The 57,671-nt window shown below is 47.3% G+C and carries 52 protein-coding genes (1 of these 52 cut by a window edge); 43 read left to right on the top strand and 9 right to left on the bottom strand.

What is annotated here, in order from left to right:
- A protein-coding gene (gene rpsD, locus HP548_RS24490) for a 30S ribosomal protein S4 (protein WP_076288214.1) crosses the window boundary here: on the bottom strand, positions 1-286 show its beginning. It extends 314 nt beyond the left edge of the window; 286 of the gene's 600 nt are visible here — the first part of the coding sequence; the start codon lies at positions 284-286; its stop codon lies off the left edge, out of view.
- A 463-nt stretch (positions 287-749) separates the two neighbouring features.
- Here rpsD and HP548_RS24485 point away from each other — a divergent pair, with 463 nt between their 5' ends.
- From HP548_RS24485 to HP548_RS24465, 5 genes are all read left to right on the top strand, one after another.
- Positions 750-2,729 carry a sensor domain-containing diguanylate cyclase gene (locus HP548_RS24485; RefSeq protein WP_076288215.1) on the top strand — a complete coding sequence of 660 codons (1,980 nt, stop codon included), beginning with the start codon at positions 750-752 and terminating at the stop codon, positions 2,727-2,729.
- Positions 2,730-2,861: 132 nt separating this feature from the next.
- Positions 2,862-3,728, top strand: a complete 867-nt coding sequence (locus HP548_RS24480) for a hypothetical protein (RefSeq protein ID WP_175383120.1) — start codon at positions 2,862-2,864, stop codon at positions 3,726-3,728.
- 110 nt (positions 3,729-3,838) lie between these two features.
- Positions 3,839-4,954, top strand: a complete 1,116-nt coding sequence (locus tag HP548_RS24475; protein ID WP_175383119.1) for an aminopeptidase — start codon at positions 3,839-3,841, stop codon at positions 4,952-4,954.
- A 96-nt stretch (positions 4,955-5,050) separates the two neighbouring features.
- Positions 5,051-5,296 (top strand): HPr family phosphocarrier protein, encoded by a 246-nt coding sequence (locus HP548_RS24470; RefSeq protein ID WP_024631140.1) that lies wholly within the window; start codon positions 5,051-5,053, stop codon positions 5,294-5,296.
- Between the two features lie 225 nt (positions 5,297-5,521).
- Positions 5,522-5,815: a YlaN family protein gene (locus tag HP548_RS24465; protein WP_024631139.1), complete on the top strand. Its 294-nt coding sequence runs from the start codon at positions 5,522-5,524 to the stop codon at positions 5,813-5,815.
- 194 nt (positions 5,816-6,009) lie between these two features.
- On the opposite strand, the gene cax is transcribed toward HP548_RS24465, so the two are convergent.
- Positions 6,010-7,080 (bottom strand): calcium/proton exchanger, encoded by a 1,071-nt coding sequence (cax, locus tag HP548_RS24460; RefSeq protein ID WP_099858258.1) that lies wholly within the window; start codon positions 7,078-7,080, stop codon positions 6,010-6,012.
- Positions 7,081-7,263: 183 nt separating this feature from the next.
- On the opposite strand from cax, the gene HP548_RS24455 reads away from it, so the two are divergent.
- The gene (locus tag HP548_RS24455; RefSeq protein WP_024631137.1) at positions 7,264-7,626 is read left to right on the top strand and encodes an Asp23/Gls24 family envelope stress response protein; all 363 of its coding nucleotides are present in this window, start codon (positions 7,264-7,266) and stop codon (positions 7,624-7,626) included.
- 158 nt (positions 7,627-7,784) lie between these two features.
- On the opposite strand, the gene ftsW is transcribed toward HP548_RS24455, so the two are convergent.
- Complete coding sequence (gene ftsW, locus HP548_RS24450; RefSeq protein WP_175383118.1) at positions 7,785-9,071, bottom strand: putative lipid II flippase FtsW; 1,287 nt, start codon at positions 9,069-9,071, stop codon at positions 7,785-7,787.
- A 13-nt stretch (positions 9,072-9,084) separates the two neighbouring features.
- On the bottom strand, positions 9,085-9,432 hold the full coding sequence (locus tag HP548_RS24445; RefSeq protein ID WP_053784292.1) for a YugN family protein: 348 nt from the start codon (positions 9,430-9,432) through the stop codon (positions 9,085-9,087).
- A gap of 212 nt (positions 9,433-9,644) precedes the next feature.
- On the opposite strand from HP548_RS24445, the gene HP548_RS24440 reads away from it, so the two are divergent.
- From HP548_RS24440 to HP548_RS24405, 8 genes are all read left to right on the top strand, one after another.
- Entirely contained in the window at positions 9,645-10,814 is a 1,170-nt protein-coding gene (locus HP548_RS24440) for a M20 family metallopeptidase (protein ID WP_076288219.1), read from the top strand.
- A gap of 199 nt (positions 10,815-11,013) precedes the next feature.
- A complete protein-coding gene (locus HP548_RS24435; protein ID WP_099858256.1) occupies positions 11,014-12,690 on the top strand; it encodes a DNA repair helicase XPB in 1,677 nt (558 codons plus the stop codon).
- A gap of 160 nt (positions 12,691-12,850) precedes the next feature.
- Positions 12,851-14,650 carry a helicase-associated domain-containing protein gene (locus tag HP548_RS24430; protein ID WP_175383117.1) on the top strand — a complete coding sequence of 600 codons (1,800 nt, stop codon included), beginning with the start codon at positions 12,851-12,853 and terminating at the stop codon, positions 14,648-14,650.
- Positions 14,651-14,791: 141 nt separating this feature from the next.
- Entirely contained in the window at positions 14,792-15,229 is a 438-nt protein-coding gene (locus tag HP548_RS24425) for a YlbF family regulator (RefSeq protein ID WP_076288222.1), read from the top strand.
- 81 nt (positions 15,230-15,310) lie between these two features.
- Positions 15,311-15,574, top strand: coding sequence for a YlbG family protein (locus HP548_RS24420; protein WP_063565591.1), 264 nt, complete (start codon positions 15,311-15,313; stop codon positions 15,572-15,574).
- Positions 15,575-15,790: 216 nt separating this feature from the next.
- Positions 15,791-16,228, top strand: coding sequence for a hypothetical protein (locus HP548_RS24415; protein WP_063565592.1), 438 nt, complete (start codon positions 15,791-15,793; stop codon positions 16,226-16,228).
- Positions 16,229-16,359: 131 nt separating this feature from the next.
- On the top strand, positions 16,360-17,277 hold the full coding sequence (locus HP548_RS24410) for a selenium metabolism-associated LysR family transcriptional regulator (protein WP_076288223.1): 918 nt from the start codon (positions 16,360-16,362) through the stop codon (positions 17,275-17,277).
- Positions 17,278-17,340: 63 nt separating this feature from the next.
- Positions 17,341-18,201 carry a PHP domain-containing protein gene (locus HP548_RS24405; RefSeq protein ID WP_175383116.1) on the top strand — a complete coding sequence of 287 codons (861 nt, stop codon included), beginning with the start codon at positions 17,341-17,343 and terminating at the stop codon, positions 18,199-18,201.
- A 375-nt stretch (positions 18,202-18,576) separates the two neighbouring features.
- Here HP548_RS24405 and HP548_RS24400 read toward each other — a convergent pair whose 3' ends face one another.
- Positions 18,577-20,343, bottom strand: coding sequence for an Rqc2 family fibronectin-binding protein (locus tag HP548_RS24400; RefSeq protein ID WP_175383115.1), 1,767 nt, complete (start codon positions 20,341-20,343; stop codon positions 18,577-18,579).
- A gap of 313 nt (positions 20,344-20,656) precedes the next feature.
- Here HP548_RS24400 and HP548_RS24395 point away from each other — a divergent pair, with 313 nt between their 5' ends.
- The 20 genes from HP548_RS24395 to HP548_RS24300 all read left to right on the top strand — a co-directional run bounded on the left by HP548_RS24395 (position 20,657) and on the right by HP548_RS24300 (position 42,452).
- Complete coding sequence (locus HP548_RS24395) at positions 20,657-23,521, top strand: calcium-translocating P-type ATPase, SERCA-type (protein ID WP_076288226.1); 2,865 nt, start codon at positions 20,657-20,659, stop codon at positions 23,519-23,521.
- A 186-nt stretch (positions 23,522-23,707) separates the two neighbouring features.
- Complete coding sequence (dapF, locus tag HP548_RS24390; RefSeq protein WP_076288227.1) at positions 23,708-24,541, top strand: diaminopimelate epimerase; 834 nt, start codon at positions 23,708-23,710, stop codon at positions 24,539-24,541.
- A gap of 176 nt (positions 24,542-24,717) precedes the next feature.
- Complete coding sequence (locus HP548_RS24385) at positions 24,718-26,607, top strand: bifunctional homocysteine S-methyltransferase/methylenetetrahydrofolate reductase (protein ID WP_076288228.1); 1,890 nt, start codon at positions 24,718-24,720, stop codon at positions 26,605-26,607.
- A gap of 19 nt (positions 26,608-26,626) precedes the next feature.
- Entirely contained in the window at positions 26,627-27,526 is a 900-nt protein-coding gene (locus HP548_RS24380; RefSeq protein ID WP_175383114.1) for a YicC/YloC family endoribonuclease, read from the top strand.
- 51 nt (positions 27,527-27,577) lie between these two features.
- Positions 27,578-27,838, top strand: coding sequence for an extracellular matrix/biofilm regulator RemA (gene remA, locus HP548_RS24375; RefSeq protein WP_006209218.1), 261 nt, complete (start codon positions 27,578-27,580; stop codon positions 27,836-27,838).
- 13 nt (positions 27,839-27,851) lie between these two features.
- Positions 27,852-28,424, top strand: a complete 573-nt coding sequence (gmk, locus tag HP548_RS24370) for a guanylate kinase (RefSeq protein WP_024631121.1) — start codon at positions 27,852-27,854, stop codon at positions 28,422-28,424.
- A 155-nt stretch (positions 28,425-28,579) separates the two neighbouring features.
- Positions 28,580-28,795 carry a DNA-directed RNA polymerase subunit omega gene (rpoZ, locus tag HP548_RS24365; protein ID WP_024631120.1) on the top strand — a complete coding sequence of 72 codons (216 nt, stop codon included), beginning with the start codon at positions 28,580-28,582 and terminating at the stop codon, positions 28,793-28,795.
- Between the two features lie 118 nt (positions 28,796-28,913).
- On the top strand, positions 28,914-30,149 hold the full coding sequence (coaBC, locus tag HP548_RS24360; RefSeq protein WP_076288230.1) for a bifunctional phosphopantothenoylcysteine decarboxylase/phosphopantothenate--cysteine ligase CoaBC: 1,236 nt from the start codon (positions 28,914-28,916) through the stop codon (positions 30,147-30,149).
- Position 30,150: 1 nt separating this feature from the next.
- Positions 30,151-32,700, top strand: coding sequence for a primosomal protein N' (gene priA, locus HP548_RS24355; RefSeq protein ID WP_175383113.1), 2,550 nt, complete (start codon positions 30,151-30,153; stop codon positions 32,698-32,700).
- A gap of 182 nt (positions 32,701-32,882) precedes the next feature.
- Positions 32,883-33,371, top strand: coding sequence for a peptide deformylase (def, locus tag HP548_RS24350; protein WP_024631117.1), 489 nt, complete (start codon positions 32,883-32,885; stop codon positions 33,369-33,371).
- Between the two features lie 12 nt (positions 33,372-33,383).
- Positions 33,384-34,337 (top strand): methionyl-tRNA formyltransferase, encoded by a 954-nt coding sequence (gene fmt, locus HP548_RS24345; RefSeq protein WP_076288232.1) that lies wholly within the window; start codon positions 33,384-33,386, stop codon positions 34,335-34,337.
- Positions 34,334-35,854, top strand: coding sequence for a 16S rRNA (cytosine(967)-C(5))-methyltransferase RsmB (gene rsmB / locus HP548_RS24340; protein ID WP_175383112.1), 1,521 nt, complete (start codon positions 34,334-34,336; stop codon positions 35,852-35,854). Before fmt ends, rsmB begins: the two co-directional genes overlap by 4 nt.
- A 231-nt stretch (positions 35,855-36,085) precedes the next feature.
- Entirely contained in the window at positions 36,086-37,126 is a 1,041-nt protein-coding gene (gene rlmN, locus HP548_RS24335) for a 23S rRNA (adenine(2503)-C(2))-methyltransferase RlmN (protein ID WP_063565754.1), read from the top strand.
- A gap of 7 nt (positions 37,127-37,133) precedes the next feature.
- On the top strand, positions 37,134-37,910 hold the full coding sequence (locus tag HP548_RS24330) for a Stp1/IreP family PP2C-type Ser/Thr phosphatase (protein ID WP_063565604.1): 777 nt from the start codon (positions 37,134-37,136) through the stop codon (positions 37,908-37,910).
- On the top strand, positions 37,907-40,114 hold the full coding sequence (pknB, locus tag HP548_RS24325) for a Stk1 family PASTA domain-containing Ser/Thr kinase (protein ID WP_175383111.1): 2,208 nt from the start codon (positions 37,907-37,909) through the stop codon (positions 40,112-40,114). Before HP548_RS24330 ends, pknB begins: the two co-directional genes overlap by 4 nt.
- A gap of 62 nt (positions 40,115-40,176) precedes the next feature.
- Positions 40,177-41,094, top strand: a complete 918-nt coding sequence (gene rsgA / locus HP548_RS24320; RefSeq protein ID WP_175383110.1) for a ribosome small subunit-dependent GTPase A — start codon at positions 40,177-40,179, stop codon at positions 41,092-41,094.
- 1 nt (position 41,095) lies between these two features.
- Positions 41,096-41,755 (top strand): ribulose-phosphate 3-epimerase, encoded by a 660-nt coding sequence (rpe, locus tag HP548_RS24315; RefSeq protein WP_053784310.1) that lies wholly within the window; start codon positions 41,096-41,098, stop codon positions 41,753-41,755.
- Between the two features lie 2 nt (positions 41,756-41,757).
- Complete coding sequence (locus HP548_RS24310) at positions 41,758-42,009, top strand: hypothetical protein (RefSeq protein ID WP_024631109.1); 252 nt, start codon at positions 41,758-41,760, stop codon at positions 42,007-42,009.
- A 166-nt stretch (positions 42,010-42,175) separates the two neighbouring features.
- Positions 42,176-42,256 carry a stage V sporulation protein SpoVM gene (spoVM, locus tag HP548_RS24305; RefSeq protein WP_019424875.1) on the top strand — a complete coding sequence of 27 codons (81 nt, stop codon included), beginning with the start codon at positions 42,176-42,178 and terminating at the stop codon, positions 42,254-42,256.
- A gap of 1 nt (position 42,257) precedes the next feature.
- Positions 42,258-42,452 (top strand): hypothetical protein, encoded by a 195-nt coding sequence (locus HP548_RS24300; protein WP_064636619.1) that lies wholly within the window; start codon positions 42,258-42,260, stop codon positions 42,450-42,452.
- Here HP548_RS24300 and rpmB read toward each other — a convergent pair whose 3' ends face one another.
- On the bottom strand, positions 42,453-42,641 hold the full coding sequence (gene rpmB, locus HP548_RS24295) for a 50S ribosomal protein L28 (protein WP_024631107.1): 189 nt from the start codon (positions 42,639-42,641) through the stop codon (positions 42,453-42,455).
- Positions 42,642-43,284: 643 nt separating this feature from the next.
- Here rpmB and HP548_RS24290 point away from each other — a divergent pair.
- From HP548_RS24290 to HP548_RS24275, 4 genes are all read left to right on the top strand, one after another.
- Positions 43,285-45,093, top strand: a complete 1,809-nt coding sequence (locus tag HP548_RS24290) for a DAK2 domain-containing protein (RefSeq protein WP_099858248.1) — start codon at positions 43,285-43,287, stop codon at positions 45,091-45,093.
- 77 nt (positions 45,094-45,170) lie between these two features.
- Positions 45,171-46,034 carry a DegV family protein gene (locus tag HP548_RS24285; protein WP_175383109.1) on the top strand — a complete coding sequence of 288 codons (864 nt, stop codon included), beginning with the start codon at positions 45,171-45,173 and terminating at the stop codon, positions 46,032-46,034.
- A 10-nt stretch (positions 46,035-46,044) separates the two neighbouring features.
- A complete protein-coding gene (gene recG / locus HP548_RS24280; RefSeq protein ID WP_175383108.1) occupies positions 46,045-48,090 on the top strand; it encodes an ATP-dependent DNA helicase RecG in 2,046 nt (681 codons plus the stop codon).
- A 114-nt stretch (positions 48,091-48,204) separates the two neighbouring features.
- Entirely contained in the window at positions 48,205-48,492 is a 288-nt protein-coding gene (locus tag HP548_RS24275; protein ID WP_053784316.1) for a stage VI sporulation protein F, read from the top strand.
- A 376-nt stretch (positions 48,493-48,868) separates the two neighbouring features.
- Here HP548_RS24275 and HP548_RS24270 read toward each other — a convergent pair whose 3' ends face one another.
- Positions 48,869-49,450, bottom strand: a complete 582-nt coding sequence (locus tag HP548_RS24270; RefSeq protein ID WP_175383107.1) for a hypothetical protein — start codon at positions 49,448-49,450, stop codon at positions 48,869-48,871.
- Between the two features lie 703 nt (positions 49,451-50,153).
- Between HP548_RS24270 and HP548_RS24265 the strand changes: the two genes are divergently transcribed.
- The 5 genes from HP548_RS24265 (at position 50,154) to glsA (ending at position 55,785) form a co-directional block, all read left to right on the top strand.
- On the top strand, positions 50,154-51,806 hold the full coding sequence (locus HP548_RS24265) for a sensor histidine kinase (protein ID WP_099858274.1): 1,653 nt from the start codon (positions 50,154-50,156) through the stop codon (positions 51,804-51,806).
- Positions 51,807-51,816: 10 nt separating this feature from the next.
- Complete coding sequence (locus HP548_RS24260) at positions 51,817-52,629, top strand: LytR/AlgR family response regulator transcription factor (protein ID WP_076288239.1); 813 nt, start codon at positions 51,817-51,819, stop codon at positions 52,627-52,629.
- A gap of 120 nt (positions 52,630-52,749) precedes the next feature.
- A complete protein-coding gene (locus HP548_RS24255; RefSeq protein ID WP_175383106.1) occupies positions 52,750-54,042 on the top strand; it encodes an L-lactate MFS transporter in 1,293 nt (430 codons plus the stop codon).
- Between the two features lie 204 nt (positions 54,043-54,246).
- Positions 54,247-54,729, top strand: coding sequence for a GNAT family N-acetyltransferase (locus HP548_RS24250; RefSeq protein WP_175383105.1), 483 nt, complete (start codon positions 54,247-54,249; stop codon positions 54,727-54,729).
- A 114-nt stretch (positions 54,730-54,843) separates the two neighbouring features.
- Positions 54,844-55,785, top strand: coding sequence for a glutaminase A (gene glsA, locus HP548_RS24245; protein ID WP_076288241.1), 942 nt, complete (start codon positions 54,844-54,846; stop codon positions 55,783-55,785).
- A 194-nt stretch (positions 55,786-55,979) separates the two neighbouring features.
- Here glsA and HP548_RS24240 read toward each other — a convergent pair whose 3' ends face one another.
- Positions 55,980-56,321: a YolD-like family protein gene (locus tag HP548_RS24240; RefSeq protein ID WP_076288242.1), complete on the bottom strand. Its 342-nt coding sequence runs from the start codon at positions 56,319-56,321 to the stop codon at positions 55,980-55,982.
- Positions 56,318-57,562, bottom strand: a complete 1,245-nt coding sequence (locus tag HP548_RS24235; RefSeq protein WP_076288243.1) for a DNA polymerase IV — start codon at positions 57,560-57,562, stop codon at positions 56,318-56,320. Before HP548_RS24235 ends, HP548_RS24240 begins: the two co-directional genes overlap by 4 nt.
- Positions 57,563-57,671 lie beyond the last annotated feature (109 nt).

Genomic DNA, 57,671 nt, shown 5'->3' with positions numbered 1-57,671 from the left:
GGTTATCAAGGCGGCTCTCAAGCAAGAACATGAAGTTTTCACCCGCGATACCTTGCATTTTTTGCGCTTTAGCAAAGAGAGTGCGGAATTGCTTCTCGCCCAAACCGTACATGTGACGCAGTTTTTGTTTTTCTTGCAATTGCATACCGTAGTTGCTCATTTTTCTCCGTTGGTTAGCTCCGTGCTGACCTGGAGGGAAAGGACGTTTCAATTCTTTGCCTGTTCCGCTCAGGGAAATGCCGAGGCGACGGCTCAATTTAAATTTAGGACCAGTGTAACGTGCCATGTTTAAAGTAGCTCCTTTTTAGTTAAAGTTCATATAGGGCTCTGTTTGCGCTCCAATTTGTTGATGCGGGCTAAGCCACGCATAAGACGATCAGAAAAGTTCAGCCGCTGTCCTGAAAGCAACAAAAAGAATGAGGGTGACACAACCGGTAATGCCCAAATTTAAAGACCCATTAGTAGTCTTCATCAACAATTTATTTTACAGTTTACTAGAACCAAAGTCAAGCGTGTGATAAAAGCAAAAAAACGTCTAAATTTGTCGATAGGTCCTTAGGCCCAAAATAATGGGACAATTTTCTGAAATATGGATGCAAAAATGCTTTAAAGAGAGTAAAATAGATTGTATCTTAACTTTAAATGATCTTGTACATTAAGGTTATCGCATAGGATTTGCAGGTTTGCGATAACGTCTGCAGATTAATGCATCCGAGTGGATGCAAAAACGGTGCAAAGGAGCGCCTGACATGTTAGAACATCTAAGAAGTAAACCAGCCAGCTTGGATTCGCGAAGTTCGGGCGATTCCGCATCTTCTGCCGCTCCTCACGAAGCGCATGTATTCTGGATGCAAAAAATGGACATCACACCTTTTGATTTTTCATATTTGGGAACCCTGCTGCAGCAAGCATACACCGACTGGCACGCCCAACGGAGGCCGCACTCAGACAGATCATCGATAATATACAACGTATGGAATACAGAAGGGATCTGTATGGGGCAAGGCAATGAAGGGGCTCCATTGCTCGATGTACATTCGACTGTGATGCAATGCCTTGAAACGGGACAGGCCCAGTCGTTACGTGGAACCACTGAAAATGGAGAGTACCATCTAATGGCTGAACCTTTATTCTCCAGGACAAATAAGGATATGTTTGCTGTCTTCACTGCTGTAACCTACGAGCAACATCGAGATGAAACGTCTGAAGCCGTTGTTCGATCGGAGGCATTGCATTATCGTACCTGCTTTTACCGAAGATTTGAATACATATTTATGACGGATCTATTACATGCTCATGAACAAACGGCACGTGAAGAACACCGAAGGTCGATTCTCTTCCAAATCGTTCAACGGATGCATGACAAAATGGATGTGGACGCGATATTGGATGAAGTCTTCGACAGCATTGACTACTTATATCCAACAACTCGTATGACATTGTATATGTCTCAGGATCAGAGCAGCCTCAACCCACGTATCAAACCGTTGCTTGTACATGAACGGGGAGAAGACATCTGTGTACAATCGTTCATGGAGGGCAAGCTCATAGTTGTTCGATCGGATGAAGGTGAACATCGCATTCTGGAGGTTGGCCTTCCTCTAAAAGGTAAACAAGGGATCTATGGTGTATTTCATATTGAGATGAATGAGGAGTTAATGGAAGATTCCGATCTCCAACTCATTACGATGATGGCGGATACAGCAGGAACTGCCTTTGAAAATGCCAAACTGCACGAGCAATCGAATATGTTGATCCAGGAACTTCGTCTAATCAACGATCTGACACAACGTTTGAACAAAAGCCTACAGCTGATGGAGATCTATCAATTCTCCGAGCAGGAGTTAAAGGACATCTTTCAGGCTGAATCATGTTGTATTCTTCAACTGAATGACAGTACGGATCACTTTGAAGTGATGTCTTCCAATGTGAATGAGTTAGGTCGCAAATCGTTTCCAATGGATTATGGAATCGCAGGGTTACTGTATCAAACCGAAGAACCGCTCATTCTATCCAATTATGCGAAATACGATAGAGTGTCATCGGTCTTCATGGATCTTACTGGTTCTATGTCATTGATTGCTTCACCCCTTCGGGTGAATGGTGAAGTGAAGGGTGCCATTTTGCTGGGACATCCAAAAAAGCAGTATTTTTCGTATGACAATTACCGTCTGCTGCAGATGTTGTCCATTCATATTGGACTTGCTCTCTCCAATGCAACGCTTCACGCCGAGGTACGACGTTTGGCTAACCTGGATATGCTGACAGGACTGTATGTGAGGCATTATCTGGATAGTGTGATCCATGAACGTCAGGCTCATGAATTCTGTGGTTCACTCATTGTCGTGGATATTGACCAGTTTAAACAGGTGAATGATACGTTTGGGCACCAAACAGGTGATCAGGTATTAAAACAGGTGAGTGACATTGTGACGAGTTCCGTCCGGCCTGAGGATATCTGTGCCAGATGGGGTGGAGAAGAACTGGCTATTTATATGCCTCAGATTGGTGCTCGTCAGGCACTGGAATATGCAGAAATCATTCGTACCAGAGTCGCTGAGGAGACAAGGCCTTCCGTGACCGTATCCAGCGGTATTGCCGAATGGAACTGGATGGATGAGAAGGTTAGTGTGGAATCGTTATTTTACCGGGCTGATATGGCCTTGTATGATGCGAAGCATGGTGGTCGAAATCGGATCGTCATGGAAGAACAGGAAGTTACACGTTAAGAGAGGACAATTCCGATTGCGGAGTCGTCCTCTCTTTATTTTTTTGATGAGGCGATGCCAAAGGAAGGAAGTATAAGCAAATAAGGGAGGGGCAGGCTATGGAGAAAGTTTGATGGAAAGGTGGAATAGAACATGTTGAACCGTCGGTATATACGTGGGCTATTGTTGATTCTGAGCATTGTTGTGTTGTGTGCTCCTGGTTGTGGATTGTTAGAGCGAGATCGAACCCCCGAGGAATTATTTTCACTGGCTTTATCCGGAATTGCAGGCAAAGAAAAGCTGAGTTTTGACGGGGAAGCGGGATTACGACGCGAAAGCAGCGGGCTGTTCGAAAATCAGTTTAAATTTGAAGGCAAGCTGGAGAATCATGATCGTTTGACCTTGCAAACGAGGCTGCCTGGAGCTGTGACTGCGGCCGGAGCGGGAGTAAAAGGAGTAAATGCCGCTTCTGTTAACAATAACGGGCAACCGAGCGGATTCAGTGCATCATTTGAACGGAAACAAGGACAATGGATGGCTTTAACTGCCCAACATGAGCCCCTGCGTGGTTCGTTGTCCCGTTTTAATCCTATCGCTCAAATGGAAAGTATCGATCGTATGGAAAAAACGATAAAGTCCGAGTACGGTTCAGGCCGTCGAACAAAAATACTGCGAATTGAACTCGCGCCAAAAGACGCCAAAACTTGGGCACTCGCGCAGCTTAACGACGAGATGAATGCGATTCGGGCGGAGTATATGCACAAGGCTACTACGGTTAAGGAAGGTAGTCAGGAGAAACTGGAGAAGGATTTGAACAAAGTGTGGGAGCAAGGGGAAACATCAATGCAAGAGATGATGAAACAGGCCGAGGTACAGACGGTGTATCATCTAACCGTAGATCGGAAAACTAGCTTGCCCTTGCGACTTTCCTCGGAAAGCCAGGTGAGCTATAAGGACCTGAACAGCAAAAGGAATAAAGAAGCTCTTGTCACAGATGTAAACTTCAGGGCCTATGAATAGATAAGTTGTGGGGCTGCCTGCTGACGGGATCGTTGCAGCGTGCTACAATAGTATCGTAATTTACCGTTGTTCAATTCAGGGGATGGCGGATGACAGGAGGAGTTTACACGATGAAAGACCCAAGAATTCAGAAGCTCGCAGCCAATCTGGTGGGCTACTCTGTAGATGTACAGCCCGGCGAGAATGTGCTGGTTGAGATGATTGGCACAGAACGGGATCTGATTAATGCAATTATTGAAGAAGTAGGCAAAAAAGGCGGTAACGTCTTTGTACAGCTGACTGACAAAACAGTACAGCGTGCCATGCTCAAAAATGCGACAGAAGAAATGATGAAAACCTGGGCAGAGATCGATCTGAACCGGATGAAGCAAATGGATTGTTACATTGGCATCCGTGCAGGGGAGAATGTGAATGATCTGTCCGATGTACCGGAAGAGAAAATGAAAATGTACAATTCACTTTATTCCCATCCGGTACATAGCGAGCAACGGGTAAAACATACAAAATGGGTTGTGCTTCGTTACCCGAATGCAAGTATGGCACAGCTGGCGAATACAAGCACAGAAGCGTTTGAAGATTTCTACTTCGACGTATGTAATCTGGATTACGCTAAAATGGACAAAGCACAGGATTCATTGGCTAATCTGATGAAACGTACGGACAAAGTGCGTATCACTGGACCGGGAACAGACCTGAGTTTCTCCATTAAAGATATCGGTGCGGAGAAATGTTCTGGCCAAAAAAATATTCCGGATGGCGAAGTGTACAGTGCCCCTGTACGTAATTCCGTGAACGGAACGATTAGTTATAACGCGCCAACGTTGTATAACGGCATTACTTTTGAAAATATTAAATTCACGTTTAAAGACGGTAAAATTGTTGAAGCAACAAGCAATGATACAGACCGCATCAATGAAATTCTGAATTCAGATGAGGGCGCTCGTCATATCGGAGAATTCGCAATTGGATTTAATCCACATATCCTGCACCCAATGAAGGACATTCTGTTTGATGAAAAAATTGCAGGCAGCTTGCACTTTACGCCAGGCCAGGCATATGAAGAAACAGATAACGGAAACCGTTCCTCCATTCACTGGGATCTGGTGTTGATCCAGCGTCCAGACTACGGTGGTGGCGAAATTTATTTTGATGATGTATTGATCCGTAAAGACGGGATTTTCGTTATTCCTGAGCTGGAATGCCTCAATCCGGATCGTCTGAAGTAGGAACAGTATTTTGCTGTTGCTAGGAAAGCGGATTCACGGTATCATGTAGTGGTAATTAATAGATGATACCAAAAGTGAAAAGACGGAGGGATTCCTATGTCGAGTAATAACGCAGCGGTAGTGGAAATTGCTCAAACAGCGAGCAAGTTTACTTCTTCAATCGTGCTTCATTCAGAGAACAAGTATATCGATGTAAAAAGTATTCTCGGACTGTTTACAACGCTGATCAGCACGCACAGCTATGAACTGCATGTTCATGGCCCGGATGCAGCTGAAGCCAAAGCAGCTATGTCAGAAGTATTTGCCAAACATGGACTGAACGTAAGTATCGCATCCGAGTAATGGCACTAAGAAGCATCTCTGCCTATTATGGCAGAGGTGCTTTTTTTGCATGAGATAATTCAGGTGTAAGGCAAGACCTCCGTAAAATAGGGGGATTAGGCAGGAATAAAGCTCTTCAAGATCTATGGTTATTTTGGTCAGGTTCTTGTATTAGCTCCTGATTTCGTCTAATATTAGAGGTAGAACGTCTTTACGCGATTTTTGGGACATAGGGGGGAAAAATGCATGACTTCATCTGATCTGCAGGACCAGTTGCACTTGAAAGCGATCAGTCTTCTTCAAGAAGATGCAGATAAAATACAGAAGCTTATTGAAGTACAGATGGAGAATCTGGCTACCCGCTACTGCCCTCTCTATGAGGAAGTATTGGATACACAGATGTATGGGTTCTCCAAGGAAGTCGATTTTGCTGTTCGTGCAGGGCTTCTTCCAGAAGGTGCTGGTAAGCAGCTGGTAAGCGCGCTTGAGCGGAATCTGGCGATTCTATATGAAGCTTTGAACAAGAAGAATGAGCAATAGCCTGCAATAGCGTGGGTCAGAATAGAAGGCATGCAGGTGTTTGCATGCTTTTTTTGTGCGCCTGGATCGGAACAGCTCGTCTGATGTGGTTCAGGCAGAGGCAGAAAAGAAAAAAGCAGTCTGGAAATGCGATTTCCAGACTGCCTTTTACGCGCTAATTTTTTTGACTATCAATTAGGATGATCGGAGTACTGTTATACCAAGAAGAACGATACACCCAAAATAACATACACAACCATTAGGAGCAGACCTTCGTACCAGTTGGTTGAACCGTCCTGGGTGATGGACTTGGCGATAAATACGGCTACGCCTATGGCGACCAGCTCAATCGTTGTAAATACAATGTCCATCGTTCTGCCAGTGAAGAAACTGACAAAAACAAGTACAGGAGCAACGAAGAGTGCGATTTGCAAACTGCTGCCAACTGCGATCTCCACGGCGGCACCGATTTTGTTTTTCATGGCAAGCATGATGGCTGCACTATGCTCTGCAGCGTTACCGATAATGGCTACGAGGAACGCACCGACGAACAGTTCGCTGAGTCCGAATTGTTCAGTAAACACCTCAAGGGTACCAACGAGCCATTCACTGACGAAGGCAACCATGACGGTCGCAAGAACGAGATAGAGAATTGATTTTTTCTTGGACCACTCGGGTGCATGTTCATGCGGCAATTCTTCATCTTCATCCACTGTGACATCTGCGAGATAGTTCTTGTGTGTAACCATGGAGAATACCAACCACGCTATGTAGGCAAGGATCAGCAAACCTGCGACAATGAGACTGAGTGTGTTCGTATCCTTCTGTGTGATGGAATGGGTATTCAGGAAGACGGCTGGGATAAACAGGGCAATGATGGCTACAATCATCAGGGAGCCGTTTAAACCGGCAAGCGATACGTTATAATTCTGAATTTTGAACTTGAGTCCTCCGGCAAAGATACTTAGACCTAGCACCAGCAGCAGGTTACCGATAATGGAGCCTGTCAAACTGGCCTTAACCATGTCGAACAATCCTTCTTTGACGAGGAAAATGGCGATGATCAATTCGGCGGCATTGCCGAATGTAGCATTCAAAAAACCGCCTAACCGCTGTCCAGCATAATGGGCTACATTTTCGGTGGCTTTGCCTAAAAAACCGGCCACAAAAATAACCGAAATGGCTGAAATGACGAATTGCAGAATCGAATCCCATTTCAAGTAGTGGGCGACGGCGCTGAGTGCAAAGGTGGCAATCAGCAAAATGGATGAAATTCGGTTTCTCACAACAAACACCTCGGTAACGTATTATTTTGTTTTAAACGATATGACTAAACACTTATGAGATTATTTTCATATTTCAATATAACCAAATCGTGGTAGGTTGTAAACGCATCTTTTTGAGTTTAATTTGCTTTTTGGGGTGGAAAGGATTTAAAATACGAGTAACGAAGTGAAGGAGGATGTGGCATGGCAGAACAACTTCAACTAGAGGGCGGAAACATCCGGATTGCCGATGACGTAGTGGCGAAAATTGCCGGAATGGCTGCGATGGAGACACCCGGAATTGCCGCAATGTCTGGAGGATTGTCAGAGGGCTGGGCCAAGCGCCTGAGCGGTAAAAACGTACAGAAAGGCGTAGGCGTGGAAGTCGGCCAGCTGGAAGCAGCCATTGATCTGCGCATCATCGTCCTGTACGAGACACCGATTCATGAAGTTTCCCGCATGCTCCAGCAGAATGTAAGAGAAGCGGTAGAGACCATGACCGGGTTACGTGTTGTTGAAGTCAATGTAAAGGTAGAAGGCGTATCTTTCAGAGGCGACGATCTGTAAACTTGAGCAATCCGTGATGCAAGAACAGCGGTATGTTGACCTGGTTCTTCATCTAGATAGACAACAGCAAAAAGACTCGGCATCGAATTCGATGCCAAGTCTTTTTTTGTTTCCAATTCATTTTGTTTCAATACCATTCGTATCACGTTTGCTTCGCATTACCGAATTCGACGAATAGATTCACGTGAACGAAGTGCGGGAGAGGTACGGGATGTCTGAACCGTCACCGACTTCGTTTTCTCTTCCTTGATGACGTCCAAATTATTGGTACGCGAAATGCTAAGCAGAATTCCCATGGCCACCATCATCACAAATAGTGAGGTGCCGCCATAACTGATGAACGGAAGGGTAACCCCTGTCACCGGAATGGTCTGGGTCACACCCCCAATGTTGATAAAAGCCTGGATTGCAATTAATCCCATAATACCAATCCCAACCAGCGTCCCAAATGGATCGGGACAGCGAAGGGAGACGATAATGCCTCGCCAGATGAAGTATAGGTAGACCAACAGAAACAGGGCAGTTCCAACAAAGCCAAGCTCTTCCCCAATGACGGAGAAAATAAAGTCATTATAAGCATTTGGCAAATAATGCAGCTTCATCGTACCTTGTCCGATCCCGGAGCCGGTGATGCCTCCATCTCCAATTGCAACAAGGGAGCGATAGAGGTTAAGGCTTCCACCTGTCGTATCGGATAATGGATCAAGGAACGCTTGTATCCGCCCAATTTTGTAGTTCTGTGTAGCTTCCGTAGCTGTAGTGCTATTGGCAGTATCTGAAGAAGACATGGAAGAAAACAGGGCATTCGCTCCAAGTGCTAATGCCGCTCCCAGCACAACCAGCAGGATGGAACCCATAATGTGTTTCATACTTGCTCCACCAGCATAGATGACCAGACCGCAAGTAGCCACAAGAATGAAGCATGTACCAAAGTCCGGTTGTAGCATAATCAGTCCTGCAATGAACCCGACAATCACCAGCACGGGAATATATCCTGTCCTTAGATCCCTGAACCGTTCACCTTTTTTGGTAATCAGTGCAGCGAGGTACAGAATAATAGCGATTTTGGCAAACTCGGCGGGTTGAATACTGAAGCCAAAAATGTGAATCCAGCTTCGTGCGCCGTTCAGCACCTTTCCTGATACCAGAACTATCAGGAGCAATACCGTCGTGAACAAGAAAAATGGTGCATAAAGTTTTTTGTATTTGTTAAATCGGATATTCATGGCAAAAAACATGCCCACTAAACCGATAACCGCCCACATAAGTTGTTTTTTCGTGAAGAACAGGGCATCATTGTTAAAACTTTTATTTGCAATTGCAATGCTGGAACTGGAGCTGAACACCATCACCAGTCCGAAGCCCACCAACAATAAAGTGAGGATTAGCAGTTGGAAATCCGGCGTGCCTCTCTTCGTTTTCGTTTGGGCCGTTTGTTGTTTCATGGTTCGGCCCAGCCTAAGCTTCCAGCAGTTCTTTAAGCTGCTGTAATTTTTGGGCCGCCAGCTTCACGACTGGCTGCGGTACGGTAGAGTCATAATCCAGACCATGTGGAAAGGTTGCTTTTCCAAGATAAACAGCTTCAACTGCGAGAACCGTATCCGGTTTTTCGAGTTTGCCGTCTATCGCACGGGTATTAATACGTACAAAGTATTCCGATTTGGTTTGTTCATCTTCAATTTTGTAGTCATATGTAGCACGATAATATTCCCATTGCCACCGGACAAATCCGACTTTCTCGGCGCTCTCATCCAGGTATGCCAAGTCGCTCTTCAAGCCATCCAAGCCTGTATTCTCAAAAATCATAAGCGTCTGATCCTCCTCATAAGCTTCCGAGAGTATAAATCTCGTTCTTTTCTCTATTTTATGATAGTATGTTTCCCCTTCCCGTGCAAGCTTTCAAGCGGTCATTCGTATCGGTTTTCTTCCAATTCTGCTACAATATACAGCAATAGGTTTCAAGAGGAAGGTTCGGGCTTGATGAAAGTCCCGTATAGAGAGCGAAAGGATGGAGAGACATGACAAATAATATATGGTGGAATGACCTGCAAATCCACATGGTAGAATGGCGTCGTCATCTTCATCGGAATCCTGAGGTTTCCTTTCATGAGGAGAAGACATCCTCTTTTGTAGCGGGTATGCTGGAGAGCTTTGGCGTTGAAGTGAAACGGCACGTTGGCGGACACGGGGTTATAGGTAGTCTTCGTGGGGACGAGCCAGGGCCTGTCGTAATGCTTCGTGCAGATATGGACGCACTTCCAATCCAGGACGAGAAGGACGTTGAATATGCATCACAACAAGCAGGAGCCATGCATGCCTGTGGTCATGATGGTCACATATCCATTTTGCTAGGCACGGCATTGTACTTCAGCCGTCATAAACATGAGATCAAGGGTGAGATTCGCTTTTTGTTCCAACCTGCAGAAGAATTGCTTCCAGGTGGGGCTCTCAAGGTCATTGCAGACGGAGGACTGGAAGGGGTAGATGTCATCTATGGTATTCATCTATGGACCCCGCTTCCTGTAGGCGTGGCAGCAAGTACTCCGGGGCCGATGATGGCAGCGGCAGATGACTTTTATATTGAGATCAAAGGAAAAGGTGGACATGGCGGCATGCCGCAATCCACAGTGGACAGCCTCGTGGCAGGTTCCGCCCTAGTAATGCAATTGCAGACGGTTGTCAGTCGCTCAGTAGATCCTTTGCGTCCCGCAGTATTGACAATTGGCACGATGCAGGCAGGGTCAGCACAGAATATCATCGCCGAGTTATGCAAAATGACGGGTACGGTGAGAACCTTTGATGAAGAGACACGCAGTATGATGAAGGAACGTGTGCATACGATCGTGGCTCAGACCGGAGAGATCTATGGTGCTGAGACGAAGTTGAATTATATTATGGGATATCCTCCAGTCGTGAATGATGAGCAGGAAACGGCGCGTTTCTTCAAGGAAGCGGTAGATGTATTTGGTGCAGACCAGGTACAGAAGTCACCGATGTTGATGCCAGCTGAAGATTTCGCTTATTACCTGCAACAGATTCCTGGCTGCTTTATGTTTGTCGGAGCAGGCAACCCGGAGAAGAATGCCATCTATCCGCATCACCATCCAAAGTTTGACTTTGATGAGGATGCCATGCAAAATGCTGTAAAACTATTTATAGCAATGGCTAAAGGATATACAGCCGAATGATTTGATTATAGTTGGGCATCCTATTCATACCAAGGTATGGGCAGGGTGCTTTTTTTGTTAGGTCTTTATAAAGCTTAAATTAAGGTCGAACTGTTGTATTATACAGGTTCAATTTCGGAAGAAACCGAAACTGGACTTTTTGTGATGCCTGTTATTCAGAAAAACATATAGATCATTTTTAAATTAGGGAGGAAGCGGAATGGAGAAAACGGGCGCCTGTATTGTGCAGCGTGATTTTACAGTATTGCTTGAAGTGGGTCATCCCGGATTTGATCAGGCCAGAGCTCAATTAGGGATGTATGCGGAACTGGTGAAGACACCTGCGGCTTTTCATACATATCGTATTACTGCATTATCACTGTGGAATGCGGCTGCACTCGGATGGAGTGCTGATCAAGTGATAGCAAGTCTGGAATCAGTGTCTCGTTGGAATGTTCCTGCGGCCCTGATTCAAGATATTCAGAGAATTATCTATCAATATGGGAAGCTTCAATTGAAGCCAGAGGCAGTTCATGGGAGAATGCGTCTCGTGAGCGAAGACGAACGATTGCTGGATGAATTAAGCAGTATGAAAACCATCTCGGCTTTTCGGATGGAGCGTGTCGATCCCCATGAGCTTTTGCTTGGCGGTGAGCAACGCGGATTGCTGAAACGGGAGTTGACCCGCTTGGGTTATCCAGTGCTGGATTATGCGGGATATCGAGAAGGAACAAGTCTTCCGTTTGAATGGAAAGCGAATACTCAAAGTGACAGTTCGGACAGCTTCCAGTTGCGACCGTACCAACGAGATGCTGTGGATGCTTTTGAAGGTAGCGAAGGCATGGGAGGAAGTGGCCTGCTTGTTCTCCCTTGCGGTGCAGGCAAAACAGTTATTGGGATGGCGGTATTGGAACGTTTGCAATGTGAATGCCTTATCTTGACCTCGAACACCACATCCGTACGGCAATGGATTCAGGAATTGCAGGACAAAACAACGATAACGAGTGAACAGATTGGAGAGTATTCTGGTCAGAAAAAACAGGTTAAACCTGTGACTGTGGCTACTTATCAAATTCTTACACATCGAAAATCGAAAGATGCTGATTTTACTCATATCAAATTGCTCAGTGAACGTCAGTGGGGGCTCATCATCTATGATGAGGTCCATCTGCTGCCAGCACCTGTATTTCGGGCTACTGCAGATATTCAGGCTACGAGAAGACTGGGATTGACAGCAACATTGGTGCGTGAGGATGGCTGTGAACAGGATGTATTTTCACTAATTGGTCCAAAATTATATGACATGCCATGGAAAGAATTGGAGCAGCAAGGCTGGATTGCTAATGTACAGTGCCAGGAGATACGCATCCCGTTTACTCCGGAACTACGATCAAACTATTTAGAAGCAGAGGTGAAGCATCAATTTCGCCTTGCAGCCGAAAACCCAGCCAAATTAGCTGTGATCAGACGGATATTGGACCATCATGAGGGGATGCCAGCGCTTGTCATCGGACAGTATTTGGATCAGCTCGAGAGCATTGCCCGGGAAATTGAAGCGCCGCTTATATCGGGTACAATGTCCCAACAAGAACGAGTGAAATGGTTTGCAGCGTTCCGACGTGGAGAGATCAAAACAATTGTAGTATCCAAAGTTGCCAATTTTGCCGTAGATCTGCCGGATGCTGCTGTTGCACTTGAAATATCCGGAAGTTTCGGTTCAAGGCAGGAAGAAGCCCAGCGATTGGGTCGGATCTTAAGGCCGAAGTCTGGAGAAAATAAAGCTTATTTCTATGCCTTGGTATCCGAGGACAGTAAGGAACAGGAGTTTGCATTACGTCGTCAGATGTTCCTGGTCGAACAAGGATATGAGTACAAAATCATTCATGAATTGCAATGAAAAAGTGTGTACACCTCTACTTAAAATAATGGGAAAGGCATGATAAGCAATGCATACACAAGGTAATCTGGATGTAAAATCATTAAAAGAGCTTTCATGCGTTGAAAGAACGGTACTCGGTGTGATTTTCTGCAAATTTTCCGGACAACCCTTTTCCAACATGTTGACATCAGCAGAGTGGGCTATGGATGGTCTTAGCAGAGCTGAAGCAGCAACCGCGTTTATAGCGCTTCGGCATAAAGGCTGGATCAAAGCTGTGCGCAAGTCTTGGGGAGAACGCCTGTATTACATACCAGAATCACTACTTTCTTTGTTAACTATTGCCTATGCGGCACGGGTCGAACAGTTCGTTCAGCAGAAAGTGCATGTATTACAGGATGAAATGACACAAGCTAAGTCCATATCCATTAGTGAAGTCCAGCACGTGAAGATTGCTCGAGAGGCTAAGCCAGATATTGCTGCAGAGCTTCTGCATGTATTGGCTTGGATGGTAAGAGAAGGTCAAGCCCATGGAGGACTTCCATTAACAAGTAAGGGAACGATCCACAAGAAAATAGTGCAGCGATTAAACCGAATGACGGTTCTGGGCCCTGAAGACTTTGCCGAACTAGGTATTCGCTACGATCATGAAGATGTGTACCCGGTCCATGTGGCCCTTGTGATTGATTTGCTGCTCAGTCTGGGTTTGATTGAACAGACGCATAATCGGATGAATGTGTCACCTGACCGTCTTTCTCACTGGTTAACGATGCCGTGGTCTTCAATGCACCGAGAAATCTATAGCGTATGCATGGACCGATATGGTATAGCGGAGCCTAAACTTCAGCATTTTCGTCAGCAATTGCTAATGTTTGCTTCACGGGGAAATGAATGGTTGAGTATTCCAGCAGGAACTTTAGACCACGATGGGCAGGAAGATGTAATTGAAAGTAGAGAGAGTGGAGGTTCTTCAAGATTAAACTTCTTAACACATATCCGGGGGTGGCTCAATGTTCTGGCAGGTTTAGGATATGGGGAGGTGGGTGAGTCAGCAGCAAGAGAGCTTTTTTTTCGCTGGCAGATTGATCCTGAAATCTTACTGAACTTGGCGAATGATGAAGCGGAACATGCCGAAAAGAATACCATTTTTGTGCAGCCTGACTTTGAAATTATGGTCCCGCTAGATGTAACCCCCAAGGTCCGCTGGAATCTGGACATTGGTGCAGAACTTATGAGTCGTGATCGAATGTCCATATATCGGATTACGAAGGAACGAATCGTTGTAGCATCCGAGATCGGTCTTACAGCGGATGTAATGATAAACTTCCTTAAACGCTATGCTGGCTCGGGAGTGCCTGAGCATGTGGAGCTAGCAATCCAGCAGTGGGGACAGGAGGCAGAGAGACTTCACATGGATGCTGGACAGAACGTTAATCAGGATGAAGCAACGGATGAAGTCAAGAAAAAGGATACATGGATATATGAATCGAGAAGTGAATTACTTGAGAAGTTGAACCGCACAGAGTTGGAAGTCATTGCAGATGAATCCATTGTCGGAGCAGATGAGTTCAAAGACGAACTTAAGGTACCGAAGGAACTCTTTTATATTCGTGGAAGAGTTGGGCTCATTCAAGACGACTCCAAACTTCACACGTATGAACAGGATCATTCCATCACGGAACAATCGGGTCTTTATCCCGGATACGGAGAGATTCCGGAGATGTGGCATAACGAGTGGCGAGGGTATCATGTGTCTACGGCTCGTCAGATTGCTGCAAAAGCCATTGAATGGCAGACAAAACTGGGTCTGAAGCTGGACAGCAGTATCATTTATGTTATCCCCGATCAGATTCAGGGTCATGAAGATTGGACTCTAACGGGCTGGTACATATCTGATGGTGGAACAGATCCCGCAGAACGCCGTACTTTTTCGCCTAACGAATGGAACCAGATTCGCCTTATTATTCCGAACCATGCATAAACTTGATCGACTTTGCCAAAGCAGATCGCCTGTTCCCTTTATTTCTATTTGCAGGAAAAACTCTTCTTAACTTTTCGGGGATATGATATGATGAAGTAGTCTACGTTAAGTAGAACTTTATATATAGATAGGATGAATTTCATGAGCGTAGCGGAAATGAACACGGTCGATATGGCCCAAGTGTTAACGGGCGCATATGAACTGGGCGACATGATTAACCAATCAGCCGAAGTATCGGATTATTTATATTGGAAGCAGCAAGTGGAGACGAACCCTGAAATTCAGGCGGGAATACGCAAGCTGGACGCCAAAAAGGAACTATTCGAAGAAACCCAGCGTTTTGGGCATTTTCACCCGGACTATCACGCCGCAAAAGATCAGGTTCAGGCTTTAGAGCTTGAATTGGAACATTTCGAGGCAGTAGCCCGCTTCAAACAGGCGGAGAAGGCATTGGACGATATGTTGTTCCAGATGTCGGAGACGATTGCATTCGCCGTGTCAACGACCATTAAAGTACCGAGCAATGATCCGAATCCGAAGGGCGGCTGCGGTAGCGGAGGCAAGTGTGGTTGTAGCTAAGAGTTTGATCAGAAAATAAATTCATGACAGACCGGACCTTTCGGAGGCTCCGGTCTCCATTATAGAAAGGCGGGGAAAATGATGTTTGCGGAAAGGACAGGATTCATTATTTGGGTCAGTGATTTGAAAGCGGCTCGTAATCTCGAAAAATATGGTACCGTTCATTACATCTCCCGCCGTATGCATTATGTTGTCATGTATGTTAATGCAGAGCGGGCTGAAGATACGATGAAAAATGTGAACAGACTTTCCTATGTGCGCAAGGTCGAACGTTCCTACCGGAATGAGATCAAAACAGAGTATGCTAGCAAAACGATGGACAAAACGAGTTTTTACGGTATATAACAAAATGGTTTGGAAATGTACAGTGAACTTGTTGCCACTGTACATTTCCAAACGATTAACCAGAGGGGCCCTTCGGGGCCGCTCTTTTATTGAATTATGCATAAACTGGATTTTGTGAAAAATACTGAAGTTACGCCTTGAGATTGCGGGACTTATGTTGTAATATATTGGGTAAACAAATAGATAGAAAGTCCTATCTGGTGGAGAGTGATTCCCATGCGTGATAAGGTGATGCAACGTTGGAGCACGTACGAGCCTTTTTTCGTGGCTCTTGGAGACAAAAAAGTGGCCGACATCGTCATTACCAATCATGCCAAGATGCGGTATGCAGACCGTATTGAGCCGGCACGTAATGATGATGACCATATTGCGGCATGGTTGTGGGAGTGTCTGAAGCAGGACCGTATTACACCATACTACCGTAATGAGCAGGATGTTTACCTGATTGACGAAGATCTGGTCGTGGTTGCTGAATTTTCTGAACTTGAAGGGGAATATGATATCGCTGGCAATCCGCTTCATAAGATGATTGTTGTTACGTTTCTGGGAAAAATGTCCGAGACAATTGAACTGCGGGATTTAAAATCGTATTATTCTTGGCTAAGACATTCAAGACGAATGACTCTTGTCAAGAACAGTCGTAAGCATAAGTAAGTTTGGAATAATCCATATTTTCGAATTGATAGATTCAGGTTACATCGCATGCAGACAAGCTGCATGCTTTTTTTGTTGGAATTCATGAAATCGGCTACAATGGGGAAAGCGTACAGAAGAGGGGCGAAGATATGAATTTTCATCAATTGCATATTTTTTATACCGTAGCAGAGAAGGGAAGTTTTTCAGCGGCTGCGCAAGCACTACATATGACACAACCTGCGGTGACAATGCAGATTCAATCGCTTGAGGATTATTTTGGGACCAAGCTGCTGCATCGTTCTACCAAGAAAATAGAATTATCCGAGGCGGGTCGGACATTACTGCCTCACGCCAAACGCAGTGTAGAGTTGGTCAGACAGACAGATGAAGCGATGTCTGCGTTTACACAGATGCTCCAAGGTAGATTGCAGCTCGGGGCAAGTTTGACGATTGGTGAGTATGTGTTGCCACGAATGCTGGGCCCTTTTGCTCGCCAATACCCGGATATTTCGATCGTTATGAAAGTGATGAATACTACGCAAATTATGGACGATATCCTAAAACATCAGCTTAACTTTGGACTGATTGAAGCGCCAGTTCACCACCCGGATATGATTGTAGAGCCGGTCATGCAGGATGAATTGAAGCTGGTTGTCCCGGCAGGACATGCACTGGCTGATCGTGGTGAAGTAGAGCTGGAAGATGTGCTGAGCTACGCATTTGTACTGCGGGAGAAAGGCTCAGGCACCCGTCAGGTGATGGAAGATCAGTTGCAGAAGAGAAATATAGATCCGCAGGACATGAATGTGGTGATGGAACTTGGCAGTACAGGTGCTGTGAAATCCGCCGTGGAAGCGGGTGTGGGTATCACGATGTTATCCCCGTCGTCGGTTCAGCATGAACTAGCTCTTGGACTGGTTCATATCGTGGATATTCGTGGGCTTGAGTTCAAACGACAATTCTATGCTATACATCTGAAATCTTCATTACTTCCCTTATCGGCAGTAGCTTTCCTGAATTATTTACGTCAGCATGAGCAGACAACATCAGAAGGACGAGCGGAATAAGAGGATTATATAATGTGAAAATTAGTTCAGCTAATCATTTGATATAAGAAGGAGCTGTTATTCATGCATCAATCTAACGGACGTTGTGATCTTCATACGCATAGCCAAGCGTCGGACGGAATGCAGCCACCTGCCGAGAATGTAAAGCTAGCCAAACAAAGAGGACTGTCTGCGGTTGCGCTGACGGATCACGATACTGTAGCGGGGGTAGCCGAGGCACAGCGGGCTGGCCGTGAGTATGGAATTGACGTTGTGGCAGGGGTAGAGATCAGTACCCGAGCAGGTGGCAAGGATATTCATGTGCTGGGATATTATGTGAATACAGAAGATGAGAAATTTCTGGAACGACTGCGCGGGCTTCGAGAAGCGAGGGAAGAACGCAATCATCTGATCATCGCCAAACTGCAGGAGATTGGACTTGAAATCAGTTGGCAGGAGGTCATTGATGGCCTTGGCCGACCACTGGAACCAGATGAAAGCATCGGTAGACCTCATATGGCCGATGTGTTGGTACGAAAAGGTTATGCAGCTGATATGAGGGATGCGTTCAATCGTTATCTGGCTGAAGGTCAACCTGGCTATGTGTCGGTTCCCCGAGTTGCACCGGAAGATGCATGTCAGTGGATTAAAGATGCAGGTGGTGCTGCTGTTATTGCTCATCCTGGTTTATACGCAGACGATGAATTGGTTCGTCGTATTCTGGTGGACGCCCAACCTGACGGTATTGAAGTGGTTCATTCGGATCATGGACCAGAAGAGGAGCTCAGATATGCGGAGTTGGCACGGGAATTTGGGCTCATTCAAACAGGTGGTTCAGATTACCATGGTGTAAGACAAGGGGTAGTATTCCACGGGGATCTAGGTAGCAAAACGGTAACCATTGATGTACTCGATAAACTCCGGGCTGCAGCCGGGAAGTCTTGATTCGGAAACTCTCTTCATTTGTTGCATGAGACTGGGGGAGAAGAGATCGGTTGTCATCGTGCTAAAATTGAATATGAAATAAAGAAGGACATAGAGATGGGGTGAGTGTTAGTCGCTAGCCATGTCTTTATGTCCTTTTTGATTGCATATAATTAGGCTAGGTGATGGAATAATTCACCCATGTGCCGCGAGCAGCTCCAAGACGTTCAAATAACTGCTGTGCCCGCTCGTTGGTTGCTGCTGTGATCCAGGACATGTAAGCACATCCAATCACCAGTTTAAGTCCATGGTTATTTGAGAAACAAAGAAAATCCCCCCGAACAGTCTATTGTTCGGGGGGATTTTACGTTGTCTTACAGGATTGAAGCAAACATCTTATCCATTTTTGATCGTGGATGGCAAACTTTTAACCAGCTCTTCGTTCGGCGTCACAAACAGGGTCTTCTGGTGGTCATAAATGACAAAGCCTGGTTTGGAGCCACTTGGTTTGCGGACATGTCGGATAAAGGTGTAATCCACCGGAACGCTGCTGGATTCTTTGGCCTGACTGAAGTAAGCCGCGAGTTGTGCAGCTTCCTCCAGAGTTGCTTCGCCAAAGTCAGTGCTGCGAATGACGACATGTGAACCAGGGATGTCTTTGGTGTGCAACCAAGTGTCATTGGAAGAAGCCAGACGGTTGGTGACGTACTCATTTTGCAGATTGTTTTTACCTACGAGAAGTTCAATTCCCTCTGAAGAAGTAAACTGATGCACGGTAGGGCGGTCGCTTTTCTTTTTCTTTTTGCCTTTTTTGTTGCGGTCACGAAGATAACCCTGTTGCACAAGCTCATCGCGAATTTCCTCGATGTCGTTCATGGATGCGATAGACAGTTGCTGCAGCAGATTGTCGAGATAGTCAATCTCATCTTTCGTTTTTCCAAGTTGCTCATGAATAACAGCCAGACTGTTCTTGTATTTGTTATATCGTTTGAAATAACGTTGAGCGTTGTCAGACGGTGTAAGTAATGGGTCAAGCTGAATGGTAATGTTCGCTTGATCTTCATCATAGAAGTTCACAAGCTCCACACTTTTGTCCCCTTTACTAACCTGATGCAGGGAGGCAAACAGCAGCTCACCCCATAATCTGAATTTATCAGCATCGTCAGCTTCCAGCAGATCCTTGTTCAGGTTGTCGAGCTTTTTGATGTTTTTGCTGCGCTCATTTTGCAGGAAACGAAGCAGATCGCTCACTCTTTGCTTGACAGTGTCCCGCTCGGCCTTGTCTCCGTAATAATCCTCCATACACTTGCTCATCGTGTCATAGGTTTTCTCTGCGTCCTGAATGCTCTGAAGCTGAACGGCCGAGAAAATCATTTTGCCTTTGGCGTTCAGCCCGGTCACAGGTGTATAACTATTATCTCTTACTGGTCCCATGACGGACTCAAAAGCAGTCCAAAGTGCATCGGCTTCGATTCGAACCTCACCTTCACTTGCAGCTTGATCGTCACCTTTAATAGCAGACACCCGAGAGGTAATCTCCCCTGCAATCAGGGGACTAAGACCGCTGAATGAATTTACCAGCCAGCGAGAAGCTTCTTCTTCAGCAGCAGTGTAGCTATCCTGGAATTCAGTGCTGCTCACTTCCAGTGGATTGCTTTTATGCTGCTCTGGTGGTTCGGTGTACGAAAATCCAGGCATAATGACCCGGTAACTACTGATGGACGGGGTTACGTGATGAATTCCATCCAGAATCGTTCCTGTTATCGGATCGACCAAAACAATATTACTGTGACGCCCCATCAGTTCAATGATGATCCGTTTGACTGAAACATCACCCAGTTCATCACGTTGACGCACGTCAATATGAATAATCCGCTCCATGCCAATCTGACGGATCTCCTCGATGATCGCTCCCTCACAGTGTTTGCGCAGCAGCATGCAAAACATTGGAGCTTCAGTAGGGTTAATAAACGTCTTTTCGGTAAAATGCACACGCGGGTAAGTCGGGCTAGCCGAAATAAGCAATTTGCTATTTCCACGCTGAGCACGGAGGGTCAGTACAACATCATGCCCGTTAGGTTGATGTATTTTGCTGATGCGTCCGCCCTTGCAGCCTTGCAGTTCATGTACGATAGCTCGTGTTACGATGCCGTCCAATGCCATTTTTTTCAACGTCCTCTCTATCTATAACTGAAATGAACACCGGGATATGTAAAAAGAACCCGTTGCAGATTCGTATTCGTTTACATAGCAAAAACTCGGATTGCAACTGCGTGTATGACCGCAGACCTTTATTTTAGCTTATTCTGCCCATCAGGGAAAGGATTCGCCATCGGGTGCTAATTAGGGTCCTGTCCGAATACATATAGAGCAGGTAGTTTGTCCGGCATCGCGTACAACCTGTTGATTAGCATAGCCGGTGAAGTAGGTGTGACGTTTTACAGAGGAAATACAGACTGGGAGGGAATTTTGAAGCATGGAACATACCAAGTGGCACCAACTAAGCGTTGAAGAGCTTCGTAACACTCTTGGCGTCAGTCTTGAGGAAGGGTTAACCGAAGAAACTGCAACAGAAAAGAGGAAGGCCGCCGGTTCGAATGAGCTGAGCGAAGGAAAGCGCATATCTCCAATTACATTATTGCTTAATCAATTTAAGGACTTCATGGTTCTGGTGTTGATGGGGGCCACACTGGTGTCCGGATTGCTTGGAGAATACTTGGATGCTGTAACGATTGTTGCCATCATCGTCCTTAATGCCATTCTTGGATTCGTACAAGAATTCCGGGCGGAGCGTTCCCTTCGTGCATTGAAACAATTGTCGGCTCCACTGGCCAAAGTGTTAAGGTCGGGTCAGGAAGCTCATCTTGCAGCCAAACTTCTGGTGCCAGGGGATATCGTGCTTGTGGAGAGTGGTGATCGTATTCCTGCCGATGTGCGCTGGCTGTCCACAAATAGCCTCGATGTGGAGGAATCTGCGCTCACTGGTGAATCAGTTCCTGTAAGCAAACATTGCCGTCCCATAGCAGCGGATGACGTACCGCTAGGAGATCAGAAGAACATTGGATTCATGGGGACGATGGTCACTCGGGGTACAGCCAAGGGCGTTGTGATCCGGACAGGCATGGATACCGAGATGGGCAAAATCGCCGACCTGATCCAGAATACGGAGGAACAGGAAACACCGCTGCAACACAGGCTGGAACAGCTGGGTAAAATTTTGATTTTTGTGGCGCTCGGATTAACCGTCATGGTTGTTGTTGCAGGAATTCTGCATGGACAACCGGCAGTAGGCATGTTTCTGGCAGGGGTCAGTCTTGCAGTTGCCGCCATACCAGAGGGTTTACCAGCGATTGTAACGATTGCGCTTGCCCTGGGTGTACAGCGTATGATCAAGCGAAAAGCGATTGTGCGCAAGCTTCCTTCCGTCGAAACCCTTGGTTGTGCCTCGGTCATCTGTTCGGATAAAACGGGCACGTTGACCCAGAACAAGATGACGGTTACGGACGTGTGGCTGGAGGGACGCAGCATCAAGGTCACCGGGGATGGTTATGCACCGGAAGGACAGATGCTGGAGAATGGTCGTACCTTGGAACTGAAGAGTGACCAGACATTGCGGAGAATGCTTCAGATCAGCGCACTATGTAACAATGCCAGTATTATCGAGAGTGTTGCAGATGAGATGCGGAATAAAAAGAAAGGCAAAGAGACAAATAAGGATAGTAAGAAAGAAGCGAAGAAAAGTACAAAGAAAGATCATGTTAATGAAACGGTCAAGGAAGACAGCGTGGTATGGGAGCTGAAAGGCGACCCTACGGAAGGGGCACTCGTAACACTGGCCTCCAAAATGGGGCTTACCCCAGCTGGTCTCAAAGAGTTATATGCACGTGAGCAGGAATTTCCGTTCGATTCTGATCGGAAGCGGATGTCCGTTCTGGTTCATCATCAGGGTGGGCGCACGATCTACACTAAAGGTGCACCGGATGTGCTGATTGGGCAATGCAGCTACATTTTGTGGGAAGGCAATGTTGTACCTTTCACAGGAACGCTGCGGCAGAAAGTCATGGCGGCGAACGAGAATATGGCGGGTTCTGCACTGCGGGTTCTCGGGATGGCTTACCGCGATGTACGGCCAGATGAAAAAGTAGAGAATGAACATGCTGCCGAGAGCCAACTCGTCTTTGTCGGGCTTGCAGGCATGATTGATCCACCGCGGCGTGAGGCACGGGATGCAATTGCGACTTGTCGCAGAGCAGGCATACGTACCGTTATGATTACCGGTGATCATGGCACAACCGCAGAGGCTATCGCCCAGCAGTTGGGTATCCTTCCACGAGGTGGGGCTTCACTTAGCGGCCAGCAATTGGCGGGCATGACGGATGAGCAACTGGATAAACAGGTGGAGGGCATTTACGTGTTCTCACGAGTATCACCTGAGCACAAACTGCGGATTGTAAAATCATTGCAGCGCAAAGGACATGTCGTAGCGATGACTGGAGATGGCGTGAACGACGCACCAGCCATTAAAGCAGCAGACATCGGTATTGCGATGGGAATTACCGGCACGGATGTGACGAAGGAAGCATCGGCGTTAATTCTGAGTGACGATAATTTCTCTACTATAGTAGCTGCAATTGAAGAAGGACGTAATATTTATGAGAACATCCGCAAGTTTATCCGGTATTTGCTGGCATCCAATGTTGGCGAGATTTTAACGATGTTTTTCGCGATGATGATGGGATTACCTTTGCCACTCGTGCCGATCCAGATTCTGTGGGTCAACCTGGTGACGGATGGATTGCCAGCAATGGCGCTCGGTGTGGATCAGCCGGAAAAAGATCTGATGGAACACAAGCCGCGTGGTTCCAAAGAAAATATTTTTGCTAGACGACTGGGCTGGAAAATTGTCAGTCGGGGTGTGTTGATTGGGCTTTGTACACTTGGGGCCTTCTGGCTTACCCTACAGGCGGCGCCAGATCAACCAGGTCAGCTCATTAAAGCTCAATCTGTTGCCTTTGCTACGCTCGTTTTGGCACAGCTCATTCATGTATTTGACTGCCGTAGTTCCCGTTCCATTTTCCACCGGAATCCATTGCAGAATAAATATTTGGTGTTTGCAGTCATTTCATCTATCGTGCTAATGCTGGCGGTCATGTATGTAGAGCCGTTGCAGCCTATCTTCAAAACCGTACCCCTGGGTATGCGTGAATGGGCCATTTCCATCGTTGCCGCAGGTATTCCAACCTTCCTTATGGGAGTGGGCAGTGTGTGGGGAGGTCGTCGCAACCGTCGCCGCATGGGCCCTGGGCGCTTCGTACCGAAAAGTACAAAGTTTTCGGCATAAAATCAATAGCAATTGCTTATCGTTTTCGTTATGCTATCCTCAAAATGATTCGAGGCGAGATTCCTCGGCATTTTGCAGGATAGCTTTTTTTATTGGGAATGTTGGATATGAATATCCAGGGTATCCTGTAGAGAGAAGCAAGAATAACGCTTTGGCAGCAGACTGCCAAAAGGAGTGGGCAAGGTTATGGAATTTACAAAAATGCACGGACTCGGCAACGATTTTATTGTTGTGTTTGGAGAACAACAGCTTCCGGCTGATGCCGCAGAATTGGCTGTAAAATGGTGCAACCGTTTCTTCGGCATCGGCGCGGATGGCCTGGTTTATATACTGCCTTCAGAGAAGGCGGATTTTCAGATGCGCATCATGAACTCGGACGGCTCGGAAGCAGAGCAATGTGGCAATGCCATACGCTGTGTATCCAAATATGTATATGATCACGGCCATGTGACCCAAGAACAGATTACGATAGAAACCATCGGTGCGGGTGTACAACCAGTAAGCTTGAACATTCGTGATGGTAAAGTGGAAACCGTTCGTGTGGATATGGGAGAGCCTATCCTGAATGGACTTCAGGTTCCAACCACCGTGGATGCCAATCCGGTGGTGGATCATTCCATCGAAGCAAATGGACAGGAGTTCAAATTTACGGCAGTCTCCATGGGTAATCCTCATGCAGTCATTTATGTGGATGATGCTGTGAATTTTGATCTCTCGACATGGGGGCCACTACTTGAGGTTCATCCCATGTTTCCGAAAAAAATCAATGTAGAGTTCGCAACGGTTCGCGATCGCGGCTATGTGGACATGCGTGTGTGGGAACGCGGTGCTGGACCAACACTTGCCTGTGGAACCGGAGCTTGCGCAACACTAGTATCATCCGTTCTGAACGGACATACGGATCGTACAGCGGTGATCAGCCTCAAGGGTGGCGATCTTCATATTGAGTGGAACGAAGCCGACAACCACGTGTACATGACTGGACCTGCTGAAGTTGTTTTCAAGGGAGTCACTTCGTAAAGAATACGTTTAAATGAGGAGGCCTTAGGGCCTCTTTTTTTGCAATTATATGAATTCCTACTAGTCCAGAGGGTTATAGAAACTGAATTTCACGAAAAACCTGTGTTTTTCTTCGTTTTCAGATGTTTTTTGTGTTACATTAGTATGAAATGATCAGTCAGGCGGGGGGAAAAGGGATGAAGGCGGATTTACGCAGTGTAATGCAGGAACGGGTCCTCATAGGGGATGGGGCGATGGGAACTTTCCTGTATCAGATGGGATTCCCGGTAGGGATTTCTTATGAAGAGTTGAACTTGATATCACCTGAAGTGGTGGCAGATGTGCATCGTCGTTACCGCGATGCAGGTACGGAAATTCATGAAACCAATACGTACTCTGCCAATTACGATAAGTTGTCCAAGTTTGGTCTGGAGTCCAAGGTCGAGGATGTCAACCGTGCCGGTGTGCGTATCGCCAAAGAAGTAGCTGGCGCAAACGGTTATGTTCTTGGCGCGGTTGGCTCCATTCGTGGAGGAAAGCGGACGAACGTATCAACAAGTGAATTGAAGCGTTTCTATCAGCAACAGATTTTTGCACTGCTCGATGAAGGAGTCGACGGTATTCTGCTCGAAACCTTCTATGATATCGAGGAGATGGATATCGCCCTCCTGCAGGCTCGCAAGCTGAGTGATCTGCCCGTGATCGGACAGTTCGCTGTTGAGGATGTAGGGCACACACTCGATGGATATACGATGCCAGAAGCTTTCCGAATCATGCGTGAGCAAGGGGCTGACGTCATTGGTTTTAACTGCCGTTCCGGTCCAAACGGAATTATGCGTGCGATGGAGACGGTCTCAGGCCGTATCGGTGTCCCAATGTCTGTTTATCCGAATGCGGGTGCAGCGGATTACGTCGATGGTCAGTTCCGTTATGGAGCGTCCCCGGAATACTTCGGACAGACGGCAGTGCAATTCGCTGATCTGGGCGCACGTATCATCGGAGGTTGCTGTGGTACGACACCTGATCATATCGCGGCAATTGCCCAGGCTCTTGTTGAATACACACCTGTTCCAATACTGGAACCTGACCCATCCGAGTCGAAACCGCGTATTATCCTGCATGAGAATGTAGATGAACGGTCTGGACGGGGTGGGCAGCCTACGATTGTGGATCTAGTTAAACAACGCCATACGGTCATCGTCGAACTTGACCCACCACGTGATCTCGACATTGCGAAGTTTATGAAAGGTGCCGAGACATTGAAAGCGGCTGGTGCAGATGCGTTAACATTGGCTGATAATTCCCTAGCGGTTACCCGGATGAGTAATATGGCTCTCGGCCATCTTGTTCAGGACCGTACAGGTTTGCGCCCACTGGTGCATATTGCATGTCGAGACCGGAATCTGATCGGGACACAATCGCACATGATGGGATTTGATGCTCTAGGCATTAATCATGTACTCGCTGTAACAGGTGACCCTGCACGATTTGGAGACTTGCCCGGATCAAGCTCGGTATATGATCTAACTTCTTTTGAAATTATACGTATGATCAAGCAGTTGAACGACGGCGTATCCTTCTCCGGTAAACCGCTCAAGCAGAAGGCGGGATTTGTTATCGGTGCCGCATTTAACCCAAATGTGAAACATCTGGATAAGGCTGTACAGCGGCTTGAGAAAAAGATTGCTTCCGGAGCCGATTATATTATGACGCAGCCGATATACGATCCTGAACTAATCGTAGCCATGCATGAAGCGACCAAGCATCTGGAAGTGCCGATCTTTGTAGGGGTAATGCCCTTAGCCAGCGGACGAAATGCCGAATATCTGCATAATGAGGTTCCGGGTATTCAGCTGTCGGATGAAGTGCGTTCCCGGATGGCTGGTCTTGAAGGCGAAGAAGGTCGAGCGATGGGTGTGAAGATCGCCAAGGAGCTTCTGGATGTAGCAACAAAACATTTCAAAGGAATCTATTTAATGACTCCATTTATGTTCTATAGTATGACGGCCGAACTGACCCAATATGTGTGGGAGAAGTCGGAGCATCAATGTCCTACTTGTTTCAACCCTAATAATCAATTACAATAGTGTAACGGATGTGATGCCGATGTCATTCAGTATGACCGGATACGGTCAATCCGCCTTTCATTTTGGAGGCTATAAGGTACAATTGGAAATCAAGTCTGTCAATCATCGTTATTGCGAAGTGATGATGCGTCTCCCAAGAGAATGGACGTGTTATGAAGACGGATTGAGGAAAAAGGTACAGAGCCGCTTAAAACGTGGGCGGATTGATGTTTATGTAATGAAAGAAAAAGATGAAGACCAGGCTCTTCCCGCTGTTCTGAATGAGCAGGCGGTCAGGGCCTATCTTCAGGCCGCAGAGCAATTGGAGAGCCGCTATGGTATGCAGGGCAAACCGAGTATTATGGATATGCTGGCACTTCCAGATGTCATGGTTCAGTCGGATGGGACGAGTTCGCTTCCGGAAGAGCAGAAAGACGAATGGGAGCGTGTCCTGCAGCAGGGGTTGGAAGAGGCTTTATCCGGTCTGGAGCAGATGCGCGCCCGCGAGGGTCTTCATCTGGCCAGTGATCTGGAACGACGTGTCAGTCGTCTGGAATCACTGCATACCGAGATGCTTGCTCTTGCGCCGACTGTGGTGAGTGATCATCGCAACAAGTTAAGACAAAGGCTTACGGAAATGCAGGAAGAAGGCTCTTTCCCTTTTGACGAGCATAAATTGGGTATGGAAATTGCTATGTTTGCCGATCGTTCTAACATAGAGGAAGAGCTTACGCGTCTACTGAGTCACTTTGGACAGAGCAGGGAGCTGCTGAAAAGTGATGAGCCAGTAGGCCGCAAGTTGGACTTTCTTATTCAGGAGATGAATAGGGAAGTCAATACGATTGGATCAAAAGCCAACCATTTGGCTCTGGTGAACCGTGTTGTCGAGATGAAGGCGGAACTGGAGAAAATTCGTGAGCAAGCGGCGAATATCGAATGAACGGTCATATTTCGGCAAAAGAGTCGCATGTATAGGGGGAAGAACCTGATTATGGCAATCAAACTCATTAACATTGGATTCGGTAACATCGTATCGGCGAACCGGATTATATCCATCGTGAGTCCGGAATCGGCGCCGATCAAGAGAATTATACAAGAGGCAAGAGACCGTCATATGCTGATAGACGCAACATACGGAAGACGTACTCGTGCCGTTATTATTACGGATAGCGATCATGTCATTCTGTCTGCAGTTCAGCCAGAAACGGTCGCCCATCGTCTTTCTTCGAAAGATGATGACAACGACGAATAAAATGGAGTGTAATATGTCTAAGGGATTACTGGTAGTGTTGTCCGGCCCATCAGGGGTCGGGAAGGGTACAGTATGCAGCGCTTTGCGCAAACGGGTGCCGGAATTGATTTATTCTGTATCGGCAACGACTCGTCAGCCACGTCTGGGTGAGGAACATGGCGTCAATTATTTCTTTAGAAGCCATGAAGAATTCCTGAACATGATTGCTGAAGATCAATTGTTGGAACACGCAGAATATGTAGGGAATTATTACGGAACACCGCGTGATTTTGTGGAGAAAACGATTAACGAGGGCCGGGACATCATTCTTGAGATTGAAGTTCAAGGCGCGTTGAAAGTGAAAGAAAAGTTCCCGGAAGGGATCTTTGTATTTCTGTTGCCTCCTTCATTGGACGAGCTTAAAGATCGCATTCAGGGCCGTGGTACGGAAAGTCAGGCGACGATTGATCATCGGATGTCCGTCGCGGTAGATGAGATCAGTCTGCTGGAGCAGTACGATTACGCTGTCGTTAATGATGAAATTGATTTGGCGTGTAAACGAATAGAAAGCATCATTATCGCCGAACATTGTAAGATCAATAAATAATCCATTTGCCGCCGTAAAATGCGATAATCAGTGGAGCTGCTGTCATAGTATATATGTAGAGCAGCTCCAGTCTGGTTATTGTATCCAGCGGTGCACCATGATTCCGTCAGGCGGCGAATTGTGATTATACTAATGCAAAGAGGTGTTTTGTAAATATGCTGTATCCTTCTATTGATGAAATGATGAACAAAGTCGACAGCAAGTATTCCCTTGTTGTTGCCGCTTCCCGCCGGGCAAGACAGCTTCGTGAAGGTGAGAAAACGGATTTGAGAAATGCCAGATCCCATAAACAGGTTGGCGTTGCACTTGAAGAAATTTATGGTGATCTGCTCGTTGTCATCAAAGGACAGGACGAAGAGGAAGAAGAGTAAGCCGCCTGCGGCTGCTCTTCAACTGCATACGGCGCAAGCCGGATTTATTTGACAACCGCGAGGTTGTTATTTTTTTCTCTATTCATCATTATAAACGTCGTATATCGGGGGGATAACCATGTTGAACGGTAAAAAAATCGTGCTTGGTGTGACTGGCGGCATAGCCGCATACAAAGCGGCTACATTATGCAGCAGGCTGGTGCAAAAAGGAGCGGACGTTCATGTCATTATGACGAATTCCGCGAAACAGTTTATTACCGAATTAACGCTGCAAACCTTGACCCGAAATGTGGTATATAGTGATACATTTGATGAGCGGGAGCCTTCGGTCGTCTCGCATATCCATCTGGCTGATATGGCCGATCTTGTTTTGGTTGCTCCGGCAACAGCCAATGTGATTGCCAAAATGGCACATGGGATGGCTGATGATATGCTCTCTACAACCTTGCTTGCAACCACTGCACCGGTGATGATTGCGCCAGCGATGAATGTACATATGTATGATCATCCGGCTGTGCAGCATAATATGTGCCTGTTAACGGAGCGCGGAACTATGATGATTGAACCGGGTGAAGGTCAACTGGCGTGCGGGTATGTGGGCAAAGGACGTTTGGAAGAACCAGAGACAATTGTCGATGTGGTGGAACGATTTTTTGAACAGCAGGAGTCTGCCAAACGGGAACGTAACGAACAGCTTTCCTTGTTGAGCGGGAAGAAGGTTGTGGTCACTGCAGGAGGTACCATTGAACGCATTGATCCGGTAAGATATATTACCAATGATTCCTCTGGAAAAATGGGTTTTGCCATTGCAGCGACAGCTCGTGATCTGGGGGCAGATGTGACTTTGGTTATGGGGAATACCCAGGTTCAGCCGCCAGCCAATGTAAAGGTGATCCCGGTACAGTCTGCGCAGGATATGTATGATGCGGTAGCAGGTGAGTGGGATGATGCAGATATCGTGGTTAAGGCCGCGGCTGTTGCGGATTATCGCCCCAAGGAAGTGTACACGGAGAAAATCAAGAAGAAAGGCGATACATTATCGCTTGAACTTATTAAAAATATAGATATTCTTGAAACGCTGGGCAAGCAGAAGAGCCATCAATTTTTGATTGGTTTTGCTGCGGAGACAAATTCATTAGAAATGTATGCACGTGAGAAACTGGAACGGAAAAACTGTGATCTGATCGTAGCCAATGATGTCACGCAGACGGGTGCCGGATTTGGAACAGATACCAACGCGGTGCACATCTATGACCGTGAAGGTTTGGTGGAAGAGCTTCAGGTGGTGGCCAAGGAAGAGGTGGCCCGCCGGTTGCTTTCGATTGCGGCGGAGCGCATTGCCGGGAGGAATTAATATGGAGATCGCCAAGGTAATTGTCGATGTTCCTGTGAAGGAAACGGACCGGCCGTTTGATTATCTGGTGCCGGAATCCATGCGTGAATGGATTGAGATTGGCAGCAGGGTAGGTGTACCTTTTGGTCATCGGACGGTGCAAGGTTTCGTAATTGATCTGGTGCCTCGCACGGGAACGGAGACTTTCAAACTCAAACCGATTCAGGAATTGCTGGATATCGTTCCACCGTTGTCTGAAGATTTGGTTGAATTAGCCGAGTGGATGAGTGAACGTTATGCCAGCAACCGTATTTTGTCTTTGCAGGTGATGGTACCGACTGCGCTGAAAGGGAAAGCAGAACGGTATATCTCACTTGGAGATGCCCTGGATGGACAAATGGCAGGTTCTGCGTCAGGCGAAGAAGTTCTTTTTGTATGGGGAGAAGAATCGACTTCAGAAAAAGTGCAGCAAGATATTATTCGTTTTGTGAAGAGTCGTGGGCAGGTTCCCCTGCAACAATTGAGTCGTAAGTACCCCAATCATGCTGCGCTGATCAAGAAGTTGTTGCTCAGTGGTGTCCTGCTGGAAAGTCAGGCAATTAAGGACAAGCTGAATAAAAAAACGATGAAATCCATTAATCTAGCTGTGGATGCAGCGGCTGCGGAAGAGGCATTGACTTCATTCCCGGCAAAGGCGCAACGGCAGAAAGAAGTTTTGGCTTTCTTGCTGGAAATGAAAGAACTGTTGCCGATGGCGATGAAAGAATTGTTGTCCACACTTCAGGTATCAGCGGCTACAGTCAAAGGGCTTGAGGAGAAGGGGTTAGTTGTGACGAAGGACGTCGAAGTCTTTCGTGACCCTTATCAGGGACGTAAGTTTCGTGCGACCGAGCCACTGAATCTGACCGACGAGCAGCAGCTAGTCTATAACAATATCAATGGTCGATTACAGGAAAGGCGCCATGGCGTCTTTTTGCTTCATGGTGTAACAGGCAGTGGCAAGACGGAAGTATACCTCCAGACCATTCAGCGCTGTATTGAACAGGATCGGCAGGCAATTGTACTTGTACCCGAGATTGCATTGACACCGCAGATGGTAGAGCGTTTTAAAGGACGTTTTGGTGATCAGGTTGCTGTGATGCACAGTCGTTTGTCTGGTGGAGAGCGTTATGATGAGTGGCGCAAAATTAGGGAAGGCCAGGTGAAAGTTGCCATTGGCGCCCGTTCAGCAGTCTTTGCTCCGTTTAGTCGTCTTGGTCTGATCATTATGGACGAGGAGCACGAGACTTCATATAAACAGGAAGAAACCCCGAAATATCATGCCCGTGATGTAGCGGTAAAAAGAGCACAGCAGCACCAGGCGGTCGTTGTCCTGGGTTCAGCGACACCTTCGCTGGAAAGTTACTATGCTGCTCGTTCGCAGAGCAATGATGATTTTGCACCACTTTTGTTGGAGATGCCTACCCGCGCACTTGGAAATAAGCTGCCGGAGGTACGAATTGTTGATATGCGTGAAGAGTTGAAGGACGGAAATCGCTCGATGTTCAGCCGTGCCTTGCATAAAGGGCTGGAAGAGCGGTTGGAACGTGGGGAACAGACCGTGCTTTTGCTGAATCGACGTGGCTATTCTACCTTTGTGATGTGTCGCAGTTGTGGATACGTTGCAGGCTGTCCCGAGTGTGATATTTCATTAACCTATCATCAGCGCTCAAACAATCTTCGTTGTCATTATTGTGGTTATGCGGAAGCAGCACCAGAAGTGTGTCCGGATTGCGGTAGTGAGCATATTCGATATTTCGGTACAGGTACACAGCGGGTAGAGGAAGAATTGGCTAAGCTGTTCCCGGGTATTCGTGTTATTCGGATGGACGTGGATACAACGAGCGAAAAAGGTTCGCATGAGAAGTTATTGAAGCAGTTTCGTGAGAAAAAGGCAGACGTATTGCTGGGAACCCAGATGGTTGCCAAAGGGCTTGATTTTCCTGATGTCACTCTGGTTGGTGTCATCACCGCAGACTCCGCACTCAATTTGCCTGATTTCAGGGCTGCCGAAAAAACATTTCAGCTGCTCACCCAGGTGGCCGGCCGTGCTGGTCGACATCAACTGCCAGGCGAGGTATTCGTACAGTCCTATACACCAGAGCACTATTCGATTGGGCATGCGAGCCAGCATGACTATGTTTCGTTTGTCCGTGAGGAATTATTGCATCGGCGCAATTTGCAGTATCCGCCTTACTGTCGCCTGATTTTGGTGACTTTCTCACATGAGCAGCTTCCGGTACTGATCCGGTTGGCTGAGAACTACACACGAATACTGAAAGAAAAGGCAAATGCTGCTGGCTGGTTAGGTAGTTTGGACCGTTTCAGTAATGATGCCTTTGATGTGCTTGGCCCGGTAGCATCACCGATTCCTCGGATCAAGAATAGATACAGATTCCAATGTATGATAAAATGGCGGGGGGATGTCGACGCCATTGGACTGGCGCTCGCGACCGCCCGGCGCATGGACGACGATGTTCAGGCGCAGAAGCTGCAAATTAGTCTGGATGTAGACCCGCAAATGTTAATGTGAGCATTTGTAGTAAAATGCGGATGTAAACAAGCGGTATAAACATAGATTAAAAACAACATGAATGATGGCTCGATCTTAAAATCAGTTTTTGATACCTGCTACATAGCAGAAAATCAGTACTTATTTTTGAAATGAGCTTGATGTCCTGAAATTATGATGAGGATTAGGAAGGTGCTTACAACATGTCTATTCGTATTATCGTGAAAGAACCGGATGAGGTACTACACAAAAGAGCTAAAGAAGTAACCAAAGTTACACCCAATGTACAGAAACTGCTGGATGATATGGCAGATACGATGTATGACGCAGAAGGCGTAGGTTTGGCTGCGCCACAGGTTGGTATTTTGAAACGCCTGATTGTGATCGATTGCGGAGATGAACAGGGGCTGATCAAGATGATCAATCCGGAGATTATTTCGAGCGAGGGAGAGCAATTTGGACCCGAAGGATGCTTGAGTATTCCTGGCATTAACGGTGATGTGCGTCGTTTTGAGACAGTTACAGTCAAAGGGCTGGACCGTGAAGGCAAGGAACTGATTATTACGGGCAGCGGATTGTTGTCACGTGCATTCCAACATGAGATTGACCACTTGGATGGTGTACTCTTTACGGATATTGCTGAAAAGGTATACGAAATTGCAGCCGATCAAACCGGGCCGCGTCGTAACTAAGGAGTGATTGATTTGAATATTGTTTTTATGGGAACGCCTGAATTTGCAGTTCCGTCTCTCGATATGCTTATAGCCGAGGGATATAACGTGGTTGGGGTAGTAACACAGCCAGATAAACCACAGGGCCGTAAAAAGGTACTTACACCAACACCAGTCAAGGCTGCGGCAGAACGCCACGGCCTGCCGGTATTTCAACCAGTGAAACTGCGTGCTCCAGAAGCTGTAGCCCAATTGGCTGAATGGAAACCGGACCTGATTGTGACTGCGGCATTTGGGCAGATTCTGCCCAAAGCTGTGCTGGATATGCCCGTTCGTGGATGTGTGAACGTGCATGGCTCTCTTTTGCCAAAATATCGCGGTGGTGCCCCGATTCAACGCTCCATTATTAATGGAGAGCCAGTGACGGGAGTTACACTGATGTTTATGGCGGAAGGCTTGGATACGGGAGATATGATCTCACGTGTGGAAGTAGCGATTACGGATGAAGATACGTCAGGGTCCATGTTTGTAAAGCTCAGTGAAGCAGGCTCCAAATTGCTTCAGGAAGAAATGCCGCGGCTGGTAGCAGGCGAAACAACGGCTGTCCCACAGGATGAAGCCGAGGCTTCGTATGCTCGTAATCTGACTCGGGATGACGAGAAGATGGACTGGAATCGCACGTCGCGTGAATTGTTTAATCAAATTCGCGGTCTTGTGCCGTTCTCGGGTGCATTCACGATGTGGGATGAGCAGGTCTTCAAGGTCTGGGCAGCAGCAAATCCGAAGCAGGCGGATGTACTCTCTTCTTCGGATGCTGGACAAGCTGAGCCGGGAACGGTATTACAATTGGGCAGAAATGGCATTGAAGTTCGCACAGGTGACGGTTCTCTCTGGCTTACTGAGGTTCAGCCCGCAGGCAAAAAAGTGATGCAAGCTGCTGACTTTGCCCGTGGTGGCACTCTGAAACCAGGAACGGTGCTGCAATGAGCGGAAATACACCGGGCCGTCCGTCAGGAAATGGTCATAAAGTCGCAGGAAATACGTCCGGGCGTGGAGGAAATAAACCGCGTCCCAACCAGGGGAGATCGGGTCGAGCAGGAAATGCATCTGCGTCCCCAGCTTCGGTCAACGGTACATCACGCTCGGAGCGGCCTAAAACATCTGCTCGTGCACTCGCTGTAAAGGTACTCAGCGCCGTTGAGCAAGAGGGAGCTTACAGCAACCTTGAGCTGAATAGGCGTCTGAAAGAGGCCGAGCTGAGTCCGGCAGATGCCGGACTAGCTACAGAGTTGGTATATGGTACGATCGCAAGACGGAATACCCTTGATTATTTTCTGGAACGCTATGTAGCCAAAGGTGTATCCAAGCTGCAACCTTGGGTTCGTAGCCTGCTGCGCATCAGCGTGTACCAGATGTTATATCTGGACCGTATTCCGGAACACGCGGTGGTGAGTGAAGCCGTCAACTTGGCTAAGAAATTAGGTCATCAGGGCATCTCGGGTATGGTGAATGGCGTTCTACGGAACATGATTCGCAATCGTGATGAACTGCGCATTCCCGAACATTTGCCTGCAGCTGAACGTATCTCACTGGAGCATTCACACCCGCTGTGGATGGTCGAACGCTGGATCAGCCAATATGGCGAAGAGACAGCGGAAGCGATTTGCCGTGCAAATAATGAACCGCCAGCGGTTAGTGTTCGTGTGAACACGACAATGACTACACGTGAGAAATTAATGCTGGAGATGGAGAGCATGGGTGCTATCGTGGAACCTTCCCGGCTTAGTCCGGACGGTATTCTCGTTCGCAGTGGTGGCAATATGGCACTTACGACCTGGTATCGGGATGGCTTGCTGTCCGTTCAGGATGAAAGTTCCATGCTTGTAGCCGAGGCAGTTGGGCCTGAAGATGGTCAGACTGTACTGGACTGCTGTGCAGCTCCTGGCGGAAAGACAGCCCATATGGCGGAGAAAATGCAGGACCGTGGACGAATTGTGGCCAATGATGTACATGCTCACAAACGTCAGTTGATCATGGATCAGGCAGATCGTCTGGGACTTAGCTGTATTGATGCTGTAACAGGGGATGCACTTGATCTGGATGAGCGTTATCCTGAGGCGTCATTTGACCGCATTCTGCTGGATGCGCCATGTTCTGGTCTAGGTGTTATTCGCCGCAAGCCGGATGTCAAATGGACGAAAACTGCGGAAGATATTCACGATATCTCCAATCTTCAACGTAAACTGCTGGATCGGGTTGCACCGCTATTAAAGCCGGGTGGTATTCTGGTGTATAGTACGTGTACAATCGAGCCTGCGGAGAACGAGCATAGGGTCGCTGACTTTTTAGCCCGGCATCCGGAATACAAAGCCGCTGAAGACTCTGCTTGGTCTGGTCTGGAAACAGCAGAGTGGAAGGTTGTGAACGGTGGTGTGCAGATCCTGCCACAGTACGCTCACAGTGACGGATTTTTCATTGCCAGGTTGACAAGGATAGCGGATTAACAGTTTAATAGAGCACTGAAGGATAGCCGCCGAGGGGAACTTCGGCGGATTTCTTTGTGATTAGACTGAGGTGTTCAACATCAGTAAAATGTGATGATAGGGTGCGATGCAGGCACTGAGGTGTTATAATGCATGAAGTACAGGCATCAAGGGTATACATGGATGTAAAGTGGTCTTTGTGATAGAATAGGAAGAATGAAAAGAAAAGAAGGAATAGGTGTTGACAACAAAATGAAACCTTTTATATATGATTATTCCCTGGAGGAGCTGCAACAGTGGGCTGTTGAGAACGGGGAGCCGGCTTTTCGCGGTGGTCAGATCTTCGACTGGATTTATGTGAAACGTGTGAATGATTTCAGTGAAATGACGAACTTGTCCAAAGCGCTGCGTGAAAAGCTGACTGAACAATTTGAATTCGTTACACTTACTGAAATTACGAAGTTTGAATCCAAGGATGGAACTGTGAAATTCCTGTTCGGTCTGCACGATGATCATGCGATCGAAACAGTTATTATGAAGCACAACTATGGTAACAGCATCTGTGTAACAACACAGGTTGGCTGCCGGATTGGCTGCACGTTCTGTGCATCCACGCTGGGTGGACTGAAACGTAACCTTACAGCTGGCGAAATTGTCGCTCAGGTTGTGCAAGCCCAGAAAATTTTGGACGAACGCGGTGAGCGGGTCAGCAGCATCGTAATCATGGGTTCAGGTGAACCTTTTGAGAACTATGAAGCAACAATGACGTTCCTGCGTATCATGATTCACGAAAAAGGGCTGAATATCGGTCAGCGCCATATCACGGTGTCCACAAGTGGAATCGTACCAAACATTTACAAGTTTGCAGATGAAGATACACAGATTAACCTGGCGATTTCCATCCATGCGCCAAATGATGCATTGCGTTCTAAATTGATGCCGGTTAACCGCCGTTTTCCTTTTGAGGATGTAATGGAGTCGTTGCGTTATTACTTGGCGAAAACGGGGCGCAGAATTACGTTTGAGTACGCACTTATCGGTGGTGTGAATGATCAGCCGGAACATGCGGCAGAACTGGCAAGCGTGCTTAAGAACATGTTGTGCCATGTGAACCTGATTCCGGTCAACCATGTACCTGAGCGCAAGTACGTAAGAACATCCAGAAGCGATATTTTCAATTTTCAGAAGATTCTCTCGGAGCAGGGTGTTAATGTAACCATTCGTCGTGAACAGGGACATGATATTGCTGCCGCTTGCGGTCAGCTTCGTGCAAAGCATATGGAGTTGAGGTGAGAACGTTTTGATCAAAACAGTTCATGTGAGCCATATCGGACGGGTGCGTTCGGTGAATGAAGATTCATCCTGGATTCGAAATCTCGATACAGGTTATATTCTGGGTATTGTTGCCGATGGTATGGGCGGACATCTTGCAGGAGATACGGCAAGCCGTCTGGCGGTAGAGACGTTGGTGCAGGATCTGGGAACGCTTGAGCCGGGTCTTTCACATGCGTCTTTGTCAGCCGCATTGAGCGATGCTATTTTGCATGCCAACGAAGTGATCTTCCGTACTGCCTCCTCGGATGATAATTACCACAACATGGGAACTACCGTGGTTGCGGCGTTATTAAATGATACAGAAGGCGTTATTGGTCACATCGGTGATAGCAGAGCATACAAAATTGCAAACAAACATGTGATCCAGTTGACCGAGGACCATACACTGGTCAATGAATTGTTCAAAAATGGTCAGATCAGCAAAGAAGATGTCTCTCATCATCCGCGTCGAAATGTGCTGACACGTGCTCTTGGGACAGATGCTGAAGTGAAGGTGGATCTGGATACCGTCAAGCTGGAAGAAGGCGAAGTTCTTCTCCTGTGCAGTGATGGGCTTAGTAATCTGGTCAGCAATGAGCAGATCATTCAGGTCGCAGGTAATCTGGAACTGGCATTGGAAGATCGTGCGGATCGCCTGCTTCAGCTGGCTTTGCTTGCTGGAGGAGATGACAATATTACGGTGGCATTATTCGAACTGCAAAAGGAAGGTTCCGTGATATCGGAAACGGGGTGTGAGTCATGATTGGGCACCAGCTAGGCGGACGCTATGAAGTGATCGAGCGTGTCGGCGGTGGCGGCATGGCTCTTGTGTATAAGGCCCAGGACCTGTTGCTCAACCGGAACGTTGCCATCAAAGTGTTACGGCAGCAATTTGTGCATGACGAAGAGTTTATCCGCCGTTTCCGCAGAGAAGCACAATCCGCAGCTTCGCTGTCACATCCTAACGTAGTTAGTGTTTATGATGTCGGACAGGAAGATGATGTTCATTATATTGTCATGGAATATGTTGAAGGTAAAAACCTGAATGAAATTATAAAAGAACGGGCGCCTCTGCAGGTGGACGAGGCCGTTCGAATTGCCTCCCAGATTGCAGATGCTCTCGATCATGCACATCATAATCAGATCATTCATCGGGATATTAAACCGCATAATATATTGATTGGTCGTAATGGCCGTGTGAAAGTAACGGATTTCGGGATTGCCCGCGCGGTTACGTCCACAACGATTACACAGACCGGCTCAGTAGTCGGTTCCGTACATTACTTCTCACCTGAACATGCCAAAGGCATCGTGACTGGTGAGAAGTCGGACTTATATTCTCTTGGTATAGTACTCTATCAAATGCTGACTGGTCAGCTTCCGTTTCTGGGAGAGAGTCCAATTAGCGTTGCTTTGAAGCATTTGCAGGAAGAGTTTGATGAACCTCGCAAATTTAATCCGCTTATCCCGCAAAGCGTGGAGAACGTTATTCTAAAATCCATGCGCAAAAATCCGCAGGAGCGTTACCAATCTGCTAAAGAAATGCAGACGGATCTGGAAACCTGCCTGATGCCGGAAAGACGTAATGAAACGAAAATTGATTTTCCGGATGAGGATGATATTGATCAGACCCGTGTTATGCCGGCGATCAAGCCGGAGCCACGTGGAGTTACATCCACAGGTGCTATACCCGTGATGGAGTCTGACCAAGATAACAACAAGGGCAAAACCAAAACAAAGAACTGGAAGAAGCCAGCGCTGCTGATCTCGTTGACAGTGCTTATTCTTATCGCGATGGTTGGAGTTGTATGGTACGTGAAAGGCATGCTTGTTGTGCCGGATGTGACTGTACCCAATGTCATTGGTCAAACCGAAGAAAAGGCTCGTCAAATGTTGCAGGATCAAGGGCTTGTGGTCAGTGATAATGTCATCCGGGAGTACAAGGAGGATGTGGACCCAGGTATTGTATTTGACCAGACCCGAAATGAAGGCGATGTGGTCAAAGAAGGCTCTGAGGTCCAGCTGAGTGTTGGGGCGGAAAAAGAGCTGTTGAAGATGATTGATCTCAAAGACCTTTCATACGATGAGGCGGTCAAACAACTCACCGAACTGGATATCAAAGAGGATCAGATTCAGCGTAAAGAAGAGTTTTCGAATGATAAATCTGCGGGAACGGTCCTATCCCAAACTCCTGGGGTGAATGTAGAATACGATCCGGCAGAGGTTCAGATTGTTCTGACCGTGAGCAAAGGCTCCGAAACAATAAAAATGCCGGACTTGAAAAACCGTACTCGAAGTGAGGCAGAGAGTATGCTCAAATCCGCCGGTTTAATCCTTGCTCAGGTTCAGGAAGAGTCGAGCTACACCGTAGATGAAGGCAAAGTGACACAGCAATGGCCTGTAGAAGCCGGTGCAGACGTGAATCCTGGTGACAAAATCACCATTTTCATTAGTACTGGATATCCGCCAGAGGCATTGAACTACGCCTATAACATTAACGTTTCACCAAAAGAAGAAGGAAAGAACAGCAAAATTCGAATTACTTTCGAGGATGCTCGTGGCAAAAGTCAGGAATGGGGGACCCGGACAATCAAGTCTGCCCAAATGCTGACAATTCCGCTTATTTTGGCTCCAAACGTCGATGGTGTTGTCTCTGTCTACCGGGATGGCCAATTCCTGGATACGTACCTGGTGTCCTACAGTGATGCCAAGAACGGAACGGTAGTTGTGCCTACCATTGAGCCCGAGAAGGGTGCAGAGCCACCTCCAACAACGGAGGAGCCTGAACAAGGCGGTGGTGGTGATGAAGGCACCGTAGATACACAACAGGAAGGTGAACCGGATACACCTGTTGAGGGTGAAGGGGAGCATGACGAAGCAGATACTTCTGCGATGAAGAACGGAAATGGTCTCGCCAAAGGAAAAGATAAGAAAAAGGAAGTCGTTAACGCATCAAGCCGTCCATAAGGGCGGCTTATTGCCGACGTTCAGGGTAAATGTACTGTAAATTAAAGGAGGGCGACGGAGCTATGCCAGAAGGTATCATCGTTAAAGCGCTAAGCGGTTACTATTATGTCATGCCACTGGAAGACAGCGGGGTGCCTTCGGTTGAAGGCTCCGCCGTTCAATGTCGGGCCAGAGGTATCTTCAGAAAACGGGGTACTTCACCACTTGTGGGTGACCGTGTCAGCTATATGCTGACAGAGAACGGAGAAGGAACAGTAGATGAGATTCGCAAACGTGAAACGGAGTTAATTCGTCCACCTGTTGCCAATGTAAGTCTGGCTGTTCTGTTATTTTCCGTTAAGGAACCGGACATGAATCTCAATCTGTTGGACAAATTCCTGGTACATATTGAACAAGCTGGACTGGATGCACTGATTGTGCTCACGAAGCAGGACCTAGCTGATCCAGAAAACGATGCCCGTGATACAGTAGCAGAAGTAAAAGCTATGTACGGGCAAATTGGATATGAAGTTATCTCTACCAGTTCACGAACCGGTGAAGGCAATGAACTGCTCAAGGAGCGTCTTGCCGGCAAGATTAGCGTATTCTCCGGGCAATCCGGTGTAGGTAAATCTTCGATGCTGAATGCCTTGATGCCAGGTCTAACCCTGGAGACCAGTGCAATCAGCATGCGCCTTGGCCGAGGGAAACACACCACCAGGCACGTGGAGCTCATACCGCTGGATAATGGTGGCTTTGTCGCGGATACGCCGGGATTCAGCCAACTGGACTTCCTGGAGATTGGTGTGGAGGAGTTATCCACTTGTTTCCGGGAGTTCGCTCAATATGCGGATCAATGTAAGTTCCGAGGCTGTACCCATACGCACGAACCAGGTTGTCGGGTGCTTGCAGCCAAAGCGGAGGGAATGATCTCCGAAAGCCGTTATCAGCACTACGAACAATTCCTTACAGAAATGAAAGACAAAAAGCGGAGGTATTAATATGATTAAAATTGCACCATCTATTTTATCTGCGGATTTTGCCCGTCTCGGCGCGGAAGTGGCGGAAGCCCAAGCTGCTGGCGGAGACTGGATTCATGTTGATGTTATGGACGGTCATTTCGTCCCTAATATTACGCTTGGACCTGCGATTGTAAAAGCGATCGCTCCACATACAAGCTTGCCGCTTGATGTGCATTTGATGATCGAGAACCCAGAACGTTATGTGGAGGAATTTGCGAAAGCTGGCGCGGCGGTTATTACGGTTCATGCCGAGGCTTGTGTGCATCTGCACCGCGTTATTCATCTGATCAAAGAACAGGGAGTTAAGGCAGGGGTTGCTCTTAATCCGGGAACTCCGGCGAGTGCTATTCAGGAAGTGCTGGACGATGTGGATATGGTGCTTGTCATGACCGTAAATCCCGGTTTTGGTGGACAGGCTTTCATCTCTGGCACGATGAACAAAATCAAGCAAATTCGTAGCTGGCTGAACGAAAAAGGACGTCATGACGTGCATATTGAAGTGGATGGCGGTATTGCTGCCGACACGGCTCCGCTTGTGGTTGAAGCTGGCGCGGATGTGCTTGTTGCGGGAAGTGCTGTATTTGGACGTGAAGATCGCGCTGCCGCGATTGCCGAAATTCGCAGTAGTTACGGAGGCTGAGCATGAACCTCAAGGAGACGCTGTGGACAATGGCTGCGAGTCTCGTTACGGGACTGGTGCTGGCTATGTTTGCGGTTATTCAATCCCCATACAATGCGATTACGTCATTGATCGGGGTTGGTGTTGTCATTATGTACTTCCGCAAATTTGACCGTACAGGGCTTCGGGTTACTTTTGTGATATTCAGCATACTGTATTACTTATTGAGTGTATTCATGATCGCTGTCTATCAATATATACCTACCCAAACCTAAATGACCTAATAACAGGCTCGTCATTGTGGAATAGGGACAGAGAGTTCCGCATAAATATGGTTACATGAGCAGGTTTCTCATGTAGCCTTTTTTGTCGTGTTTAAGGCAAGGAAGGCCTGGAGCATAGGATACGGCGGATGCATGAGCATGATGGGGAGGGTGAAGTATGAAATTTTACACATTCAAACTGCCGAAGTTTTTGGGAGGGTTTGTAAAGGCGATTCTTAATACGTTTCAAAAGAACTGACATGATTAAAAGGTTCCATTGGCGAATACCGCCGCTTTGGCTACAGGATCATCTGGAATTCGGACCTGCGAAGCGCCATGCGGCGGCCATTCACATGCTGATGTGTGTATTCATGATTTTATTTCTGAATACCAAAAAAGCACCTGCAAGGAACAAGGTGCTTTTTGCTTACCCGATTTATAGTAGCTTTGCGTGATTATACGCGAGTCACTTTACCGGCTTTCAGTGCACGGGTGCTTACGTATACACGTTTTGGTTTACCGTTCACGAGAATGCGGACCTTCTGAACGTTTACGCCCCAAGAACGACGGTTACGGTTGTTAGCGTGGGATACGTGGTTACCGGTGCCCGGTTTCTTACCTGTCACATAACATTTGCGAGACATAGATTACACCTCCTATCCTAAAATAACCAGTTGCCCTAAGGAGACACGAATGTCAATCCAGACGGGCTAAATTGTTCTTCCTGACCGCAATGGTCAGGTTCCAGTAGCTAATGGCGTTGTTCAAGCCGGCATAGCCGGATCATTTCCATTACTAAACCTGCATAAAACAATACTTGAATATAATATCATATTGAAAAAAGCTTCGTCAACTGATCCAAAAACTTTATTTATTTCTCCTGTCTAATATAGTACAATGTTGAATAGTCCATAATACAGCGGTGAACAGGCTGTTGCCGCGGGGAAGCCGGAGAAAAAACCGGCCTTAAAGGTCGGTGGTCTGCTTTTTTGGCAACGCTGTGAGCTGCGGCATTCCATCATTGGCACCAGTCTCCATGCGGCATTCATGCCGGCTCTTGATACCGGTGCATATCCGTATGCCCCGAGTTAGGGGTTACAGAGCAATTGCAGGATATCGGTTGCCCGGCCGCCCAGACCGTTAATCCGGCTGACATTATGTATTATTATGCCTGTGCCGGACAAGGTATGGACGAAGAATAACGCGATAAGCGTTTGCGCATGAACAGACCAGATAACATCTTGGTGCAAGATGTTCGTGTATCAAGCTAGGAAGGGGAATTCTCACTTGAGTATACGTTCTTTAAATGGAACAGATTTCACCGCAATGGTACTTGCCGGAGCGGAACAACTTGGACAGCATGCAGAGCACGTCAATTCCCTGAATGTTTTCCCTGTGCCGGATGGTGACACGGGAACGAACATGAATTTGACAATGAGTGCAGGAGTGGCAGAGATTAAACGTAAGAGTTCTGCCTCCATCGGAGAAGCTGCCGGTATTTTATCAAAAGGCCTGCTTATGGGTGCACGGGGGAATTCCGGAGTAATATTATCGCAATTGTTCCGCGGATTCAGTCGTTCAGCTGCTCCTTACGAGGAACTGAATACACTCCAGTTCGCCGCAGCCCTGCAGAACGGTGTGGACGCAGCTTATAAAGCCGTAGTGAAGCCCGTTGAAGGGACCATTCTTACCGTAGCCAAGGAAGCGGCGAAACATGCCAGCTACTACGCAAGACGGACGAATGATATAACTGAATTAATGAATGAAGTATTGTTAAAAGCAAAAGAAGCACTGGCAATGACTCCGGAATTGCTGCCTGTATTGAAACAGGTCGGTGTTGTGGATTCGGGCGGTCAGGGGCTTGTATATATTTACGAAGGCTTTATGGACGTTCTGCTGCAAACGGATGGGGCAAGTCGTACATCCTTCCAGAGAGACGTACAACCAACCGTAGCGGCATCTGCATTGAAACCAGCTGCACCGTCAGAAGTGGTTTCTGCGAAGCCTGCACAGCAGGTAATCGTGCCGGAGATGCCAATGTCTGCCCAAGCACGACTGGAAACGGAAGATATTGAGTTCCTATATGACATGGAGTTCTTTATTAACCGTGAGCTTGGAGAGAACGCAGGCGTTGCATTTGATGACGAAGCATTCCGGAAAGCGTTGTCAGTTAACGGGGACTCCATCATTATTATTGCTGACGATGAAGTGATTAAGGTTCACGTGCATTCCAAGACACCTGGGGATGTATTAAATCTAGCTCTCCGTTATGGAGAAATCACACAAATTCACATTCTCAATATGCGTGAGCAGCATCGTGATCTGCTGACTGCAGGTATGGACATTGCGCCTTCGCCTGAGCTGTTCGCAGAGATTCCTCCTGAAGCGACGCGTAGCGTGGAAAAAGCTGTGCTCCCAGCAGACGAGATGGCACCATATGGTTTCATCGCGGTATCTTCTGGTGAAGGCATTGCGGAGATTTTCCAGAGTCTCGGCGTGGATGTTGTTCTGTCTGGTGGACAGACGATGAATCCGAGCACTGAAGATTTTGTGAAAGCGGTGCGTTCGATCGCGGCAGAGCAGGTATTTATTTTGCCGAACAACTCCAATATTGTACTTGCTGCGCAGCAGGCTCGCGAGTTGCTTGAAGATGAGCGTCGAATTATTGTAATTCCGAGCAAGACGATCCCTCAGGGCATGGCAGCGGCTTTTGCTTTCCAGGAGGATGAATCTGCGGAAACCAATCGTGACCATATGCTTGAGGCGATTAGCCGGGTACAGTCCGGTCAAGTGACTCATGCGGTCAGAGATACACAATATGACGAGCTTGATATCAAAGCTGGGCACTATATCGGTATCCATAATTCCAAGATCGTGGCAACGGATGAAAGCATGCTGCACGCATGTGAAGGCCTGCTGCAACAGATGATGGAGAGCGGAGATGAAGTAGTGACCATCCTTGAAGGGGACGAGGCCACCCCTGAGATTACCGCTGCGCTTGTCGCATGGCTTGAAGAACAATATCCTGATGCTGAGGTAGAGGTGCATCTTGGAGGACAGCCGGTTTATTATTATTTGTTCTCTGTAGAGTCCTAATAGAGGTTGTTCAAAAAGTTCCCAGTTAACTTTTTGAACATGCACTAATAGCACTTAAGCAAAGAGGAGGAAATCTGATGAGCCACAAGGTTGCGATCGTAACCGATAGCACGGCAGATATACCGGAAGAACTGATCCATAAATACGGGATTCATGTTGTTCCGCTGCGTGTTTTGTTCGGGGAGGAAGCTTATGCAGACGGCGTTGATCTGACTTCGGAACAGTTCTATGCAAAATTGGAGAAGGTATCCGTGCTGCCTACAACCTCACAGCCTTCTCCCACCGATTTTATGAATATCTATAACACATTGTTGGATGAGGACCCAGAGCGGCCCATTGTATCGATTCATTTGTCTTCCGGCATGAGTGGTACCTATCAATCGGCACTGCTTGGCAAATCGTTGCTGGAACGTGAGGGAGACATAACGGTACTGGATTCGAAGTCTGCATCCTATGGATATGGTTTATTGGTCGTACAGGCTGCCGAGCTTGCTGAACAAGGCAAGTCCGCTGCGGAGATCGCTGCGGCTGTAGCAGCCATGCAGCAGAGCCGCAAGCTGTTCTTTCTTGTAGATACATTAGAGTATCTGCAGAAAGGCGGTCGGATAGGCAAGGCTGCGGCCATCTTGGGAACACTGTTGAATATTAAACCGATCTTGTCCATTGATGAGGAAGGCGTTATTTACGCAGTGGAGAAAGTCAGAGGTCACAAAAAAGCCATGGCACGCATTATTGAGCTGTTTCAGCAGGATCTGGCGGGTCAACGTGTTAATCTTGCGGTAGGTCATACCGCAGACCCTGGATCGGCGATCGCTTGTGCAGAGCAATTACGCGGGCATTTTACACTGAATGAAGTGGTATATACCAATATTGGGGCCGTCATTGGCAGCCATGTTGGGCCAGGCGTAATTGCCATCTTTATGTGGCCTGTTCCGGAATGAGGGATTAGACATGAAATGGGAAGAAATATCGGTAAAACAAATTAGCGGCGTGAGTGCTCTCAAAGAGGGAGAGCTTCACGCCTTTGGCATCTCTACTGTAAAAGACTTGCTTGAATATTATCCGTTTCGTTATGAGGATTATCGGCTGCGTTCGCTCAGTGAAGTGAAGGACGGGGATAAAATTACGGTACAGGGTAAAGTGATGGGTATCCCGGTGTTGCAACGTTATGGCAAAAAGTCACGTCTTACCTGTAAAGTGATGACGGAAGAATGGATGATCTCAGCCACCTGGTTCAATCGGCATTTTCTGAAGGAGCAGCTTACGCCCAATCGGGAGATTGTCATTACAGGGAAATGGGAACAGAAACGTATGCAGATGACCGTAACGGATTCGGAATTCCCGGATAAAGGGGAAGGGCGTTCGGGCACGCTGCAGCCTGTGTACTCCGTAACCGGCAAGCTTACGCAGTCCTGGATGCGCAAAACGATTAATCAGGGGTTAGTCCAATTCGGGGAAATGATCCCCGAAATTCTGCCTCAATCACTCATGAAGAAATATGGATTCATGGCTCGCAAACAGGCGATTGCCGGGATTCACCGTCCGCAGGATAACCGGGAAGGCCAGCAGGCCAGACAACGGATGGTGTATGAGGAGTTATTTTTGTTTCAACTCAAGATGCAGGCCTATCGTGCATTGAACCGGGATCGTATGGATGGTGTAGTACACACAACGGATAATACGACGATTCGGGAGTTCGTTCGCAGTTTGCCATTTGAACTGACGGATGCGCAGAAGAAGGTAGAGCTTGAAATTCTGCATGATATGCGTTCACCGTATTCGATGAACCGGTTGCTGCAGGGAGATGTAGGCTCAGGTAAAACGGTTATTGCAGCGATTGCGCTGTATACGACCGTTCGTTCCGGTTTTCAGGGGGCTCTGATGGTCCCTACGGAGATTCTGGCAGAACAGCATATGCGCTCACTGCAAAAGCTGTTTGAACCCTTTGGCGTAACTGTGGGTCTGTTAACGGGCAGTGTGAATGGACGGAAGCGCAAAGATCTGATTGCATCCTTGCAGATGGGGATGATCGATATCGTTGTCGGTACACACGCTCTGATCCAGGAAGATGTATTTTTCCGCGATCTGGGTCTTGTTGTTACGGATGAACAGCATCGCTTCGGTGTGAATCAGCGCAGCGTTTTGCGGCGTAAAGGCTATAACCCGGATGTGTTAACGATGACGGCGACGCCGATACCGCGAACACTGGCGATTACGGCTTTTGGTGATATTGAGGTATCGACCATCTCGGAACGTCCAAAGGGACGGATTCCAATCTCAACGTACTGGGTCAAGCACGACATGATGGACCGGGTACTTGGTTTTATTTCGCGAGAAGTGGACCAGGGACGTCAGGCCTATCTGATCTGTCCGCTCATTGAAGAGTCGGAGAAGCTGGATGTACAGAATGCGATTGACCTGCATATCCAGATGCAGCAGAACTTTCCGAAGTACCGTGTAGGTCTGCTGCATGGACGGATGACGGCTGGCGAGAAAGAAGAGATGATGCGGGACTTCTACAGCAACGAAATTCAGCTCCTGGTCTCCACAACGGTTGTGGAGGTCGGGGTCGATGTGCCTAACGCAACGCTGATGGTTATTATGGATGCGGACCGCTTCGGTCTGTCGCAGCTGCATCAGCTTCGTGGCCGGGTGGGTCGGGGCGCTCATGCCTCCTATTGTGTGCTTATTGCTGATCCCAAGACAGAAGTTGGGCAGGAGCGCATGAAGGTCATGACGGAAACTGAAGATGGATTCGAAGTATCCAGTCGAGATCTGGATCTGCGGGGACCGGGGGATTTCTTTGGCACCAAGCAAAGTGGATTACCCGAGTTCCGTCTTGCCGACATGGTTGCGGATTTTGCCGTATTGGAGCAGGCCCGAGATGATGTGTCCAGCCTGATTGCGGATGCGAACTTCTGGACGTCTGTTGACTACGCTCCTTTACGTGACTTTTTACAGCAGCAGCAAGTATTCCAGGGTGATCTGATCGATTAATCGGGGCTGTAGATGTGTGGTTTTCCACATTTTCCGTGGGAAAATGTCAAGTGTACAGGCCCTCCTGTCATATGAATAAGAAGTGAGTTCATTATTCAGGAGGTGCTGTACGTTTTGGGTTACCAACAATATGGAATCAGTCCGCAGCTGGTGGAGCGGATCAAAACAAAGATGAAAAATCCCGCTGTCAAAGAGCGTATCAAAAAGTTGATAGATGGGGTCACCAAGTCTGATTTGCAGGATAAGGCCAAGGTGAGAAGGTTGGTCAAGTCGTCAGCGGTCATTTTGAACGAGAATTTTTCTACGACTCAGGAGGAACAATTTGTTGCTTTTGTTCTTGCGCAGAAGATTGATCCAAACAATACGTTTCATTTGATTAAGTTGTGGGGCATGTTTAGGTAGGGATTCGATGGAATGTTGGGTGGTATAAAATGAACTACTGGGTGTTACACGTGGCCACTCCGAGTGCAGTACCATCTTCCGATCGCTGTTATCCCCGGATTTTTTTGAATTACCCTTTGAAAGGGTAAAATCCGGTGATAAAGGCGAGCGCTTCGCTTCTCCAGATTGGTTCTGCACTCTCTGTTACTGTGTAACTGGAAGTTCACTTTATAAAAACCAAATTACATCGAATGTGTATGAAGTAATTTTAGTGGATGGGGCGGTTCATAAGTCAGCAAGATGACTTATGAACCGCCCTTTTGTTTAAATCAAGAACATATGTTACTTGATACAAAATACTATTGGATTCAATCTCCTTTAAATTTTCGATTGGAATTTAATCTATGTTTTCAATACCCCACTCACCTTTTTTGTTTTTAGTAAAGAAATAGGTAATGCCTTGGTTCTCAATACTCCCGTCTGAGGACTTTCTTACAAAACGTACGCCTACACTAATTTGTTCTGGATGATCGAGTTTTTCTAAAAGATCCAACTCATAGAACATGAATTGATCGGCTGTGTTTTTGTAATAAAAGCCTTCTCTAATGGATTTCAAAGACTTGTTATTCAGGTTCTGCTTAAACTTTTCTTCGTTGTTCTCTACAATCGATTCCAGATTGTTATTTAACATGGAGATAATCTTTTCGTCAAAAAAGTTGCTTTTATATTTTTCGAAATTAATGTAGACGCCTTTCTTAAATTCGGCACCTGTGATGTCCTTAATTTCTTCAATCTCCGCTGGCTCAATCAGACTTTCAATGTTTGTTGGTGTAATGTTGGTTGAAGGGGCTTCGCTTGTTATGTTGCTAGGTTTTTCGCTATTGGAAAGGGAGTAATTGTCGTCTGCTTTTCCGCATGTAGAAAGAACTAAGGCTCCAATTACACATAGAGATAAAATGCCACAAGAGAGATTTTTCATTAAGGAAATTCCTCCTTGGAATGCGAGATAAACGAAGCATGTTGATTATAATCCAGTTCTAATAGGAGAGAGAAAGAAAAATAGTGTCATCCCATCACTCTTTATTCTTAACAAAAAAAGGGCTCGTAGCAATTAAGGATGCAATAAATACTAAAATTAAAATGGCATTAGAAGGTACTGTTGCATATATGTAGTTTTCAACTATTAGTACGAGGATCGAAATACTTAAAATCACTCTCAGCACATGAGCAGACGAGCGATTTGGGTTTTGGGTACGTTTCGAGATCAAGTAAATGATGTACCACAAACCACTAAAAAGCAGGAGTGAGCCTATCAGTAGCATTACAAACATTTAAATACACCTTTCTTAAATAAATTTCAGTTTAATTAATTAGCATAATGTTCCAATTAATTATAACACAGTGGATTTCTGGAAGTGGAGTTATATGTGTAGGTAAGTGAAGCTTTGTTTGTAGGGAAGAGAATGGTTTGGAGCAAAATGAATTCCGTATCGTCTGTTCATTAGGTTAGCGACTTTCGGCTACTCCATTTTCACAGGATCGACTTTGCTTTCCTTCTGGGGGAGCGGTAAACTGTTGCATACGAGCATACATGGATTTCAAAGTGAGGAAAACGCTGCTGCGATGAGGGGCGTTTATTTTTGACGGATGTGGAGGAAGTCAGATTGACGGAGATGTTTACGATGCTGCTGGGGCTGTTTGAACGGGCGGCACTGCTGATTATATTTTTATTCTTTCTATCGAGGATACCGCGGTTTAGACAGATTTTGCAAAAGGGAAAATTGAGATGGCAGGAGTACATTGCGGTTACGTTGTTATTCTGTGCATTTGCCATCTTTGGTACGTATACCGGTATTAATGTGGAAGGCTCGCTGGTGAATGTGCGCATTATTGCGATCATGTCTGGCGGCATTCTGTTTGGAGCGCCTGTGGGCATCATTACGGGGATTGTCTCCGGGGTGCATCGGTATTTGATCGATATGGATGGTGTCACGGCGATTCCGTGTCTGATTACGAGTATCCTTGCAGGTCTGGTCTCCGGGTATATACATAAGTATACGCCTAAGTCGAAGCGTTGGATGATCGGTATTGCGGCGGGAATGATCTGTGAGGCGCTTACGATGCTGCTTATCCTGCTGTATTCCTATCCCGATCCTCTGGGTGCCGATATTGTCTCGAAGATTGCGCTGCCGATGATATTGGGTGAGGTGAACATTGGACTGATTGTGCTGCTGGTGCAGAGTGTAGAAGGGGAAAAGGAAATGATTGCAGCTCGTCAGGCTAAGCTGGCGCTGGAGATTGCTAACAAGACCTTGCCGTACTTCCGTTCCATTGATGAAGACTCTCTGCGGAAGATCTGTCGGATTATTCAGGAGGATATTCAGGCGGATGCGGTTGCGATTACGGATACTCGAAATGTACTGGCTTATGTGGGATTTGGTGAGGAACGATATCACATCGGTAATGAAATTATTAGTGAGATGACGAAGAAGACGATCTCCAGCGGAGAGATTACGATCAGCAATGATGTCATTGACGAGAAAACGCCGGATATCCACTCCCTGCTCATCATTCCGCTCAAAGAGCGGGGCGAAGTGACGGGTGCCCTGAAAATTTATTACCGCAAAGCGTACAAGATTACGTATCCGTTGCAAACGATGGCTGTGGGCCTGTCCCAGATTATTTCCACCCAGATGGAAGTATCACGTGTAGAGGAGATCAAGGCTGCCGCCAATAAAGCGGAGCTTCGTGCATTGCAGACTACAATTCATCCTCATTTTCTATTCAATGCGCTGAACGCGATTGCCTCATCGATTCGAACCAAGCCGGATCGGGCTCGCGAGCTGATTGTGAATCTGTCTGGATATATGCGTTATAACCTGGAGCTATCGGATGAGCTTATTGATATCCACAAAGAGCTGGAGCAAGTCCGCAATTATGTGGAAATCGAGAAGGCGCGCTTCGGCAGCAGGCTTAACGTGATCTATGATATTGATGAGGTGGCTGTGCATATTCCAAGTCTGGTCATTCAGCCGCTTGTGGAAAATGCCATTATTCACGGTATTCTCAAGGTAAAGGGACCCGGAACCGTACGGATTCGGGTACAGGACTATCCTGACTTTGTGCGAATTGGGGTCAGTGACACAGGAGCAGGCATTGGAGCCGACATTATTGAGCGTGTATACCATGACCGGATGCCAGCCAACCAGATCGGGTTGTACAACGTGCATCGGCGGGTGAAGCTCATTTATGGACAAGGGTTAACGATTACTCGGCTGGATCAAGGAACTGATATTTTATTTGATGTACCCAAAGGAGATGTAGTGACAAGGTGATGAACCGTTAATGAGAGCACTTATTGTTGAAGATGAAATTCCGGCCAGTGAGGAACTGAATTACTTGATACAGGAACATAGCCAAATTGAAGTGGTGGATTGTTTGGAAGATGGACTGGATGTGCTGAAGTTTCTGCAGGAGCAGGAAGTCGACGTTATTTTTCTGGATATAAATATCCCTTCGCTGGATGGCATGATGCTGGCACATCATATTGGGAAGTTTGCGAGCAAGCCATATATCGTATTCACAACGGCGTACAAGGAACATGCCGCTGAAGCGTTTGAGCTGGAGGCGTTTGACTATATTCTGAAGCCCTATGATGAGAAACGAATTGCCACGATGCTGCATAAACTCGAAACGGCGTTCAAACGAGATCATGAGCAGGACGAACGTGAACGTGGCAGTGATGATGGACCCATTCACAATACGGCTCAAACAAACGATGAATGGTCTGCATCAAATCTGCAGGCGCGGGAATCCAATGCCCAGACGGGACGACGCATCAATCTGCTGCGCAATGACAATATTATTGTGACTGACACCGCCGATATTTATTATGCGGAAGCTCAAGAGAAAGTGACAAAGGTGTATACCAAAAACGGTGAGTTTACGATGCCGGTCAGCATTTCGGATTTTCACGGTCGATTGCCACAGGAAACCTTTTTCCGCTGCCATCGTTCTTACGTGGTGAATTTGTCTCAAATTCGTGAAATTGTGCCCTGGTTTAACAATACGTACCTGCTTCGTTTACGTGATCTGGAGGCTGAAGTGCCCGTTAGCCGGGGCAAAGTCAAAGAATTCAGGCAGCTCATGCGCATCTAGAGGCATTTCATTCCGCATCTGATGCAACTCATGCTCAAATCGGTGTAATGAATCCCCTTTCATGTATGATTAGCTTGTGAACGCATTCATATATATGACATCGGCAAAGGGGAGATCACGATGAAAGCAGCTATTTCATCCGCACCTAATTCAGCATCTACAACTATGAAAATGAACCGCTGGCTTATTGTACTGGGTACCATTATTGTACAAATGGGTCTCGGAACCATCTACACCTGGAGTTTATTTAATCAACCGTTGTCTGATCGTTTCGGATGGGACGTCAGCTCGGTCGCGATAACTTTTTCGATTACCAGCTTTGCTTTGGCATTTGCCACACTATTTGCAGGTCGACTGCAAGAACGATGGGGGCTTCGTCGCCTGATTCGGGTAGCCGGAGTTGTGCTTGGTCTGGGACTCGTGCTCAGTTCTCAAGTGAGTTCGTTGACACTGCTCTATATTCTGGCCGGATTTGTGGTTGGATTCGCGGATGGTACGGCGTATATTACTTCCCTGTCCAACCTGATCAAGTGGTTCCCTGAACGAAAAGGTCTGATCTCAGGTATTTCGGTCGGGGCCTTTGGTACAGGCAGTCTGTTGTTCAAATACGTGAACTCGGCATTAATCGGTGCTGTTGGTCCTGCTCAAGCTTTTATGTACTGGGGCATTATTGTACTGGTATTGATTGTAGGCGGCTCGTTCCTGATCCGTGAAGCGGTTGTACGTGAACAAGCTCCGGCTGCAAGCAGCACGGACGGTGGGAAGCAACAAGTAACACGTCATGATTATACGGTCAAAGAAATGCTGCGTACGAAAGAAGCTTATATGCTGTTCGTTATTTTCTTCACGGCATGTATGAGTGGACTGTATCTGATCGGTATTGTGAAAGACATCGGTGTTCAGTTGGCAGGTCTTAATGTGGCTACAGCTGCGAATGCGGTGGCGATGGTTGCCATCTTTAACACCGCTGGACGTATCATTCTGGGCGCGCTGTCGGATAAAGTAGGACGGATGAAAGTTATTGCCGGAGCACTGCTGGTTACGGCTGTTGCCGTAATGACGCTGAGTCTGGTACCGCTGAGCTTTGGCATCTTCTTCGCCTGTGTGGCCGCTATCGCGTTCTGCTTTGGTGGGAATATCACGGTCTTCCCGGCGATTGTGGCAGATTACTTTGGACTGAAAAATCAGAGCAAAAACTACGGCGTGATCTATCAGGGATTTGGATTTGGTGCCCTGGCTGGATCGTTTATCAGCGCCCTGCTGGGTGGATTCCATCTTACCTTTATTGTGATCGCTGTACTGTGTGCCGTCTCGCTCTTGCTGGCGTTGATTATTACGCCTCCGGGTCAAGGACGTCGTACACGCCAACGGGAACAGCAGATGAATCTTAACCCTTCATCCCGGGCAAGCTGATCGTAGTGGGGATTAGTTCTATTTTATAAAAAGCAAGCTGGCGGTCTCTACGGAGGCCGCTTTTTTGGTACCGGCTCAACCTGAGAGGGATGAGACTTCTGTACATGAAGTGGTTGTGTGCAATGCATACTTTGCTTCTGGTATACTCTAGGTGAAATAAAAAGAGCAAGTCCTTATTAGCCATTTGGAGGAGGTATGTACGTCATGAATTTCTTGAAATATGCACCATCTGATTTTGCTGATTATTATGCACTTGTGTCCAATATTGAAGTCATGCAACAGATTACCGAACGTGCTCTGCCTGAGCATGAAGCTACGGCGGAATTTGAATCCATGCTGAACTATAATCTCGGCAACAATTGTGGCTATTATCGGATATCTGGTGAAGATGGGGTAGGCATGGCCTACGCGAAACTGATCCCGGATGAATCCGATCCGTCCCGGGCGGAGATGGGTTACATGATTCTGCCGGAGCATTGGGGGAAAGGACATGGGACTTCCATCGCAGCTCGGCTGATTATTCAGGCACAGGCGGCGGGAATTGGTGTACTCTATGCGGTTATCGATCCGTCCAATGCGGCATCACGTCGAATATTGCTCAGACAGAACTTTGTATCCACATGGGTTGGGGATTATCATGGGTTACCCGGCGAGATTCTGGAGCTGAATCTTCAGGTGAAGCGGTAAGGGATCAGGCTTGCGGGTAATACATACTATACCGGGCATTTTGCATCACTTCGATGGGAAACTGTCATTCAGATGCGTGTGAAATGCTCATACAGAGATTTGGAGGAGATGGAGATGAGCAATGCTGCAATGGAACGTCTGAACCAGTTGCTGCCGGAATGGCTGGAGACCAGCCGTCTGCACACTGGACAGGGGAAAGTCGCTTCTTATATTCCCGAGTTGTTCAAGGCTTCACAGGATGAACTGGGTATACATATCATGAACGCCGAAGGCAATCATGTATCAGCCGGAGACTGTGGTGTCCCGTTTACGATGCAAAGTATCTCCAAGGTATTTACACTCATTCTGGCCCTGATGGATCATGGGGAGGAAGCGGTCTTCTTTAATGTAGGAAAAGAACCTACCGGGGATGATTATGATTCCATGATCAAGCTCGAACTGGTCGAACCGGGCATTCCGTTTAATCCATTGATCAATGCGGGCGCGATTACGGTATCGTCCCTGATTGCTGGGGATTGTAAAGAGGAGAAGTCACGGCGCATTTTGGAATTTTTTCGCAAGCTGGCTAATAATGATCGGCTGGACTATAACGAGTCGGTATACCAGTCCGAATCGGAGACAGGCCATCTGAACCGCTCGCTTGGTTATTTTCTGAAGCACAATGGTGTGCTCAAGGATGACGTCGAAGATGTGCTTGCCGTCTATTTCCGCCATTGCTCCATCGAGGTGACTTGTGCGGACCTAGCCCGTATGGCACTGGTGCTTGCTTATGATGGGACAGATCCCATCACCGGGATTGAGCTTATTCCTCGTCGTTATGTACAGATCGCCAAGACATTCATGACTACCTGCGGTATGTATAATGCATCAGGCGAATTCGCGATTCAGGTCGGGTTGCCTGCCAAGAGTGGAGTGTCGGGTGGGATTCTGACTCTGGTTCCAGGCCAGTTTGGCATCGGTCTTGTAGGTCCGGCTCTGAATCGGAAAGGAAACAGTATTGCAGGTGTGCATCTGCTTGAGCGTCTTTCCAAGGAATTTGACTGGAGTTTCTTCTAATTAAGTCATCTCTATACCCTTCCAAGTAGCCGATGAAACACCAATCCGTCCTTTTGCTTCTTTGGAACGACATGGTCTAATAGGAATGGGCTTATCGGCTGCTTCAGTCTTGGTTCAGAATGTGTAGGAAAAGGGTCCTGCATAGCAATGGCCATGCTGCATCTATTCCGGTATACCCGCAACCCCAGACCGCATCATTCATTCGCGAGTACCACATCCGTAATAAGATTCATCTGAATGTCCCGGGTTCCGCTCTCCATCAGCAGCTTAAGGGTACGAGCAGGGGAGTCCAATCGGAGCACCTGTCCGGTAAAACGGATATCATCATGTTCATGGAACAGGGTGATGGTGACTGCATCCCCAAGCAGCATGGAGTTACTAAGTAAACGGGACATTTCTTCCGCTGCCTGGGCATCCAGGGATGGACGGGTACGGGGAGCAAGTTGCTCCTGATGAATGATGTAGGCTTCCCGATGTTCGGGAAGCATCATGCGTGACGACTCAAAAATCCCGTTTTGCTGTAATTTTTTACTCATTTATAGTGACCTCCAATTTTATGAGAACGGTCCTGTGCCTGCGCGGACGAGCAGAGCGAGGAGGCCCGCATGATCGCGGTTTCTCCGAACTTGCGCTTGATGTCATCCGTGGCGCGTTCCAGTTCTCTTTTGCGTTCGCGGTCATCGAACCAGGATAGCTGTACTTCGGAATCGGGCACGAGCCCAGTCAATGACACGCTGATGCGGCGAATGGGTAATCCGTCCCAATGGCGCAGAAACAGAGCTGCAGCCGCATCGTAAACTTCATCGGTGATGTTGGTAGGTTCATTCACCTTCATTTGGCGGGAGAAGCCGGTTGGACGATCGTAATCCTGCCCCCGGCATCCTACAGAGACGACATTACCCATGAGCGATTTGTCCCGGGAACGCCGGCTGACCAGCTCTGCCAGTTCGAGCAGCACCACCTTGATGTCTGCCCACGATTCATAGTCCCGAGGCAATGTCATCTGATGTCCAATGCCCTGCTGCTGGTGAGCATATGTCCCGGGTTTTACTGGAGAATCATCGATTCCGCGGGCAATACGCCACAATACCTCACCATTTACACCCCAACGTTCTCTAAGCCGGGACAATGGAGTCTGCGCCAGATCACCGATCGTATGAATCCCCATCTTATAGAGATGCTGCCCCATCCGGGAACCGACCATAAACATGTCTCGAACAGGTTTATTCCACAACGTTGTCTGCATGTCCTTGCGGGGCAGTGTATAGATGCCTCCTGGGACTTTTTTTGCATACAGATCACAGGCCATCTTGCTGACAACCTTGGTGTCGCTGATGCCGACGCGGATATAGACGCCAGTCTCATCCATGACCCTGTCCTGGATGCTGCGGGCAATCGTTTCAGGACTGCCGAACAGATCTAAACTTCCGGTGACATCGAGAAACTGTTCGTCAATGCTATACGGTTCAACCAGATCGGTATAGGACTGAAGAATACGGGTAATGTGTAGGGAAACACGAATATATTCGGCCATCCTGGGACGAATGACGACAACATCGGGGCATTTGGCAAGAGCCTCACCCAGCCGTTCTGCTGTAGTAATTCCATAGGACTTGGCAAGTGGGCAGGCTGCCAGAATAATGCCTGAACGGCGTGCAGGATCTCCCGCAACAACAAGCGGACGGTCTCTGTATTCAGGATGTGCAGACTTCTCCACACTGGCATAAAATGACTGGCAATCGGCCAGCATAATGACACGTCCGTCTTTGCGGGGCATAGTACTTCTCTCCTTTTATTCATGATTCGGCTGCTTCTGTACAGCGATGGGGTTCATTCAGCCAACGTTATTTTACAGTTTATTTACAGTATGGAACAAGTGTTCCTGT

This window comes from Paenibacillus taichungensis, from assembly GCF_013359905.1.
Lineage (GTDB): Bacteria > Bacillota > Bacilli > Paenibacillales > Paenibacillaceae > Paenibacillus > Paenibacillus taichungensis.
Note: the sequence above shows the minus strand (reverse complement) of the source record. Positions and strands in the feature narration are given on the sequence as shown.

Coding starts and splice junctions, on each gene's coding strand:
- priA (WP_175383113.1), top strand. CDS start 30,151: ATGGAGATCGCCAAGGTAATTGTCGATGTTCCTGTGAAGGAAACGGAC.
- glsA (WP_076288241.1), top strand. CDS start 54,844: ATGAGCAATGCTGCAATGGAACGTCTGAACCAGTTGCTGCCGGAATGG.
- rsmB (WP_175383112.1), top strand. CDS start 34,334: ATGAGCGGAAATACACCGGGCCGTCCGTCAGGAAATGGTCATAAAGTC.
- rpmB (WP_024631107.1), bottom strand. CDS start 42,641: ATGTCTCGCAAATGTTATGTGACAGGTAAGAAACCGGGCACCGGTAAC.
- HP548_RS24435 (WP_099858256.1), top strand. CDS start 11,014: ATGGAGAAAACGGGCGCCTGTATTGTGCAGCGTGATTTTACAGTATTG.
- HP548_RS24310 (WP_024631109.1), top strand. CDS start 41,758: ATGAACCTCAAGGAGACGCTGTGGACAATGGCTGCGAGTCTCGTTACG.
- HP548_RS24240 (WP_076288242.1), bottom strand. CDS start 56,321: ATGAGTAAAAAATTACAGCAAAACGGGATTTTTGAGTCGTCACGCATG.
- HP548_RS24285 (WP_175383109.1), top strand. CDS start 45,171: ATGAGCCACAAGGTTGCGATCGTAACCGATAGCACGGCAGATATACCG.
- rpe (WP_053784310.1), top strand. CDS start 41,096: ATGATTAAAATTGCACCATCTATTTTATCTGCGGATTTTGCCCGTCTC.
- gmk (WP_024631121.1), top strand. CDS start 27,852: ATGTCTAAGGGATTACTGGTAGTGTTGTCCGGCCCATCAGGGGTCGGG.
- HP548_RS24405 (WP_175383116.1), top strand. CDS start 17,341: ATGCATCAATCTAACGGACGTTGTGATCTTCATACGCATAGCCAAGCG.
- HP548_RS24300 (WP_064636619.1), top strand. CDS start 42,258: ATGATTAAAAGGTTCCATTGGCGAATACCGCCGCTTTGGCTACAGGAT.
- HP548_RS24250 (WP_175383105.1), top strand. CDS start 54,247: ATGAATTTCTTGAAATATGCACCATCTGATTTTGCTGATTATTATGCA.
- HP548_RS24485 (WP_076288215.1), top strand. CDS start 750: ATGTTAGAACATCTAAGAAGTAAACCAGCCAGCTTGGATTCGCGAAGT.
- HP548_RS24440 (WP_076288219.1), top strand. CDS start 9,645: ATGACAAATAATATATGGTGGAATGACCTGCAAATCCACATGGTAGAA.
- remA (WP_006209218.1), top strand. CDS start 27,578: ATGGCAATCAAACTCATTAACATTGGATTCGGTAACATCGTATCGGCG.
- recG (WP_175383108.1), top strand. CDS start 46,045: ATGAAATGGGAAGAAATATCGGTAAAACAAATTAGCGGCGTGAGTGCT.
- HP548_RS24480 (WP_175383120.1), top strand. CDS start 2,862: ATGTTGAACCGTCGGTATATACGTGGGCTATTGTTGATTCTGAGCATT.
- rlmN (WP_063565754.1), top strand. CDS start 36,086: ATGAAACCTTTTATATATGATTATTCCCTGGAGGAGCTGCAACAGTGG.
- HP548_RS24255 (WP_175383106.1), top strand. CDS start 52,750: ATGAAAGCAGCTATTTCATCCGCACCTAATTCAGCATCTACAACTATG.
- ftsW (WP_175383118.1), bottom strand. CDS start 9,071: ATGAAACAACAAACGGCCCAAACGAAAACGAAGAGAGGCACGCCGGAT.
- pknB (WP_175383111.1), top strand. CDS start 37,907: ATGATTGGGCACCAGCTAGGCGGACGCTATGAAGTGATCGAGCGTGTC.
- HP548_RS24455 (WP_024631137.1), top strand. CDS start 7,264: ATGGCAGAACAACTTCAACTAGAGGGCGGAAACATCCGGATTGCCGAT.
- rpoZ (WP_024631120.1), top strand. CDS start 28,580: ATGCTGTATCCTTCTATTGATGAAATGATGAACAAAGTCGACAGCAAG.
- HP548_RS24270 (WP_175383107.1), bottom strand. CDS start 49,450: ATGAAAAATCTCTCTTGTGGCATTTTATCTCTATGTGTAATTGGAGCC.
- HP548_RS24465 (WP_024631139.1), top strand. CDS start 5,522: ATGACTTCATCTGATCTGCAGGACCAGTTGCACTTGAAAGCGATCAGT.
- HP548_RS24420 (WP_063565591.1), top strand. CDS start 15,311: ATGTTTGCGGAAAGGACAGGATTCATTATTTGGGTCAGTGATTTGAAA.
- def (WP_024631117.1), top strand. CDS start 32,883: ATGTCTATTCGTATTATCGTGAAAGAACCGGATGAGGTACTACACAAA.
- HP548_RS24395 (WP_076288226.1), top strand. CDS start 20,657: ATGGAACATACCAAGTGGCACCAACTAAGCGTTGAAGAGCTTCGTAAC.
- HP548_RS24445 (WP_053784292.1), bottom strand. CDS start 9,432: ATGATTTTTGAGAATACAGGCTTGGATGGCTTGAAGAGCGACTTGGCA.
- rsgA (WP_175383110.1), top strand. CDS start 40,177: ATGCCAGAAGGTATCATCGTTAAAGCGCTAAGCGGTTACTATTATGTC.
- spoVM (WP_019424875.1), top strand. CDS start 42,176: ATGAAATTTTACACATTCAAACTGCCGAAGTTTTTGGGAGGGTTTGTA.
- HP548_RS24415 (WP_063565592.1), top strand. CDS start 15,791: ATGCGTGATAAGGTGATGCAACGTTGGAGCACGTACGAGCCTTTTTTC.
- coaBC (WP_076288230.1), top strand. CDS start 28,914: ATGTTGAACGGTAAAAAAATCGTGCTTGGTGTGACTGGCGGCATAGCC.
- HP548_RS24380 (WP_175383114.1), top strand. CDS start 26,627: ATGTCATTCAGTATGACCGGATACGGTCAATCCGCCTTTCATTTTGGA.
- HP548_RS24265 (WP_099858274.1), top strand. CDS start 50,154: ATGCTGCTGGGGCTGTTTGAACGGGCGGCACTGCTGATTATATTTTTA.
- HP548_RS24260 (WP_076288239.1), top strand. CDS start 51,817: ATGAGAGCACTTATTGTTGAAGATGAAATTCCGGCCAGTGAGGAACTG.
- HP548_RS24475 (WP_175383119.1), top strand. CDS start 3,839: ATGAAAGACCCAAGAATTCAGAAGCTCGCAGCCAATCTGGTGGGCTAC.
- HP548_RS24400 (WP_175383115.1), bottom strand. CDS start 20,343: ATGGCATTGGACGGCATCGTAACACGAGCTATCGTACATGAACTGCAA.
- HP548_RS24430 (WP_175383117.1), top strand. CDS start 12,851: ATGTTGACATCAGCAGAGTGGGCTATGGATGGTCTTAGCAGAGCTGAA.
- HP548_RS24410 (WP_076288223.1), top strand. CDS start 16,360: ATGAATTTTCATCAATTGCATATTTTTTATACCGTAGCAGAGAAGGGA.
- HP548_RS24425 (WP_076288222.1), top strand. CDS start 14,792: ATGAGCGTAGCGGAAATGAACACGGTCGATATGGCCCAAGTGTTAACG.
- HP548_RS24470 (WP_024631140.1), top strand. CDS start 5,051: ATGTCGAGTAATAACGCAGCGGTAGTGGAAATTGCTCAAACAGCGAGC.
- HP548_RS24385 (WP_076288228.1), top strand. CDS start 24,718: ATGAAGGCGGATTTACGCAGTGTAATGCAGGAACGGGTCCTCATAGGG.
- dapF (WP_076288227.1), top strand. CDS start 23,708: ATGGAATTTACAAAAATGCACGGACTCGGCAACGATTTTATTGTTGTG.
- HP548_RS24235 (WP_076288243.1), bottom strand. CDS start 57,562: ATGCCCCGCAAAGACGGACGTGTCATTATGCTGGCCGATTGCCAGTCA.